51 protein-coding genes and 7 tRNA genes (2 of these 58 cut by a window edge) are annotated in these 57,671 nt (G+C 43.1%); 26 read left to right on the top strand and 32 right to left on the bottom strand.

Annotation, left to right across the window (positions count from 1 at the left end):
• Positions 1-215: the beginning of a biosynthetic arginine decarboxylase gene (speA, locus tag ACSLBF_RS01040; protein WP_440054788.1), read on the bottom strand. Its footprint begins 1,666 nt before the window's first position; only the first 215 of its 1,881 coding nucleotides appear in the window; it begins with the start codon at positions 213-215; the stop codon falls past the left edge of the window.
• A gap of 173 nt (positions 216-388) precedes the next feature.
• Between speA and speE the strand changes: the two genes are divergently transcribed.
• Entirely contained in the window at positions 389-1,255 is an 867-nt protein-coding gene (gene speE / locus ACSLBF_RS01035; protein ID WP_440054787.1) for a polyamine aminopropyltransferase, read from the top strand.
• A 116-nt stretch (positions 1,256-1,371) separates the two neighbouring features.
• Here the strand turns inward: speE and hemE are convergent, their stop codons facing one another.
• Positions 1,372-2,436 (bottom strand): uroporphyrinogen decarboxylase, encoded by a 1,065-nt coding sequence (gene hemE, locus ACSLBF_RS01030; protein ID WP_440054786.1) that lies wholly within the window; start codon positions 2,434-2,436, stop codon positions 1,372-1,374.
• Positions 2,437-2,899: 463 nt separating this feature from the next.
• On the opposite strand from hemE, the gene rsd reads away from it, so the two are divergent.
• On the top strand, positions 2,900-3,364 hold the full coding sequence (gene rsd / locus ACSLBF_RS01025) for a sigma D regulator (protein ID WP_440054785.1): 465 nt from the start codon (positions 2,900-2,902) through the stop codon (positions 3,362-3,364).
• A 123-nt stretch (positions 3,365-3,487) separates the two neighbouring features.
• On the opposite strand, the gene fkpA is transcribed toward rsd, so the two are convergent.
• Positions 3,488-4,240 (bottom strand): FKBP-type peptidyl-prolyl cis-trans isomerase, encoded by a 753-nt coding sequence (gene fkpA / locus ACSLBF_RS01020; protein WP_440054784.1) that lies wholly within the window; start codon positions 4,238-4,240, stop codon positions 3,488-3,490.
• Between the two features lie 278 nt (positions 4,241-4,518).
• On the opposite strand from fkpA, the gene ACSLBF_RS01015 reads away from it, so the two are divergent.
• Together ACSLBF_RS01015 and ACSLBF_RS01010 are read left to right on the top strand one after the other, a co-directional pair.
• The gene (locus ACSLBF_RS01015) at positions 4,519-5,535 is read left to right on the top strand and encodes a WD40 repeat domain-containing protein (RefSeq protein WP_440054783.1); all 1,017 of its coding nucleotides are present in this window, start codon (positions 4,519-4,521) and stop codon (positions 5,533-5,535) included.
• A complete protein-coding gene (locus ACSLBF_RS01010; protein WP_440054782.1) occupies positions 5,532-5,744 on the top strand; it encodes a SlyX family protein in 213 nt (70 codons plus the stop codon). The genes ACSLBF_RS01015 and ACSLBF_RS01010 overlap by 4 nt, the downstream gene beginning before the upstream one ends.
• Positions 5,745-6,028: 284 nt before the next feature.
• Here the strand turns inward: ACSLBF_RS01010 and ACSLBF_RS01005 are convergent, their stop codons facing one another.
• Positions 6,029-6,229: a YheV family putative zinc ribbon protein gene (locus ACSLBF_RS01005; RefSeq protein WP_440054781.1), complete on the bottom strand. Its 201-nt coding sequence runs from the start codon at positions 6,227-6,229 to the stop codon at positions 6,029-6,031.
• A 221-nt stretch (positions 6,230-6,450) separates the two neighbouring features.
• Here ACSLBF_RS01005 and ACSLBF_RS01000 point away from each other — a divergent pair, with 221 nt between their 5' ends.
• The 7 genes from ACSLBF_RS01000 (at position 6,451) to ACSLBF_RS00970 (ending at position 11,791) form a co-directional block, all read left to right on the top strand.
• Positions 6,451-8,379, top strand: coding sequence for an ATP-binding cassette domain-containing protein (locus ACSLBF_RS01000; RefSeq protein WP_440054780.1), 1,929 nt, complete (start codon positions 6,451-6,453; stop codon positions 8,377-8,379).
• On the top strand, positions 8,373-8,828 hold the full coding sequence (locus ACSLBF_RS00995; protein ID WP_440054779.1) for a TIGR02444 family protein: 456 nt from the start codon (positions 8,373-8,375) through the stop codon (positions 8,826-8,828). The genes ACSLBF_RS01000 and ACSLBF_RS00995 overlap by 7 nt, the downstream gene beginning before the upstream one ends.
• Positions 8,829-9,015: 187 nt before the next feature.
• Positions 9,016-9,246: a hypothetical protein gene (locus tag ACSLBF_RS00990; protein ID WP_440054778.1), complete on the top strand. Its 231-nt coding sequence runs from the start codon at positions 9,016-9,018 to the stop codon at positions 9,244-9,246.
• A gap of 67 nt (positions 9,247-9,313) precedes the next feature.
• Complete coding sequence (locus ACSLBF_RS00985; protein ID WP_440054777.1) at positions 9,314-9,991, top strand: hypothetical protein; 678 nt, start codon at positions 9,314-9,316, stop codon at positions 9,989-9,991.
• A gap of 189 nt (positions 9,992-10,180) precedes the next feature.
• Positions 10,181-10,318: a hypothetical protein gene (locus ACSLBF_RS00980; protein WP_440054776.1), complete on the top strand. Its 138-nt coding sequence runs from the start codon at positions 10,181-10,183 to the stop codon at positions 10,316-10,318.
• A 203-nt stretch (positions 10,319-10,521) separates the two neighbouring features.
• Positions 10,522-11,535 (top strand): hydrolase, encoded by a 1,014-nt coding sequence (locus ACSLBF_RS00975; RefSeq protein WP_440054775.1) that lies wholly within the window; start codon positions 10,522-10,524, stop codon positions 11,533-11,535.
• A gap of 7 nt (positions 11,536-11,542) precedes the next feature.
• Positions 11,543-11,791, top strand: coding sequence for a YheU family protein (locus tag ACSLBF_RS00970; protein WP_440054774.1), 249 nt, complete (start codon positions 11,543-11,545; stop codon positions 11,789-11,791).
• 90 nt (positions 11,792-11,881) lie between these two features.
• Here the strand turns inward: ACSLBF_RS00970 and ACSLBF_RS00965 are convergent, their stop codons facing one another.
• The 3 genes from ACSLBF_RS00965 to ACSLBF_RS00955 all read right to left on the bottom strand — a co-directional run bounded on the left by ACSLBF_RS00965 (position 11,882) and on the right by ACSLBF_RS00955 (position 14,359).
• Positions 11,882-12,604 (bottom strand): LytR/AlgR family response regulator transcription factor, encoded by a 723-nt coding sequence (locus ACSLBF_RS00965; RefSeq protein WP_440054773.1) that lies wholly within the window; start codon positions 12,602-12,604, stop codon positions 11,882-11,884.
• Entirely contained in the window at positions 12,594-13,697 is a 1,104-nt protein-coding gene (locus tag ACSLBF_RS00960) for a sensor histidine kinase (protein ID WP_440054772.1), read from the bottom strand. The genes ACSLBF_RS00965 and ACSLBF_RS00960 overlap by 11 nt, the downstream gene beginning before the upstream one ends.
• 62 nt (positions 13,698-13,759) lie before the next feature.
• The gene (locus ACSLBF_RS00955) at positions 13,760-14,359 is read right to left on the bottom strand and encodes a hypothetical protein (protein WP_440054771.1); all 600 of its coding nucleotides are present in this window, start codon (positions 14,357-14,359) and stop codon (positions 13,760-13,762) included.
• 237 nt (positions 14,360-14,596) lie between these two features.
• On the opposite strand from ACSLBF_RS00955, the gene ACSLBF_RS00950 reads away from it, so the two are divergent.
• Positions 14,597-15,775 (top strand): dipeptidase, encoded by a 1,179-nt coding sequence (locus ACSLBF_RS00950; RefSeq protein WP_440054770.1) that lies wholly within the window; start codon positions 14,597-14,599, stop codon positions 15,773-15,775.
• Positions 15,776-15,959: 184 nt separating this feature from the next.
• On the opposite strand, the gene ACSLBF_RS00945 is transcribed toward ACSLBF_RS00950, so the two are convergent.
• The 5 genes from ACSLBF_RS00945 to nudE all read right to left on the bottom strand — a co-directional run bounded on the left by ACSLBF_RS00945 (position 15,960) and on the right by nudE (position 18,170).
• Positions 15,960-16,036, bottom strand: a tRNA-Met gene (locus ACSLBF_RS00945).
• A 167-nt stretch (positions 16,037-16,203) separates the two neighbouring features.
• A tRNA-Met gene (locus ACSLBF_RS00940) sits at positions 16,204-16,280 on the bottom strand.
• Positions 16,281-16,447: 167 nt separating this feature from the next.
• Positions 16,448-16,524 (bottom strand) — tRNA-Met (locus ACSLBF_RS00935).
• A gap of 277 nt (positions 16,525-16,801) precedes the next feature.
• Entirely contained in the window at positions 16,802-17,605 is an 804-nt protein-coding gene (cysQ, locus tag ACSLBF_RS00930; protein WP_440054769.1) for a 3'(2'),5'-bisphosphate nucleotidase CysQ, read from the bottom strand.
• A 1-nt stretch (position 17,606) separates the two neighbouring features.
• Positions 17,607-18,170 (bottom strand): ADP compounds hydrolase NudE, encoded by a 564-nt coding sequence (gene nudE, locus ACSLBF_RS00925; protein ID WP_440054768.1) that lies wholly within the window; start codon positions 18,168-18,170, stop codon positions 17,607-17,609.
• A gap of 61 nt (positions 18,171-18,231) precedes the next feature.
• Between nudE and yrfG the strand changes: the two genes are divergently transcribed.
• Complete coding sequence (yrfG, locus tag ACSLBF_RS00920) at positions 18,232-18,888, top strand: GMP/IMP nucleotidase (protein WP_440054767.1); 657 nt, start codon at positions 18,232-18,234, stop codon at positions 18,886-18,888.
• On the opposite strand, the gene ACSLBF_RS00915 is transcribed toward yrfG, so the two are convergent.
• Positions 18,885-19,505 (bottom strand): dUTP diphosphatase, encoded by a 621-nt coding sequence (locus tag ACSLBF_RS00915; RefSeq protein WP_440054766.1) that lies wholly within the window; start codon positions 19,503-19,505, stop codon positions 18,885-18,887. The two genes, yrfG and ACSLBF_RS00915, sit on opposite strands and share 4 nt — an antisense overlap.
• A 109-nt stretch (positions 19,506-19,614) precedes the next feature.
• Between ACSLBF_RS00915 and ACSLBF_RS00910 the strand changes: the two genes are divergently transcribed.
• Complete coding sequence (locus tag ACSLBF_RS00910) at positions 19,615-20,241, top strand: peroxiredoxin-like family protein (protein ID WP_440054765.1); 627 nt, start codon at positions 19,615-19,617, stop codon at positions 20,239-20,241.
• 1 nt (position 20,242) lies between these two features.
• On the opposite strand, the gene ACSLBF_RS00905 is transcribed toward ACSLBF_RS00910, so the two are convergent.
• The 4 genes from ACSLBF_RS00905 to ACSLBF_RS00890 all read right to left on the bottom strand — a co-directional run bounded on the left by ACSLBF_RS00905 (position 20,243) and on the right by ACSLBF_RS00890 (position 24,594).
• The gene (locus tag ACSLBF_RS00905) at positions 20,243-22,576 is read right to left on the bottom strand and encodes a fatty acid cis/trans isomerase (protein ID WP_440054764.1); all 2,334 of its coding nucleotides are present in this window, start codon (positions 22,574-22,576) and stop codon (positions 20,243-20,245) included.
• A gap of 1 nt (position 22,577) precedes the next feature.
• On the bottom strand, positions 22,578-22,943 hold the full coding sequence (locus tag ACSLBF_RS00900) for a hypothetical protein (protein ID WP_440054763.1): 366 nt from the start codon (positions 22,941-22,943) through the stop codon (positions 22,578-22,580).
• A 117-nt stretch (positions 22,944-23,060) separates the two neighbouring features.
• Positions 23,061-23,726 (bottom strand): SDR family oxidoreductase, encoded by a 666-nt coding sequence (locus ACSLBF_RS00895; protein WP_440054762.1) that lies wholly within the window; start codon positions 23,724-23,726, stop codon positions 23,061-23,063.
• Between the two features lie 67 nt (positions 23,727-23,793).
• The gene (locus tag ACSLBF_RS00890) at positions 23,794-24,594 is read right to left on the bottom strand and encodes a VOC family protein (RefSeq protein WP_440054761.1); all 801 of its coding nucleotides are present in this window, start codon (positions 24,592-24,594) and stop codon (positions 23,794-23,796) included.
• Positions 24,595-24,700: 106 nt separating this feature from the next.
• Here ACSLBF_RS00890 and ACSLBF_RS00885 point away from each other — a divergent pair, with 106 nt between their 5' ends.
• Positions 24,701-25,471 (top strand): hypothetical protein, encoded by a 771-nt coding sequence (locus ACSLBF_RS00885; protein ID WP_440054760.1) that lies wholly within the window; start codon positions 24,701-24,703, stop codon positions 25,469-25,471.
• Between the two features lie 333 nt (positions 25,472-25,804).
• On the opposite strand, the gene tuf is transcribed toward ACSLBF_RS00885, so the two are convergent.
• The 8 genes from tuf to murB all read right to left on the bottom strand — a co-directional run bounded on the left by tuf (position 25,805) and on the right by murB (position 30,350).
• Positions 25,805-26,989 carry an elongation factor Tu gene (gene tuf, locus ACSLBF_RS00880; protein ID WP_440054759.1) on the bottom strand — a complete coding sequence of 395 codons (1,185 nt, stop codon included), beginning with the start codon at positions 26,987-26,989 and terminating at the stop codon, positions 25,805-25,807.
• Between the two features lie 134 nt (positions 26,990-27,123).
• A tRNA-Thr gene (locus tag ACSLBF_RS00875) sits at positions 27,124-27,199 on the bottom strand.
• A gap of 13 nt (positions 27,200-27,212) precedes the next feature.
• Positions 27,213-27,287, bottom strand: a tRNA-Gly gene (locus ACSLBF_RS00870).
• A 44-nt stretch (positions 27,288-27,331) separates the two neighbouring features.
• Positions 27,332-27,416: transfer RNA gene (locus ACSLBF_RS00865), tRNA-Tyr, on the bottom strand.
• A gap of 46 nt (positions 27,417-27,462) precedes the next feature.
• Positions 27,463-27,538: transfer RNA gene (locus ACSLBF_RS00860), tRNA-Thr, on the bottom strand.
• Between the two features lie 118 nt (positions 27,539-27,656).
• On the bottom strand, positions 27,657-28,355 hold the full coding sequence (locus tag ACSLBF_RS00855; RefSeq protein ID WP_440054758.1) for a type III pantothenate kinase: 699 nt from the start codon (positions 28,353-28,355) through the stop codon (positions 27,657-27,659).
• The gene (gene birA / locus ACSLBF_RS00850) at positions 28,352-29,341 is read right to left on the bottom strand and encodes a bifunctional biotin--[acetyl-CoA-carboxylase] ligase/biotin operon repressor BirA (protein ID WP_440056174.1); all 990 of its coding nucleotides are present in this window, start codon (positions 29,339-29,341) and stop codon (positions 28,352-28,354) included. Before birA ends, ACSLBF_RS00855 begins: the two co-directional genes overlap by 4 nt.
• The gene (murB, locus tag ACSLBF_RS00845) at positions 29,337-30,350 is read right to left on the bottom strand and encodes a UDP-N-acetylmuramate dehydrogenase (protein ID WP_440056173.1); all 1,014 of its coding nucleotides are present in this window, start codon (positions 30,348-30,350) and stop codon (positions 29,337-29,339) included. Before murB ends, birA begins: the two co-directional genes overlap by 5 nt.
• A gap of 151 nt (positions 30,351-30,501) precedes the next feature.
• Between murB and ACSLBF_RS00840 the strand changes: the two genes are divergently transcribed.
• On the top strand, positions 30,502-32,349 hold the full coding sequence (locus ACSLBF_RS00840; RefSeq protein ID WP_440054757.1) for a M1 family metallopeptidase: 1,848 nt from the start codon (positions 30,502-30,504) through the stop codon (positions 32,347-32,349).
• 29 nt (positions 32,350-32,378) lie between these two features.
• Here ACSLBF_RS00840 and ACSLBF_RS00835 read toward each other — a convergent pair whose 3' ends face one another.
• Positions 32,379-32,960: a DUF2057 family protein gene (locus tag ACSLBF_RS00835; RefSeq protein WP_440054756.1), complete on the bottom strand. Its 582-nt coding sequence runs from the start codon at positions 32,958-32,960 to the stop codon at positions 32,379-32,381.
• Positions 32,961-33,085: 125 nt separating this feature from the next.
• Between ACSLBF_RS00835 and ACSLBF_RS00830 the strand changes: the two genes are divergently transcribed.
• The 5 genes from ACSLBF_RS00830 (at position 33,086) to ACSLBF_RS00810 (ending at position 43,625) form a co-directional block, all read left to right on the top strand.
• Positions 33,086-33,457 (top strand): histidine triad nucleotide-binding protein, encoded by a 372-nt coding sequence (locus ACSLBF_RS00830; RefSeq protein WP_440054755.1) that lies wholly within the window; start codon positions 33,086-33,088, stop codon positions 33,455-33,457.
• A 228-nt stretch (positions 33,458-33,685) separates the two neighbouring features.
• A complete protein-coding gene (locus ACSLBF_RS00825) occupies positions 33,686-34,342 on the top strand; it encodes a response regulator transcription factor (RefSeq protein ID WP_440054754.1) in 657 nt (218 codons plus the stop codon).
• Between the two features lie 123 nt (positions 34,343-34,465).
• The gene (locus ACSLBF_RS00820; protein WP_440054753.1) at positions 34,466-36,625 is read left to right on the top strand and encodes an ATP-binding protein; all 2,160 of its coding nucleotides are present in this window, start codon (positions 34,466-34,468) and stop codon (positions 36,623-36,625) included.
• 225 nt (positions 36,626-36,850) lie between these two features.
• Entirely contained in the window at positions 36,851-40,192 is a 3,342-nt protein-coding gene (locus ACSLBF_RS00815; RefSeq protein ID WP_440054752.1) for an amidohydrolase family protein, read from the top strand.
• 133 nt (positions 40,193-40,325) lie between these two features.
• Complete coding sequence (locus tag ACSLBF_RS00810; RefSeq protein WP_440054751.1) at positions 40,326-43,625, top strand: methyl-accepting chemotaxis protein; 3,300 nt, start codon at positions 40,326-40,328, stop codon at positions 43,623-43,625.
• A gap of 93 nt (positions 43,626-43,718) precedes the next feature.
• Here the strand turns inward: ACSLBF_RS00810 and ACSLBF_RS00805 are convergent, their stop codons facing one another.
• Both ACSLBF_RS00805 and ACSLBF_RS00800 read right to left on the bottom strand, forming a co-directional pair.
• Entirely contained in the window at positions 43,719-44,489 is a 771-nt protein-coding gene (locus ACSLBF_RS00805; RefSeq protein WP_440054750.1) for an amidohydrolase, read from the bottom strand.
• On the bottom strand, positions 44,477-45,571 hold the full coding sequence (locus ACSLBF_RS00800) for a methionine aminotransferase (protein WP_440056172.1): 1,095 nt from the start codon (positions 45,569-45,571) through the stop codon (positions 44,477-44,479). The genes ACSLBF_RS00805 and ACSLBF_RS00800 overlap by 13 nt, the downstream gene beginning before the upstream one ends.
• Positions 45,572-45,717: 146 nt before the next feature.
• Here ACSLBF_RS00800 and ACSLBF_RS00795 point away from each other — a divergent pair, with 146 nt between their 5' ends.
• The 4 genes from ACSLBF_RS00795 to ACSLBF_RS00780 all read left to right on the top strand — a co-directional run bounded on the left by ACSLBF_RS00795 (position 45,718) and on the right by ACSLBF_RS00780 (position 49,890).
• A complete protein-coding gene (locus ACSLBF_RS00795; RefSeq protein WP_440054749.1) occupies positions 45,718-46,332 on the top strand; it encodes a methylthioribulose 1-phosphate dehydratase in 615 nt (204 codons plus the stop codon).
• Entirely contained in the window at positions 46,329-47,015 is a 687-nt protein-coding gene (gene mtnC, locus ACSLBF_RS00790; protein ID WP_440054748.1) for an acireductone synthase, read from the top strand. The genes ACSLBF_RS00795 and mtnC overlap by 4 nt, the downstream gene beginning before the upstream one ends.
• Positions 47,012-47,554: a 1,2-dihydroxy-3-keto-5-methylthiopentene dioxygenase gene (locus tag ACSLBF_RS00785; protein ID WP_440054747.1), complete on the top strand. Its 543-nt coding sequence runs from the start codon at positions 47,012-47,014 to the stop codon at positions 47,552-47,554. Before mtnC ends, ACSLBF_RS00785 begins: the two co-directional genes overlap by 4 nt.
• Before the next feature lie 167 nt (positions 47,555-47,721).
• Complete coding sequence (locus ACSLBF_RS00780; protein ID WP_440054746.1) at positions 47,722-49,890, top strand: winged helix-turn-helix domain-containing protein; 2,169 nt, start codon at positions 47,722-47,724, stop codon at positions 49,888-49,890.
• A gap of 76 nt (positions 49,891-49,966) precedes the next feature.
• Here the strand turns inward: ACSLBF_RS00780 and ACSLBF_RS00775 are convergent, their stop codons facing one another.
• The 4 genes from ACSLBF_RS00775 to mtnA form a co-directional block, all read right to left on the bottom strand.
• A complete protein-coding gene (locus ACSLBF_RS00775) occupies positions 49,967-52,801 on the bottom strand; it encodes a M16 family metallopeptidase (RefSeq protein ID WP_440054745.1) in 2,835 nt (944 codons plus the stop codon).
• 13 nt (positions 52,802-52,814) lie between these two features.
• On the bottom strand, positions 52,815-53,018 hold the full coding sequence (locus ACSLBF_RS00770; protein WP_440054744.1) for a hypothetical protein: 204 nt from the start codon (positions 53,016-53,018) through the stop codon (positions 52,815-52,817).
• 740 nt (positions 53,019-53,758) lie between these two features.
• Positions 53,759-55,717: an alpha/beta hydrolase family protein gene (locus ACSLBF_RS00765; protein WP_440054743.1), complete on the bottom strand. Its 1,959-nt coding sequence runs from the start codon at positions 55,715-55,717 to the stop codon at positions 53,759-53,761.
• 94 nt (positions 55,718-55,811) lie between these two features.
• Positions 55,812-56,840 (bottom strand): S-methyl-5-thioribose-1-phosphate isomerase, encoded by a 1,029-nt coding sequence (gene mtnA / locus ACSLBF_RS00760; protein WP_440054742.1) that lies wholly within the window; start codon positions 56,838-56,840, stop codon positions 55,812-55,814.
• A 119-nt stretch (positions 56,841-56,959) separates the two neighbouring features.
• On the opposite strand from mtnA, the gene mtnK reads away from it, so the two are divergent.
• On the top strand, positions 56,960-57,671 hold the 5' portion of the coding sequence (gene mtnK, locus ACSLBF_RS00755; RefSeq protein ID WP_440054741.1) for an S-methyl-5-thioribose kinase. 515 nt of this gene lie beyond the right edge of the window; only the first 712 of its 1,227 coding nucleotides appear in the window; the start codon lies at positions 56,960-56,962; the stop codon falls past the right edge of the window.

Genomic DNA, 57,671 nt, shown 5'->3' with positions numbered 1-57,671 from the left:
CGATGTTTTAAGATATCAGTAAAACGGACCAACACCGGTAAAGTCAGACCTTGCGCTTTAAATTGCTCGGTCAGTTCTGGCAGGGATATACCAGGTTTTGTGTTATCGCCATCTGGAAATGCCACCAATTGGCCCTGTTCGTTGATATCAAAATATCCCTCACTCCAGTGAGTCACATTGTAAATAGAACGTGCTGTATGCAAACCCCAAGTCATTGGTGCTCTCGATAAAATCTAATATAAACGTTCATTTTAATACGCAGTGAATAGCAATGCGACCATAATTTTACCGCCTCAAGACAAAGCGGCGATAGTTAGCTAAAATTGATTGAGCAAAGGCGCAAGCACTGGCAGAATTGCGCTAAATTTTATCGAGTGTGAAAAATAATATGGCAAACTTAGAAGCAAACCGCTGGTTCACTGAAATTAGCGACCGAGACGGCAGCGCATTTTCTTTACGGATCAACAGAAAGTTAGATGAAATCCAATCTCCATTTCAACGTGTTGAAATGTTTGAGACTACAGATTTTGGCAATCTAATGATCATCGACGGCTGCACTATGGTGAGCACACGTGAAAACTTTTTCTACCACGAGATGATGAGTCATCCAGCGTTGTTCTCACATCCAAACCCAAAAAATGTCGTGATCATCGGTGGCGGAGATTGTGGCACCTTGAGAGAAGTGTTGAAGCATCCTGGCGTTGAAACCGTCACTCAGATCGACATCGACGAAGTTGTTACCCAAATGTCGTTAAAATATTTCCCTGAACTGTGTGAATCTAACAACGACCCTAGAGCAACCGTGATGTTTGACGATGGTATTAAGTACATGCGCGAAGCTCAGGCTGAGTCTTTAGATATTATCATCGTTGATGGCACCGATCCGGTAGGTCCTGGTGAAGGTTTGTTTAACCATGCTTTCTACCAAAGCTGTTTAAAAGCGTTGCGCAGCGGTGGAATTTTAATCCAGCAAAGCGAATCACCACTCATGCACATGCCGCTGCTTTTAGAGATGCGTGATGCGATGACGGAAGTGGGTTTTGTGGATCTACAAACTTTGCCTTTCCCTCAACCTATTTATCCAAGCGGCTTGTGGTCTGCAACCATGGCACGTAAAGGCGAAAAGTTTGCAGGGTTCCGAGAGCAAGACGCTAACAATGCAACGTTTGAAACGGAATACTACAACACCGGTATCCACCAGGGTGCATTAGCGACGCCAAACTTTATGAAACGTGCCTTCTCGAAAAAAGGCTAATTTCTAGTTAAAGACAAAAAGCCCAACCAATTTGGTTGGGCTTTTTCATTTCCAGCAAAAATAGTTGTTATACCAATTCACATTAATATCTGATCATCTAATTAATAGAATTGATATTATTTGTGGTACTGACGGCTTAGTTCATGAACTGAGTTGATGAAAACCCCCGCGTTTTCAGGATCAACATCTGGTGTAATACCATGACCTAAATTAAATACATGACCAGAACCTTCACCAAAGCCGGCTAGAATAGTCGCAACTTCTTCTCGAATACGTTCTGGCGTACCGTGTAACATTGCAGGGTCCATGTTACCTTGTAGCGCAACTTTATCACCAACTCGGCGTTTCGCATCAGCAATATCAATAGTCCAGTCTAGACCAATAGCGTCGCAACCCGTTGCAGCAATCGCTTCAATCCATTGCCCACCATTTTTGGTGAACAAGGTCACCGGAACTTTGCGTCCATCGTATTCACGGATCAAGCCATCCACGATTTTTTGCATGTATTGTAGTGAAAACTCATTGTAATCTCTTGGGCTAAGTACTCCACCCCATGAGTCGAATATCATTAAGGATTGGGCCCCAGCCTGAACTTGGGCGTTGAGGTAATCAATAACGGAGTCAGCAACTTTGTCGAGCAGTAGGTGTAAAGTTTGCGGCTCTGAGAATGCCATTTTTTTGATCTTACCAAAGGTTTTACTACTGCCACCTTCGATCATGTATGTCGCTAATGTCCAAGGTGAACCTGAGAAACCAATCAACGGAACTTCGCCTTTTAGCGCTCGACGAATAGTGCTGACCGCATTCATCACATAGCCCAGCTCATCAGTAGGATCTAGCTTAGGTAACTTTTTTACGTCCGCTAAAGATTGAATTGGACGCTCAAACTTAGGTCCTTCTCCGGTTTCAAAATACAAACCAAGGCCCATTGCATCAGGAATTGTCAAAATATCGCTGAACAAAATGGCCGCATCTAACGGATAACGACGCAGTGGCTGCAACGTCACTTCACAAGCTAACTCAGCATTTTTACACAGACTCATAAAGTCTCCAGCCTGTGCTCTTGTTGCGCGATACTCAGGAAGATAGCGACCAGCTTGACGCATCATCCACACCGGCGTTACGTCAACTGGCTGTTTTAGCAGTGCTCGAAGATAACGATCATTTTTCAATTCGCTCATAGCGTCTCAGTTCCAATATCCAATACTAAAAATGTTGTGCAGGATTGTATCATTAAGTACACAGCGGCACTATCTTAACCATGATTCAATTGCGCAAGAGATGATCTAAATTAAATTGTACCTATATCAGTTGGTTATAAAAAAAGTACAATACAATCAATTTAACTATTTGCAACAAGGTTAAAAGCTTGATATAAAATTGCTGCGTTATTAGAACAATAATAATAAAACACCTTTAAGCATAAAAATAATAACTATACGCAACAAGCTAAACTGCCTATTTGCCACCTATGATTTAATCAAGGTGGCTTTTTATTTTAAAGCCTATGAAAAATATGAATTTTTCTTTCTATCGTTGTGGTGAACGCGAATATTTTTTGGTGCTAAACAAAAAAAGTGGTTGACCTTTTGCACAGATTCCCTTTCCATAAGAAGTAAGTAACCCGCTTGATGGAGAATTACTATGCTTACGCAGTTAGAACAAGCTCAGCAAAAATGGGGAGGCAGCCACACCGTTATCGATGCTTGGCTGGCCGAGCGTCAAGAACTTTTAGTGCTTTACTACAAAGTTGCAGGGTTGGCACCAGATCAAAAGAAAAACGGTTCGCTACCAGATAGCGTGGCGATTCAATCATTTTGTCAGATTTTGATGGATTATCTGTCCGCAGGACATTTTGAAATCTACGACAATCTCGTTGAAGCCTGTCAAGAGAAGGGCCCTGAAAGCTTACAGCTCGCGCAGTCCCTTTATCCAAAAATTACCGACACTACCGATGTTGCGTTGGATTTCAATGATAAGTATGCAGAAATTGACAGCGAAGATATGCTGGAAGATTTCGACAAAGACCTATCCAATCTTGGTGAAGTGCTGGAATATCGCTTCGAACTAGAAGACGAGTTAATCGAAAACCTATATTCCAATCATTAAAACAAACAAATAGAACGAATAACTTCGTTTTTTGCGGGTATTAAAAAAGGGCTAAATGCCCTTTTTTGCTATCTGGCGGTTGGAGAATGAGGTGATTTGGTAGTCACCTCACAACTTAACCAATTACTCAGCTGCAGCTGCTTCTTCGTTTACGATATCTAGCAATTCAACTTCAAAAACTAATGTTGAGTTTGCCGGAATGCTTCCGATGTTGCGCTCACCATAAGCCAGTTCAGAAGGAATCGTGAACTTGTATTTAGAACCGACATTCATAAGTTGAACACCTTCCGTCCAACCAGAAATTACTTGGTTTAAGTAAAAAGAAGCTGGCTCATTGCGAGAGTAAGAGCTATCGAACTCTGTACCATCAAGTAAAGTACCTTTGTAGTGGACTGATACTTTATCTGTCGCTGTTGGTTTTGCACCATCACCTTGCGTTAGTACTTCATATTGAAGTCCTGACTCAGTTACTGTCACACCTTCTTTTTTGGCGTTTTCTGCTAAGTGCTTTTCACCTTCTGCTTTATTTTTCTTAGCGTCTTCTTCTAATTTTACAGCCTGTTTTTCACGCACAGAAGTATCAAGAGCCGTTAGTACTTCACGGATTTTTGCTTCGTCAAGCTGAGCGTTGCCCGCTAAAGCGTCTTTAAAACCGCGCATTAGTAACTCTTGATCAAGTTCAACGCCTAACTCTTTTTTATCCGCTAAATCTTTTTGTAGGAAAGTACCCACTGACGCGCCAATACCATAGGCTTGTTGCTGAAGCTCTGTGTCTAGTTTCACTTCAGCTGGCTTTTGCTCTTCAGCTTTTTGGTTACATGCTGTAAGCGCAAGTACAGCAGCGGCAACTAGCGACAGTTTAATTGTCTGTTTCATTATTTTCTCTCTCCGACTTTGCCTACTTGATTACTCAACTTGCCTAAACTGAATAACCCAAGGTGTCTTGTTAAATTTATATTAATTGGAATACAGGTGGGTCTCACATTACCATTCCTGCATAGGAATGCCAACCGTGATGAGCCCACTGTTACTGCTCTTATTATTACGTAACGACATTACGACTTTAATACGCTAGTATCAAAACCATAAGTTTGTTTTTATTGCCATTAGTCTACCTGTTGCACGAACATGAGTTAAGGGGGTTTACCTATTTTATGGTCAATTTTTTTGGCTCACTAACAAGCAAAGTTTTGCAAAGCGCTATTGTAGCCGCTTGTTTGATATTTCTTTCTAGTTGCGGGCTTGAAAAAAGCACAGCGGTATTAACCATTGAGCATGCTAGTCGCGGAGCTTTTTCTGCCGTCATTTCAAACAATGCGCGATATAGTCTCATTTCTTCCATTGAACATGGAGCCATGCTTTGGGATAACCAATCTCATGGTTTGCTGTATCAGTGGCGTCACTCCGAATCATCCGATGAACTTATCCATTCTCTGGCAATTGCTGATGATAACTCAACAGCGGTCACAGCGGCAGACACCACTCTGGCAATTTGGGATATCCAAACCGGTAAAAACCTTGGTTATTACCAAATAAACGAAGGTACTATTCGCGACGTAGCGATTAGCAACAAAGGTAAGTATTTACTATACGCTACCAGTAATAATATCGTTGTACACCTGAACTTAGAAAACGGTAGACGAATCGAGTTTTTGGGCCATCAAGAAAACATCAATTCCATTGCGATGTCACCAAACGGACACTTCGCTTTGACTGGCGGCAATGATTATAGCGCTTACTTCTGGGATACCCGCTCTGGACAAGTGATTTATCGCTTTAATCATCCAAGCAGAGTGACCAAAGTGGCACTTGATAATCAAGGCAGATATGCCTTTACCGCCGATAGCATGAAAAAAGCTAGCATCTGGCAATTATCTTCTGGTGAGATAGTCACTCAACTTCAATATATGGCGAGACAGAAAATATTCAGCGCCGTTAGATTTAACGATGATGCCACATTGCTTGCCACAGGCTCTCCTAACCGAGAACTGGTGCTATGGAAAGTCGCTGATGGTACTCGCAAGCAGACTTGGCGTGTAGAACCCAGAGAAGGAAGTCGTCCAAAATCCGCAGTAGTATTTGACGTGGCATTCCAAGACGAGGAAAATGCGTTGATCACAGAAAGCTCAAGTGGGCTATTGGAAAAATTTAAACGGGTAGATAAATCATGAATGAGCTTGAAAACCGCATTAACGAGTTGGAAGCGAAAATCGCTTTTCAAGACGAAACCATCGACATACTCAACGATGAACTGAAAACCCACCAGCAACGCTTGGCGAAGATGCAACGTCAAATTGAGTTACTGGCAGAAAAAATGAAAGAAAGCCAAAGCTCTGGCTTGATGCCACAACATCAAGAACCACCACCACCGCACTACTAATACCAATTCGCAATAACATTTAATCTTTTTGAAAGATTAAACCTGACGATGGCTGCGTTAAAGATTTCTCATTTAGAACAACTAAATAACGAAATTTTTGCCTTGCCTACATGGATGTAGGTACCTTAGCGGTAGCAGGACGCGAGAGCGGAACTATCGACAAAGTTTTCTTGCTTCAAAATAGACCACTTAGTTAAGCGGATTGGTATAATAGCAACAAAGCCAGACAGAGAATAAAAATGGCCGCATCAGGCAGCCATTTTTATCATTGTTCTGAGTGGGTTTTATTCTGGCGTAAAAACACCAATGACTTGTTCAAACTGGCGAGTTGATGCTTGCACCGCATCTTTTGGTTGTGTCATGGTATGCCCACAGGCAACACATTCGACTTTCTCAACACCATTTTCCTTATACAGTTTCATCACATCCAATTTTTGGCATTCTGGACAAGTCGCTCCTGCGATAAAACGCTTCTTCACTTTCATTTTTTGACCCTATGGCTATTGGCTCACGAGAACCTTTAGCACAACTTACCACTACATTACGGTTAATTTTACTGCATTTCAAAACCACTTGATACGCTTGGAGACGACAAAACCTGCACTTTAAATAAGCGGCATGCAACAAGCACTGCTCTTTTTACGTAGTTCAAGTTATAAAACGATCCATGATATGATGCGCGCAACACAGATAAGCTAGAAACACTATGATCCAAATCACTGAAATTGAGCTGCTTCGCGGCGCAAAAACATTGTTAAAACAAGCTAGTGCCACACTCTACCCACAACATAAGGCGGGTCTGGTCGGCGCCAATGGTTGCGGCAAGTCAACACTATTTGCGTTGCTCAAAGGCGAATTGCAACTTGATGGTGGTGATCTATCAGTCCCGAAGGATTGGTCAATTGCCTCGGTGAAACAGGAAACACCAGCACTGGATATCAGTGCACTGGAATATGTGCTGCAAGGACACCCCGAATACTACGCGCTTCGATGCCAGTTAAAACAAGCTGAACTAGATGGTGATGGCGAGTCTCAAGCAAAAGCACACCAACAACTAGAAAACATCAAAGGCTATAGTATTGAATCAAAGGCCGGTGAACTATTGCATGGTTTAGGCTTTAGTAATGAGCAAATCGACTTTGCCGTCAGTGATTTTTCGGGTGGCTGGCGCATGCGCTTAAACTTAGCGCAGGCGTTGATCCGGGACGCCGATTTATTGCTACTGGATGAGCCAACCAACCACTTAGATTTGGACGCGGTTTACTGGCTGGAGCGCTTTTTACGTGCTTATCAGGGCACTTTAGTGCTGATCTCACACGATAGAGAGTTTTTAGATGCGGTGGTCGGCGAAATTTGGCATATCGATCAACAAAAAATTAATGTCTACAGCGGTAACTACTCTCAGTTTGAGCGTCAAAAAGCAGAACGCATGGCGCAACAGCAAGCGTTATTTGAAAAACAACAAGCTACCATTGCACACTTGGAAAAGTTTATAACGCGATTTAAAGCCAAAGCCAGTAAAGCCAAACAAGCACAAAGCCGTGTAAAAGCCATCGAGCGTATGGAAAAGCTGGCCCCAGCCCACGCGGACTCGCCATTTGACTTTGAGTTCGCTGATCCCAGCAGCTTGCCAAATCCGCTAATGACTCTGGAAAAAGCCAAGGCAGGTTATGGTGACGTGACGATTTTGCACGATATCAAACTAAATCTCGTGCCCGGCAGCCGAATTGCGTTATTAGGCCGCAACGGTGCCGGTAAATCAACGTTGATCAAATTGCTAGCTGGTGATTTAACGCCGCAAGCAGGAGAGGTGTTCCAACACCAAGGTTTGAATATCGGCTACTTTGCTCAGCACCAATTAGAATCTTTAGACTTGCAAGCCAGTGCGGTAACACATATCCAGCGACTGGACCCCAAAGCCACGGAGCAATCTATTCGTGATTTTCTCGGCGGCTTTGCGTTCAATGGGGACAAAGCGCTGGAACCCGTTGCGCCTTTCTCTGGCGGTGAAAAAGCGCGCTTAGTGCTTGCTATGTTAGTGTATCAAAAGCCAAACCTACTACTACTGGATGAGCCAACCAACCACCTTGATTTAGAGATGCGTCATGCACTGGTGATGGCGCTACAAGGCTTTGAAGGCGCAATGGTGACTGTATCGCACGACAGACACATGCTAAAAAACACCGCTGATGAATTCTACTTAGTCGATAACGGGACGGTTTCGCAGTTTGGTTACGACTTAGACGCATATTATCAATGGCTGATGAATGCCAATAAAGAACAAGCCAAAACTTCAGAGCAAAGCGACGAGCAAAAACAGAACTCAAGCGCCAACCGTAAAGAACAAAAACGCCTAGAAGCCGAGTTCAGAAAAGCCATTCAACCGTTGAAAAAGTCTATTGAAAAACTTGAAAAGCAACTGGATAAACTATCGACTGAAGCCTCAGAAATAGAGACTGCATTGGCTGATAACAGTTTGTATCAAGAGGAAAACAAGGCAAAACTTACTGAATTACTCGCTAAGCAGGCCAAAGTCACTCCCGCACTCAATGACGTTGAAGAAGAACTGCTAATGGCACTTGAAGAACTAGAAGAAAAACAAAACCACTTCGATAGTACTGGAGAAATATGCTAGACCGCGAAGCCTTTTGGCAGTTTGCTTGCCATCGCTACGCCCAAAACGGCTGGCAAAGCAAACTACTTGCTTTGCAAAATGAGGCGGGGGTTAATATTAATCTCTGCCTGCTGCTTTGCTACTGTGACGAGCTCAAGATCCAGCTTACAACATCTCATGTCGAGGCATTAACACGTGTAGCCTGCGCTTTTGATAATGAGATCCTGAAACCGCAAAGGGCGATTCGCGCTAAACTGAAGTCCCAGCATCAAGACTACTTGCACTACCAATCGCTTAAAAGCAGTTTACTCAAAACCGAGCTAGAACTAGAAAAACGCCAGCAAGATTTACTCCTTAACGTGCTGGATAACGCGGGCCTTAATCCACAATTATCCGCAAGCAACTTACCACTTTACCTTGGTACTGAGCAGATCAAGATATTAGATCACAGGTACAGAAACACTCGCTAGCTATACGAGTTACTACCTACAAAAGGTAACTATTATTACACTCGGGTTCTTTATAATACTAATCTAAACTCGTTAGAGATTAGGCCTGTGAGTGGCAGAACGAGCCATCTGTACCAAAAAAGTTTACAAAATCAAAAAAAAACAATAACATCTTAAACTCAATTAATACATATAAGGAAAATTAGTTATGAAGTACTCTCTAAAAATATTCGCGCTAATCACTTTAGCTTCTGCTACTTTTTTATCTGTAGCAACCTATGCAGAAAGCACAGTTGTTACCTCGGGAGGAACTTATCGTTGCACTAATGCGTGTGTCGTTGACAGAAATGGCGGTGTGACTGACTCTGCTGGTGGACACGTTTGGAAATTGGTTCAACCCGTCAATGTACCTAAAAAGCCTATAGACGAAACAAAATAAAGAATATACTTGTGTTGTTTCTTGGCTACCGCGCAATTGACAGGTGGCCTTTTTAAAGGATTTATCAATGAAAAAAATTTTAGCTTTGCTGGTACTATTTTTAGCCGCTGCATCTGCCTACATGATATTAAAACCAGCGACTTCTGAAGATACGCAGGAAGTCAAAAAACAAAATACCTTCGTCACTGAAAGGCCCATAGCGCCACCTTCCTCTTCTAATAAAAAAAATACTCAACAGCAAAGCACTGATAGTAGTAGCGAAGGCAAGCTCACTCCTAACAATAGTGAGTCAAAGATAGTTGAAGACACAGCTATGAGTCACAAAAGTATAGAATCACTTTCGCAGTTAATTTCCCACACTGCAGAAGCGAACCAATTATACTCCCAACCCTTTCATGACCTGACGCAAGAAAAGCTTGATGAGTTGATTTCAAACCTCAGAAATGAGCTAACCACGCAACGGGCCGCAATGATTGAAGGCGAACTACATGACGACTTAACAAAGGTTGAATTTGAGCAGAGAGATCTTCTACTTAAGGATCTTGCATGTTCCGATCAACTGTGTGCCTTAACGTTAGAGGGAACAAGTCAAAATGCAATAAGCCAAGCGCTAGACCAGCTTACTCAAAGAGCAACTTTCAAAGAATCGACTAGAGGAGGTTTAATGAGGGTGACGGAATATAATGGTATGTTTTACGGTGTTATGCTGACTTCAATATCTGAAAAACCACTAAGCATAAAATAACGTGTGTGCTTTCCACCTTAGCGACTGCTTTAGCTAACAAGCATCGAAAGCCTCACCTCCAAAACCTGATCGAGATCAAATGTTAGCCGCTGTTGGCTTTATGCTCGAGTTGAAACTTGATCTTGATCATATCAGCCCTATCCACGCTCAACTACTATGAACTCATCGACAAGTTATGAGGACACAGCCATGAACGTATTCTTTAGAGATTTCTTCTCCGACCCCGTGTTATTTTTGTCTTTTGGCATACTTGGCGTCGTGATTTTACTGTGCTGTTACTACGTGTACTTTTTCATGAAAAAAGTCATGGAATCGGAAGCGCCATAACCTAAAGTACCGAGTTACATTAACTGAATGACTAGCAATCAGCTGGTCGCTTAGTTCCCCGCTCTTAAGAATTAAGCACGACGCACAAAGCACCTTATCAGCCTTGCTGGTCGGGTGCTTTTTATTTAACCTCGTTACATCCAGACTAGTTAACCATTGCGCAAGATTACGGTAAACTGCACTTTCATTGTAGGAAGTGTGTGATGAATGTAGCGACTCCAAGCGAAACTATCCAAACCTTTAGTCTCGAATTTAAGCCAGCATGGTGGATGCGAAACCGCCATGCGCAAACTATTTTGCCGCGCTTTTTTCGGCCTTTTTTACACTGTGAAGTGACCTTTGAACAACTAGAAACCCCTGATGACGATTTTTTAGAACTCGCCTGGGCAACACACGGTGATCGCCAAGCACCTTTGGTTGTCGTTCTGCATGGGTTGGAAGGCAATATCAATAGCTTCTATGCAAAAGGACTACTCAAGGCGCTAACCAAGCAAGGCTTTGATGCGGTGCTTATGCATTTTCGCAACTGTTCTCGTGAGGTAAACCGGCAAGCTCGCGCGTATCATAGTGGCGAAACTGAAGATCTTAGATTTTTTATCAATACACTTAAATCACGTTTTCCAAATCGTCCGTTATTTGCCGTTGGTTTTTCATTGGGTGGTAATGTGCTTGCTAAATACTTAGGAGAGCAAACAGTGAGTCAGCTTGAGGCAAGTGTTGTGATTTCTGCCCCCTATCACCTTTCGTCTTCATGCCAGGTGATCAGAAAAAGCTGCTTCAAACTGTATCAAAAGTATTTGTTGGATAGGATGAAAACATCGTTTTCCCGCAAGTTAAGCACACTAGAAGATAAGCTGTCGATCGATGCTGAATCTTTGCAGCAAATTAACGACTTGTGGCAATTTGATAATCAAATCACCGCGCCACTACATGGCTTTAAAGGCGCAGAAGATTATTATCAACAGGCCAGCGCACAGCCTTACTTAAAGCACATCAGCACACCAACGTTACTGATCCACGCAGAAGATGATCCGATGTTATCAACAAAAGCGGTACCAACAGAGGAGCAAGTGAGTAACGCGGTCACATTGGCGGTTTCACCTTATGGTGGACATGTTGGTTTTATTAGCGGTGCCAATCCACTGCGACCTACATTTTGGTTAGAGCAAGCCGTTCCGACCTACTTCAAACTGTTTCACACAACAACTAAAGAGTGATGATTTCATGCTGATCCCGTATCAACAACTTGACGCACAAACCTTAGATAACTTGATTGAGCATTATGTCTTAAGAGAAGGCACCGATTACGGTGATAGTGAAGTCAGTACTGTGGCCAAAGTCGAGCAAGTAAAAGCACAGCTGAAATCTGGCGAAGCATTGTTAGTGTACTCGGAACTACATGAGTCAGTGAATATTGTGAGCAAAGCACAGTTTCAAGCGATGCAAGCTGAGGATGATTACTCAGCTTACTAGGAACTAGGTTAACTAACCTGAACTCGGGATTAGCGACATGCTACAACGCTACTCTACATTTGCGTATTTCAGCATTAGCTTGTAGGTTAGCTACAAAACAAAGCTCATTTGCTTTTTAAGTTTACTGGCTTGGCGGCGAGATATTTCTACTTCGGCACCATTGCTTAGCACTGCCATCAAACCATAATTGATGGTTTCTTCCATCTCAGTAATGGCATCTAGGCGAATTATATCGCTGCGGCTGGCGCGAAGATAAACGTCTTCTTTTAATCGTGCTTCAATTTTACTCAGGGAGCTATGTAAATAGGCTTTACCATGCTGGGTATAGATGGCTGCATGATTACCCACGCTTTCAAAGCGGATGATCTCCCGCAATTGAATAATGCGCATAGTCTCACCCATTTTTACCATCAACTTAAAATCATCGTCCAAGGTGGTGTTGGTTTGCTCTGCGAGTAACGGCGCTAACTTTGATACCGCACGCTCCAAACGCGTTGCCTGTACCGGCTTTAGTAAATAATCGACGGCATTAAGCGAAAATGCATCAACGGCAAATTCGTTGTATGCGGTGCAAAACACGATGGGAATATCACCACCAAGCTGCTCCGCTAATTCAAGCCCTGTGCCTCCGGGCATTTCAATATCTAAAAAGATAACCTGTGGAGCATAGGTTTGAATTTGCTGCTGGGCTTCAAAGATATTTTCCGCTTCTGCACAGATCTCAACTTCTTTGTGATTTTTAAGTAACCTTGCCAATTCTGCGCGTGCCAGTGGTTCATCATCTACAACCAGAGCTTGGATTTTATTTGCCATTTGGGATCACCATACGTACTACATATTCATTATCGCTGGGCTCAACCAGTAATTTCCCCTGCCCATCAAACATGATTGCTAAACGGGAGCGAATATTTTGCAGTCCTAATTGCGTGCCTGAGTTGACTCGAGCAGCATCAAAAGGATTCTTAACCGTGATTTCAACCGAATTGGGCGTATTCCCCAACGCCACAACTACCGAGATCTCACCACCTGATGGTAAGTGTGAAATACCATGCTTAACCGCATTTTCAACCAGCGTTAGCACCGACATACTGGGGACGGTGACATGTTCAAGCTCTGTAGGACAGCCCAAACGATAATTAAGGCGCTTACCAAAGCGAACGCTTTCAATTTCCAAATACTGACAGCAAATATGCCATTCGTCTTTGAATGCAACATGAGTCCGCAAGTCGGTCGACAGGTTATAACGAAATAATTCGGAAAGCTGTGTGACCACTTCAGCGGCCTTATCTTGGTCTTGATAAATCATGCCACGAATAGTGTTGAGCGAATTAAACAAAAAGTGAGGGTTAATTTGATTTAACAATCCCGCCAGCTGCTGTTCTTTTAAAGCTTGTTGCAAGCGTTTTTTCTCCCGACGACCTGTGATTACGTAATAGCAGAGGGACCAAAAAAGATATTGGCCGTAATAAGCCGCTACTTTAAATGCTGCGCCAGACGAATTATGAAAGTCCAACGTGTAGTGAATATCTGCCTGACCTTTATGAGCAGGAAGGGTAAACGCCGCACTATCAGCTCCAGGAGTAAGAAGAGTTACATATTCAAACCACAAACTGTTCGCGATAGCGGCTGGCAATGACAATACAGCTAACAGCCAAAACTTTGATTGGGTCCAGCCATATCGAGACATCACAAAGTGGCTACCATTGCGAATTAAAAAGTGACTAATTATCACAATACCAGTTGCAGAGACTAAACTGCGTGGCATGACATTCTTTATTTGTTCAATTCCTCCTGTTAAAAAAATAACAGTAGAATGTGCTATTAGCATCGATACTAATACAACCATGAGCTGGCATAACCAATAGGCTTTGGTTGGTTTTTTTATTGATGTTAAAGATGCCAACATAGCAATGCGCTCCCTGTTTTTGGAACGCATTGTAACCGTAACCACTGTTTAGCGAAACCTTATTAGAAGTTGAAGCCTAGGTTAACGTATACAGATTCATCATCACCTACTTTACGATAGCCAACTTCAGGGGCAAAACGAGTGTGAACGGCTCTTAATGCCAAAGAGAAGCCTGTGTCAGATTTAATGCCATCTTGGTATTCAATCGCACCACGCAGCGCTGTTCGCTCTCCAAGTAAAGTTTCAACTCCTAATGCTGCGGTGTCATAGCTCAACGTCGTATTACCCGAGGCCAAACTCAAATCTTGCTGTACATACCCACCTTCCAAAAACAGGCGCTGGTTCTCTGTCACGTTCCAGTTGAAACCGAGTACGATTTCTTTTTGTTCAGCATGTTCCTGCGAGTCTTCATCTCGTAACATCTGTAAGTTAAAACGCGTATAATATTCTAAATCCAGCTCATCAATAGTGTATAGCTTCTTTTGGAAAGTTAGGCCAGCTCCCTCACCAGAAAAACGCTTATCAATATCTAAACTGTGTATATTGACGGATACCCCTTCCCACATATTCAACCCAGTATTCTCATCCGCAGCTGCGGCTGTGGAGCCTAAAGCTAGTAGTGATGTCGCAAGTGCCAGTGTTAGTTTTTTCATCTTATTCATTTTCATTTCCTTTCTGTTGATTTTTTTGCGTTTTGCTTGGGAGTAATAGTAAGGATTTCAAAAAGCTAGAAGCGCACTAAATGATGAGCGGTGAATTTTGGTGATAAACGTTAAAAATAAATGGATTAATAAAAGGTACACATGTTAAGCGGCAAATATGGTGGTTGAACGTAAAAGATTGAGGATGAAGTAATAATTGATACAATCAGATGAAAACTACGACAAAAAGGTAACCCCATGAAGTTAGCAACTGCTCTATGTGCGCTATCGCTGGCTGTTTCCAGCGCTTATGCAAGCGAATACACCGCCTCAGACAAAGCGGTCAAAATCGCTAAAGAAAATATCCTAATTGATACCCATATCGATGTACCTTATCGCATTAACGATGAATGGGATGATGTGAGTAAAGCCACCAAAGGCGGTGACTTTGATTACCCAAGAGCGGTTGCTGGTGGTCTTGATGCGCCTTTTATGTCGATTTATATTCCTGCGAACCTAGAATTTGAAGGTAAGGGAAAGAGCTACCAGTTAGCGAATCAGCTGATTGATGGTATGGAAGCGTTGGCTTATCGTGCACCTGATAAGTTTGCCATGGCCTATAACAGCCAAGATATTTATGACAACTTTGATAAAGGGCTGATCTCCATCGCAATGGGCATGGAAAATGGCTCACCTATCGAAGGAGAAATGAAGAACCTTCAACACTTCTTCGACCGTGGTGTTCGTTACATCACATTGGCGCACTCGCAAAGCAATCATATTTCTGACTCTTCATACGACATCCGCCGTAAATGGAAAGGCTTAAGCCCATTCGGTAAAGAGTTGGTTGTTGAGATGAACAAGGTGGGCATGTTGATTGATGTGTCTCATATTTCGGACGCTGCGTTTTATCAAGTGATGGAGCTATCTAAAGTACCAGTCATTGCTTCTCACTCTTCACTGCGCAAATATACTCCCGGCTTTGAACGTAATATGGATGATGACATGCTAAAAGCATTGGCTAAAAATGGCGGTGTTATTCAAATTAACTTCGGCTCAAGCTTTGTCACTGCCAAAGCTGGCGCTTGGTATGACAAATTAAAAGCGGCTCAAAAAGACAGCGGCAACGACGGAAAAACCGACTTCCGCGCAGCATTCAGAGCAAAAAACCCATTCCCATTCGCAACACTAGAACAAGTACTGGATCATATTGACCATGTCGTTAAGTTAATTGGTATCGATCATGTTGGTATTGGTTCTGACTACGATGGCGTTGGTGATTCATTACCAGTAGGTTTAAAAGACGTTTCTAGTTATCCAAACCTAGTACAAGGTTTACTAGACAGAGGCTACAGCGAAGCGGACATCAAGAAAATCTTGGGTGGAAATACCTTAAGAGTTTGGAAGCAAGCTGAAGAGTATGCGAAAAAGCACTAATTAGCATCTAATACCATATAGGGTATGCGGAAAGTGGAGCGACTCCACTTTCTTAACTCCATTCACGACACCAGCCACACGAAAAACGCCTACCGCAAACAAAAAGAAAAATAGTCTTTGCAGTATCGATGAGAAACGAAGTTAGGAAATAAAAAGAATAGTGATAGGAGAAATTACAGGGAGTTGGTTGCGGGAGCCGGATTTGAACCGACGACCTTCGGGTTATGAGCCCGACGAGCTACCAGGCTGCTCCATCCCGCGCCTGTAATTTTATAGTCTGCTTTCGTCGGGAACCGACGACCTTCGACTTTTTAGGCTTAGCGAGTCCGACGAATGATTTATCATTCTGCTCCATCCCGCGCCTATAACTTAACGTTTTACTTCTGTTAAAGAAGTGCCGAATCTTTTACTTCTCTCAAGCAAAGAAGTGGTTGCGGGAGCCGGATTTGAACCGACGACCTTCGGGTTATGAGCCCGACGAGCTACCAGGCTGCTCCATCCCGCGCCTGTAATTTTATAGTCTGCTTTCGTCAGAAACCGACGACCTTCGACTTTTTAGGCTTAGCGAGTCCGACGAATGGTTTGTCATTCTGCTTTATACCGCGCCTATTATTTAACGTTTTACTTCAGTTAAAGAAGTGCCGAATCTTTTACTTCTCTCAAGCAAAGAAGTGGTTGCGGGAGCCGGATTTGAACCGACGACCTTCGGGTTATGAGCCCGACGAGCTACCAGGCTGCTCCATCCCGCGCCTGTAATTTTATAGTCTACTTTCGTCGGCAACCGACGACTTTCGACTTTTTAGGCTTAGCGAGTCCGACGAATGATTTATCATTCTGCTTTATACCGCGCCTATAATTTTGAGCTAAAAACTCAACTCAAACTTCTTTTCAGGGGCTTACCCTTTCAAGAGGCCGCTATCTTATAAGATTAAACATTTATTGCAAGGGATTTAATATAAAAACAGCTTCGTTTGCGCAAAAATAAAACAAAACACCGTTTTTATCAGGTTTTGTGATGTAAATCGGCTAATCAAGTGAGCGATGATGTGGACTAATTAGCTTTTGCCATTGCCAATCGGGATGCCCCATTACAATAAAGTCAGGATTTTCTGTCGTTTCACGCTGATTGTAGGTAAGCGGGTTAAATTCCGCATCTGTGATACATCCACCAGCTTCCTCGACAATCACCTGAGATGCGCCAGTATCCCATTCTCCAGTTGGCCCGACTCGCAAAAAGCAATCCGCCTTTCCCTCGGCAATAATACATGCCTTAAGTGAACAAGAGCCCAATGCGACGGTATCAAATTGGCTATTTAGATACTGGCTCACTGATTCCAGTTTTTGTCGACGACTTACCGCTAGCGTTAAAGTCTCCCTCGGAGAAACAAAGATCTGCTGACTCACACCATTGTCTTCTCGTTTGAATGCACCATTTCCTTTCGATGCATAATAAGTCACTCCCTTAGAGGGCCAATAGATAACGCCGAGTACCGGATTATTATTTTCGATCAAAGCAATGTTAACTGCAAAGTCACCACTTTCAAGGATAAATTCACCAGTCCCGTCCATTGGATCTAGTAACCAATATTTAGTCCAGTGCTGTCGCTCATTAAGTGGGGGGATTGGTGTTTCTTCTGACATCACCGGAATGTCTGGCGCGATTTCTTGTAAGCCAGCCATTAGTACTTCGTTTGATGCAAGATCCGCAGCCGTAACAGGTGTATGATCCGACTTTTCTTGAGCACCCACATCATCAGCCTGATAGATAGCCATGATGGCTTCACCAGCACGACGAGCAAGTTCAATACAAGGCTCTAAATAGCAATGCAATTTACGCCTCCAAATTCAAATGTATTTGTAACAGCAATAGCGCAGCGACACTTCTCGCTTCGGTAAAGTCTTCCTGCTCAAGGAGCTTTGGCCACTCTTCTAACGGCCACTTTACCACCACTAGAGGCTCTGGCTCGTCCCCTTCAAGCGTTTCAGGGTATAGCTCACTGGCGACCATAATATGCATTTTCGCATTAAAGTAACTGGGTGCCAATGACACAACCTTGAGTTCAGAAAATGCGTGCGCACCAAAACCGACTTCTTCTTTTAACTCCCGGTTACCGGCCTCGATTGGCGTTTCACCCGGATCTATTAACCCTTTGGGGAAACCCAATTGATAATTGTGTGTTCCTGCACAATATTCCCTTACTAAGAGTAGCTCATTTTCAGCCGTTATGGGCACTATCATCACAGCACCTCTGCCTCCCCCTTTAATACGCTCGTATTGCCTCTGCGCGCCATTGGAAAAATGCAGTGATAATGATTCAACGGTAAAAAGCTTGCTTCTAGCAACTGTCTCGCAGGTTACAATTTCAGGCGGCGTGGGATGCTTTTTATGTGACATATCTCTAGATTTGCTATGATGACCAATAACATAATCATAAAGTGTTTGAAGTTAAATGCCTATGCTAAATTGGTCGAAAATCGATACGGTGCTATTAGACATGGATGGCACGCTGCTTGACTTACATTTTGATAATCATTTTTGGTTAGAAGTCATTCCGGCAGCTCATGCTAAACATAAAAATATTTCTATAGCTGAAGCTAAAGCTGACATCGCAGCGCGCTACGACGCGGTATCAGGACAAATACAGTGGTACTGCCTAGACTACTGGCAACAGCAGCTTGAGTTACCCATCATGGAGCTTAAGCGTGAAATTCAAGACCTTATTTCTGTTCGTGAGGACGTCCCTGCATTTTTAGAAGCCTTAAGAGATAGCGGCAAAGAACTCATTTTGCTGACCAATGCTCATCCGGACAGTTTAAGTTTAAAAGTCGAACGCACGCAGTTTGATAAGTATTTGGATAAACTGGTATCAACACATCAGTATGGTGTCAGTAAAGAAAGCCAATGGCTCTGGCATCAAGTTCAACAAGATTTGGGATTTGATAAAAGCAGAACGCTGTTTGTCGATGATAGTTTACCCGTATTAGCCGCAGCTAAAGAGTTCGGAATAGCGCATTTACTTGCTGTCACTAATCCCGATAGTCGACAGCCGGAAAAGCACATTGATGACTACATGTGTGTTTCCGACTATCGAACCTTGTTACCCATCAATTAAGCTGGGTAGCGTGCTTTTAAGCCATCGTAAACATGTGTTTTGAAGTCTGGATGCTCAGTGTCTAGGCTTTTTACGACTTCTACCAAGTGCTCGTTGTCCTCTTGACCATTCCACACTTTGATATAACTACCATCTTTGTAGCCATGATCTTGACGGAAAAAGTTCAGAGTATTTTTACCCACATAGCCACGATACAAATCATCGATGCTCATACCAATTTGTTGCATACAACCCGCAAATGCTTGCGCATCGAACTGTTTGTTTGCTACCGCTGAGGCAGCCAATTTCTCTAGCGTTTGTTTAAAATCCGCTTCAAGCTGTGGTTGGCTCAACTCTGCATTTAATTGCTCAGCAAGTGTTTGGTAACTGGTTATTCCATCAATGCGTAGTGACAAACCAAAATGGAAAATATCCACCAACTCAAGGATCACTTGCTCAGTATCTGGTGTTTGTTTTTTCCACCACTTCCAGCCGTAGTGGTCAAGCATTTCTGCACACTCAACCCAAATGGCGCGGTACCATTCAAACCCTTGCTCAAACCATTGTTCGTGCACTTTGGTATTCATGGCATTTTGCATCTCTAGCATAACCATTAATTTGGTGATATTTGCAGACATCGTGCTCTCTCTTTAGTTTCGATCTGATCGGGCAATATCATACCGAAGTGAAAGTTTTTCGCCACTATCCCGTTCTTGTTTGGCAATGTCAGTATTTACAGGAACTGTTATGCGCACCCTACTATGTATTATTCCCTTTATTTTTAGTCTTTATGGCCATGCTATCACTGTGGAAAACATTGCTAGCTCTCCAGAATCCGTACGTCCATTGTTACCGGGGTTAACGGCCCCTAACATGAGTTTGCTCAATAAAAATGGTCAAACAGTCAATCTGGCCAGTCAATACCAAGCTAAAACAACCATCTTAGTAATTTATCGCGGTGGTTGGTGCCCTTATTGCTCTCGCCAATTAGCTGGATTACAAAAGATTGAAAAATCATTGGTGAAACTGGGGGCACAAATTATTGCAATTTCTCCCGACAAACCTGAGAAGCTGGCACAAAGTACGGTTGAATCTGAAAATTACCAATTATTGTCAGATCAACAACTGGCGCTCACTCAAGCATTAGGTTTGGCTTATTACCTTGACGATAAAACAGCTGACATCTATCGCAATAAGCTTGGTGTTAATATTGTGGACGAAACCGGAGCTGAAAAAGTCGCGCTTCCGGTTCCTGCGGTATTTGTGGTAGACAAACAAGGCGTAATCCAATTTCAGTATGCCAACCCAAATTATAAAACACGCCTAGATGAAAGCGTGTTGCTTGCAGCAGTTAGAGCCGCAAGCAACTTGTAATTTATCGGTTTTCTAAGCGATTGTAGTCAAACAAACCAAATTCAACTCCGCGTGTTTGTTTGGCTACCTTGTGAAGGAGATCACTATAGTACCAAAACTGAGGATGTGTACGACGGATAGCAAAATCAGCCCGCAGTTTTTGATACTCTGCTTCATTGGAGATCACCTGCAACCGTGAAACAAAAGCTGAGACATGTTCAGCGTTTGGCAAATACCAAATAGACTCTGGATAATCCCCGATAAAACCTGGTACCAAGGTCGCATAGTCCTCATCATAAGCCCGCTGACCTTGTTCATTCAATAGACTAGAAATGTTGTAATGCGCATTATGGTGGATCAAGGTGTATGCCTGATATTGACCATCGTCCGTTTGCGTCATAATAAATGACACCTGAGGGAGCAAATTTACCGCACTGGTTGGCAACGTGTTCAACGCCGCCAATGGTGCAGGCACTTGCGTATGATCATAATGGGTTGCAAGGACCTTGTTTAAGTGCTGTTTTAGCTTTTGATATAACTCGGCCTGAGGGTTATCCGTTTCATAACGAATACCCGAAGGAGCTCCGAGCAAGGATTTACGATTAATAAACTCACTCAAACTGAGGTGCGACTTGCGATACCAATGACTCTTAATCCGCTGGCGATGGCTCAGTGGCAGCATATTCAGGAAGTTCTGCTCCCCTTCCAAACGCAGAAAATCCATATATAAACGTGTGTTCAATTGGTGGCCAATATTGCCGTAAACATCAAAGCCGGCAACCAACAAATAGTGAATACGTTCAAATAAGGCATAATCAATTACCCACATAGTCTTTGGCTCTTGCCCAATAAAGCCTTTCACGACAGTAGCGCTGTCAAAATGCCGGAAGATGGTTAGCGCGGCATTTTCGTTATCTCCATCCCCTTGCCAAATAAGGTTGAGATCGAGTTCACTGCCTTGGTTAAACAAGCGGTCTGCCAGTTCGGTTTTTGATTCGATATAATCACTTTGCTTTTTGGCATACTTAGCCCAACTCGCTAATGGTAATGCATTACTTTGCTCAGCAGCAGGCAACACCAAGTCTTCATCATGTTTGAGCAGCAGCTCATTCACCGCAGGATTGCTGTTCTTTTCCGGATCAACAAAAGCAACCCAGAAGTGGTCATTGATCACATTCAGTGCAATTTGACCTCGGCACACAGGCCCTTTGATAAAGCCTTTGACGACCAGTTCCGCTTCATCCAGCATAAACTGATAACGGGATTTAACCGGCAATGATCTAAACACTTTAAAAGGGTTTGCAGCAAGCTCAGCGTCATAACCAGGTAGTTCAGCCACCTCATAGTCAGGTGTGAAAAACAGCTTTTTAACACGCGCTAGCTTTTTCTCTGTGAGTGCCAGAGGCATATGCGTTTTAGCTAAAATAGTGCTACGAACTGGCATTAAACGATAATACACTCGCGCCACTTTGGGGTCGTCAAATGGCCGCACAGTGCCAATCAATTCTATCGCTTCTCCAGGTGGAGTACTGGATCGCACCAGCTGGAAAAAGCGCTGATTATCGACTTCTGAAAAGTAAATATGGGCCAAATACCAGTGCTCATAAATATACCGAGAAACCAACTGGTGTTTAATCGAATCTTGATTTAAAAATTGCTCCCAAGTTTGGATTTCATTTTCGAGTACATGATTGGCGTCATCAAGGTGCGCCATCTTAGCGCCATTCAGTAGCCATTTTTGTAGTGTTTTAAACTCTTTATTGCTTACTGCTGGTAATCCATATGGCATGCCTGCATGAGGCTGCTTTTTTGCGAAGTCGGCGAACTCGTCAATGCTTGGGCAAGATTGCTTGCGGTCTAGCGAAAAATCAAATTCATCGCTTAATACGCCTTGTTGTGGGAATGGCATAGACTGCTTCAGCAGCAAGCTATTGTATAGCACACTGGAAACGAGGTTGGCTTCTGGGGTTTGCGCTCGTTCATTTAACACAGGAGTAAAGCCTTTGCTGCGCCACTCCAAGGTACTCGATGCATCAAATAGTAATCGTGTTGGGGGTTGTGCAAGCAGTCGTGTTCCATCATAGACCAGCGCGTTAGTTAGGCCACGGTCAATCCCTTCCGGTGAAGAGAGTTTTAGTTGGCATGGCGCATCGTAACAGCCATGACAAACTACACAGCGCTGTTCCAAAATGGGCTTCACTTGCTCAAGGTAATCAGCTCCACCGAGCTGTGAGGTAACCATTCTCGGCTTTGGCTGTTCAGGACCAAACAGCTCATCATAATGTGTTGCACCAAAAGCCACACAGCCCGAAATGACCAACGCACTTAGAGCGATGCTTACAACTCGGCGAAACATACTATTGCTCGTCTTCGTCAAGGCCGAGATCAAATGTCGGCATCATTTCTACAGGTGGAGAAACAAAGAGCTGATCTTGCACATTAAGAATCGCACTTAACACCGGTCCGTTATTTAGTAGCAACTGTAGTTGATGCTCACCATTAAATAACTCAACCACATCTGCGGAAAAATCATTCAGCTCGTAGTCAACAACGGGAATACTTATGCTTTCTTCAGGTGTTGGGTTCTGGCATAAATTTGCCAGCAAGTTGTCTGTTAACATGACTGATAAACGTAAATCAGGTTGCTCTAGGTCTCGGTTTTCGATGTTGTCGTTGAGTAGAAAAAGAGGTAGTTCTAAAGGGGTATCTTGTTGTAGCTCCATAGTGCCACTCCTAACGCAATTTTCGGCCAGTGTAGCACAGCTCAGCTAATTTATGTGAGCTGACAACATTAACGCTGACTACACTGGATTAACTAGCCTCAGATTTAGATAATTATGTTACCAAGGAAGTATTTCGCCGCTAGAGTGCCAAAAGCTACCTGAGTTCTCTATGTTGAGTGCATCGATACGTTTGATCAATCGCTCAGCAGCAACATCTGGCCCAATGTCTCCTGCATAATTGACCATTTCTGTTTGTACAAACCCCGGATGTAACAAAGCCACAGCTACATTTTTTGGTTTTAACTCATGAGCGAGACTCACTCCGGCCGCATTTAATGCAGCTTTCGACATACGATAACCAATGTAGCCACCTGAAGAGTTGTCTGCAATTGAGCCCATACGACTTGTGATCATGGCAATCTTGCTACCTGCTTTTAGATTATTGAGTAAGGCATGAGTAACTCGAATTGGACCAAGTGCATTGACCTGTAATTGCTGCTCAATCGTTGCAAAGTCCATCTCTGCAAGTGTTTCGTTACAAAATACCCCAGCATTATTTATGATAATATCTAGCTTTTCATCTCCCAGCGCACTCACTAAAGCCCGAACCCCACTTTCGCTGGCAACATCAACACCTTCAATCACTTTTACAGACAACGCGTTCAGCGCCTCTGATGAACTTCGTACTACTGCGATTACGTCGCAACCAAGTGCTTTATATTGCTTACAAAACTCTAAACCAATGCCACGATTTGCTCCAGTTACTAATACTTTCAACGCCATGCTCTTCTCCAATTTCGCTTTTCGATTCTGTATGTTATTGGGACACATAACTCAAAATGCAATGTGGCTAAGCACTGATCTCGTCCATAGAAGACTCAATCACCGAGAATACCGCTCCAGAGGGATCGGTGATCACCGCAAACTTACCTACTTCAGGCACGTCGGTTGGGGGGACACAAACTGTTCCGCCTAGCTGTGTTGCAAAATCAGCACAGCTGTCGCAATCTAATACTGCAAAGTAAGTCATCCAGTGCGGCGGAATATCATCGCCCCATTCTTCGGTCATCTCTAGCATGCCGCCCACGGCACAACCATCAACTTTAAACAAGGTGTAGTCCATACTACCCATAGGCTTAAGCTCAATTTCCCAGTCAAATAACTGACTGTAAAAAGTACGGCTAGCCTCTGCATCACGACTTGCCAACTCAAACCAATAAGGTACGTTCGCTTCCATTGTGCGTTTAATACCAATATGATCCTTGGCTTGCCAAAGCGCGAATACAGCCCCTCCAGGTTCTTGCAACATCACCATCCGTCCCGCGTCGGGGATATCGTGCGGCCCCACCAAAACCTCAGCCCCGAGTGTCTTCGCTTTATCAATTTTACTGTTTACATCCTCTACAGCGATGTATGCCAGCCAAAAACTATTAGCACCTGTTTGCTGTTGCTCGGCTGTCATCTGGTACATCGCAGCCACGTCATCACCATGTTTTTGCATGATGGTGTAAAAACAGTCATCACCAATAGGCTGATCCAATACCTGCCAATCAAACAACTGACGATAAAAGGGTTTTACAGCCTGCCAATCGCTGGAACACAACTCCACCCAGCAAAATCGACCCAACTCTACCTTAGTTAATACACTCATAATCCTTCTCCTAAAAACTCTTCTGCTTGTTCAATGCCGTGTAACAATCACTTTCCTATAACTGGTCCAAACTGTATAATTTCGGCCCTTTTATCGGAGATCTCAAATGAAAATCAAAGCGCTGTTGCTCGCACTAGCATTAGTGTTTCTATCGGCATGTAACATGACCTATGTTCCACCTGTAGAAAATTATAAGCTACCACAAGGAGCAAAAATTGCACTGAAAGTTACAACCCGTGACGAGCTTCAACACACTCATTATGGCACAACCATTTTTAATAACTTCAACAAGTCATACGACTTCAAGTGGGCAATGAACGATGAGCTGCGCGATCAGTTGAAGTCTTCTCTTGAAGCCGCAACGAAGTTATCCGTTGTTGACTATGAAACTATACAGCCAGTTGATAATATAGGGTTTGTATCGGTAAAAGATAAACAGTGGCGCTACACACCAGAGAAAGCCTCGGCAAAAGATGCATTACTTGCAGAAAATATAGCCGTCGTCATTCATATCGAAGAGCAACCAACCAGAGCGGAAATGATATGTTCAAACTATGGTTGCACTGATTTTTTTTCACAAGGACATGGGTTATACACTAGAAGCTTTATGGGCTTGGACAACTACTATGCCTCTGCAAGTTACGTTATTTCAGCAGAAATTATCTCTCAACCAATAGATCTCGCCATGCTTGAGAAAGTGCAACTCTTGACAAGCTTGCAAGGCAGGTTAATTCAGCTCGAAGATTATCAGGACCCTGAAGATCACCAGCAATTATCAGAGACCCATTTTCTACCAGTTAAAGCGGCACTGCTCGACTACATGAACAAACTTGGTGTAGTACTGGGTGACTATATTAATGGTAACTTCTCGAAGTAAGGTTTTTTTCCTTAATCAGAAGCCAAGGCATGTGTTACGTCGGATGGCGCTTCGCTTATACCGACCTACGAGTGAAGCTACAAGCACCGGCATTACTGTAAAGAGCGCCACCTTCACCATACGCTAGACACAAAAAACCCGAGACTAAGCTCGGGTTTGAGTGCGAAGGGCTAACGACAATGAGCGAAGCGAAGGCGTTTCCTTTAGGCAAGGTGAAATCAGCCAATCTAACAACCGCTATGGGACTCACTGCTAAGGGGTCCGCCCAAAATCACGGGCATTAAAAAAGGCCACCGAAGTGACCTTTTTTACAGTGTTACTGCAATCTGTAGATTATTCTACGATAGTTGCTACAACACCAGCACCTACTGTACGGCCACCTTCACGGATAGCGAAACGTAGACCTTCGTCCATCGCGATTGGGCAGATTAGCTCTACTGTCATCTTGATGTTGTCACCAGGCATTACCATTTCTACGCCGTCTGGTAGCTGGATGTCACCAGTTACGTCTGTTGTACGGAAGTAGAACTGTGGACGGTAACCTTTGAAGAATGGCGTGTGACGACCACCTTCATCTTTCGAAAGTACGTATACTTCTGAAGTGAACTTCGTGTGAGGTGTGATTGAACCAGGCTTCGCTAGTACTTGACCACGCTCAACTTCGTCACGCTTAGTACCACGTAGAAGTGCACCGATGTTCTCACCCGCACGACCTTCGTCTAGAAGCTTACGGAACATCTCAACACCTGTACAAGTTGTCTTCGTAGTTTCTTTGATACCTACGATTTCAACTTCGTCGTTCACGTTGATGATACCAGCTTCAACACGGCCAGTTACAACTGTACCACGACCCTGGATTGAGAATACGTCTTCGATAGGCATGATGAATGGCTTATCGATGTCACGCTCTGGCTCTGGGATGTAAGTATCTAGTGCTTCTGCAAGCTCGATGATTTTCGCTTCCCACTGCTCTTCGCCTTCTAGTGCTTTAAGCGCAGAACCTTGGATTAGTGGTAGGTCATCACCTGGGAAATCGTACTCAGAAAGTAGTTCACGTACTTCCATCTCTACTAGCTCTAGAAGCTCTTCGTCGTCAACCATGTCACATTTGTTCATGAATACGATGATGTAAGGTACACCAACCTGACGAGAAAGTAGGATGTGCTCACGTGTTTGAGGCATAGGACCGTCAGTAGCAGCAACTACTAGGATCGCGCCGTCCATCTGTGCAGCACCTGTGATCATGTTTTTAACATAGTCAGCGTGTCCTGGACAGTCTACGTGTGCGTAGTGACGAGTTGGTGTGTCATACTCAACGTGTGAAGTTGAGATTGTGATACCACGCTCACGCTCTTCTGGAGCGTTGTCGATTGATGCGAAATCTTTAGCTTGACCACCGTATGCTTTTGCTAAAACATTAGTGATTGCTGCAGTTAGGGTAGTTTTACCGTGGTCAACGTGGCCGATTGTACCTACGTTTACGTGCGGTTTTACGCGTTCAAACTTTTCTTTTGCCATGACAGAACCTATAAGTTTTGTGTATCTAGATTACATATAAAAATAATCCACCAATGGCGGACTAGAATTATTCGGTCTAATTATAAAGATTTTTCTGACAATTCAAAGGAAGTATTTGTGAAGATTCTAAAGAATGGTGCTGATAGGCAGATTTGAACTGCCGACCTCACCCTTACCAAGGGTGCGCTCTACCAACTGAGCTATATCAGCACGCCAGATAAACTGGAGCGGGCAGCGGGAATCGAACCCGCATCATCAGCTTGGAAGGCTGAGGTAATAGCCATTATACGATGCCCGCTTTAGGAACCTGTTCTTAACTACCTCTAACCGTCAAGAATAAAGTGGTGGAGGGAGCTGGATTCGAACCAGCGAAGGCAGTGCCGTCAGATTTACAGTCTGATCCCTTTGGCCGCTCGGGAACCCCTCCACGTAAAAATTCTTTCCTAAAGCACCCAGCTAGTGGGGTAAAAAGATGGTGCCGACTATCCGAGTCGAACGGATGACCTACTGATTACAAGTCAGTTGCTCTACCAACTGAGCTAAGTCGGCACTGCTTTAGTACGGGGCGAGATATTAGAGCAACGACTGTCCCGATGCAACAGGTATCTGCAAAAAAAATTAAATTTATTGTTCAAATGCTCAGTTTTACAGCAATACCATGACTTTTTTAGATTTGTGGTGAAAATTTGCGCCACACAGCCAGTCCTTTTAGCACCAACTCGGGGTTAAATTCTGCATCTACAAACTGCTGTTGAATGATTTTTCCATAGCCGCCTGTCGTCAAAATAACTGGCTGACTTGATTGCAGCAAACTTCTGGCACAATAAACTAAGCCAACCGTTGCCGCCAAGGCGCCATTTTTCACGGCGCTGGGGGTGTTATTTGCAAACTCAAATGCAAACGGTGTGTGTTCATCACAAAACACCCGCTCAGCACGAGCGGTGATACTGTTCACCATCAAGTCAATACCCGGTGCAATCCAGCCACCTAAGTGCTGACCTTGTTTATTGACTACATCCACGGTAGTTGCCGTACCAGAGTCAATAATAATCAGGTCTCGATTAGGAAATAATTGAGATGCAGCCAGCACAGCTAACCAACGGTCAACGCCGAAGTTCTGATACTGTGAGTAAGCACATGTCACACCTGCACATTGCGGCGTTACACTTGCTTGATACACATCTACCTTACACTGCGCAGCTGACGCCAATAAAGGCTCTAACAAGCTACTTTTACCTACTTGGCCATAAACCAACTCGTCAATAGCTGACCAGATCACTTCCTGTTCACGCACAGACTTAATATTACCTTGGTCCTCAATCGCCAATTTGACGGCTGTATTTCCTACATCGACTAGTAATCTCATTGCGACCTCCTCACCGAGATCTCACCACCATAGTAGCTTTTTAACTCACCATCTTGGCGCAATAACAATCCGCCTAATTCATCGATACCTTCGCAAATTCCTCGCCACTGGCGTTGACCAGTCGTTAGCTCGATTAATTCACCTTGAAAAGCATTTAAGGTATTCCACACCGTTACCATTTCACTCAGCCCTGAACGTTGATACTGCGTTAATCGTTGCGCTAGGTAATGCGTTAACTCTACCACCAGTTGATTTTTATCCACATCGGCTGAGTGTGAATTCAGGTCGGTCCATGCTTGTTCAATTGATTCTGCGGCATTTTCCGGCATTTGGATATTCATACCAATACCAATTACTAAATGGCAAGGTCCTTCAATCTGCCCTTCTAACTCCACTAAAATACCGGCAAGCTTTTGTCCTTGCAGATAAACATCATTTGGCCACTTGAGTTCGACATCCAAATTATATAAGGCTTTTAAAGTATCAAAAACGGCCAAACCCGCTGCTATCGACACTCCCATTGCCGCTTGCATACCACCATCAAAGCACCAGTAATAGCTATAATATAAGTTCGCACCAAAAGGAGACTGCCATACTCTGCCCCGCCGTCCGCGACCTGCATTCTGCATTTCCGCAACCAAGACATGCCCAGAACTGAGGGCTTCTTTATTTTGCAGTCTGCGCATTAACTCACTGTTGGTTGAATCAATAATAGCGTGATATTCAATCGGACATACTGTAGTAAATGTTTGCTGCCAAAGTACTTGCAGTTTGTGCTGGGAAATCAACGGTAAACTTTGATTAAGCTTATATCCTCGCCCGTTGACACAAAAGATATCTATTCCTAACTGCTGCAGGGCTTTAATATGCTTTGCCACAGCCGCACGACTGATACCTAATTGCTCACCCAACTCTTGTCCAGAAACAAACTCTCCGCGATTAAGCGCATTAAGGATAACTTGTTTCTTATCATCCTGCTCTTTAATCATTACCGCCTACCTGTAACTGACATTCACCAGCACAATCAATCAAGCGAACTTCGTGCTCTAGCACAACGCCATACATCATGTTCACTTTATGTTGGATTGCCACAATCAGCTGTTTTAGCTCTTCACCACAACCTTGCCCTGCATTAACCAACACCAGGGCTTGTTTTTCATACACGCGAATTGCTCCAACGTGAGTCCCTTTTAGTCCGGCATTATCAATTAACCAACCTGCTGCCAATTTTACGCGCTGTTCATCCACTGGAAAAATTGGCATATCCGGAAAGCGTTGTAGTAATTGTTCAGCATCAAGCTTGCCGACCATCGGATTTTTGAAGAAACTGCCGGCATTGGGTAATTGCGAAGGATCGGGCAATTTGGACTGCCGTATTTTAATTACTTCATCAAATACAACTTGTGCTGACACATCCTTGGGTAATTGTTGTAGTGGCCCATAACTGAGTGTCGCTCGCCATGCGGTAGACAACCGCAATGTGACTTCAGTTATTATAAAGCGCCCCTTTAGCGCATGCTTGAAGACAGAATCTCGATAGTGGAACTGACAATCTGCGTTGGATAAATTGATAAATTTCAATGTATCTAAGTTAAACCCACGTACTTGGTGCACGAAACGGCAAATTTCTACGCCATAGGCACCAATATTTTGCACTGGAGCGGCTCCTACTGTACCGGGGATCAATGCTAAATTTTCAAGCCCAGGAATACCCTGTTTAAGCAAGCTGCTCACCAAGCTGTGCCAATTTTCGCCAGCTTGCGCTATCACTTCAATAAAATCATCTTGTTTTGATATCACCACGCCTTTGGTTGCCATCTTTATTACCAAACCATCGTAATCACCAATAAAGACGGTATTACTCCCTTCACCTAAAACATAATACGGCTGGCTATAATCGAGGCGCTCTAATTGAGCAACATCATCAATCACACACAAGGATTTACTTTGTGCTGGCAACGCAAAGGTATGTAGAGACTGCAAACTAGGCACTATGGCACCTTAAAACAAAAACTAATGGGTCTAGTTTATCGTAATGTCATGACCGACGCATTAATCATCCTTCATCGTGTAACACTGTCTAAATCACTCAAAATTGGGTATGTTAGCTCAACTTCTATAATCAAATAATAAGAGCAGCGCTACTATGAAACTTTCTGCATTAACTCTCAGCTTAGCAATGGCTGGGCTCTCTTTTACCTCGATGGCGAACAGCAGTGTTGATCAACACACTTATGCAAATTTAAATGATGTCGTTTCGACCCATCTACATCTTGATCTAGATGTAGACTTTGCAGACAAACAGCTCGAAGGCTTTGTTGAGCATACTTTGTCTTGGCAAAACCGTAACGCTAGAACACTAGTATTAGATACTCGCGATCTAGAAATCGACAAAGTAATGTATCAAGGCCGTGATGGTCAGTGGCACCAAGCTAAGTTTTCATTAGCAAACAGAGATGATGTAAAAGGTGCAAAACTCACGATCACCTTTAAAGAACAAGCGAAAAAAGCACGTATTTATTACAACAGTTTGCCTGTAGCTTCTGGTTTGCAGTGGCTAACGCCGATACAAACCGCCAGTAAAACACATCCATTTATGTACAGCCAATCGCAAGCGATCCACGCCCGTAGCTGGATCCCAGTGCAAGATACTCCTGCGATGCGCGTAACCTACACGGCACGTATTCATACTCCTGAAGATGTGCGCGCGGTAATGAGTGCAGATAATACAGGTGCGTTTATTAAAGACGGCGACTATTGGTTTGATATGCCACAAGCCATTCCGCCTTACTTGATTGCCATTGGTGCTGGTAACTTAGAATATAAAGAGATGTCACACCAAACTGCAATATTCGCCGAGCCACAGATTTTAGACGCATCCGTTGCTGAATTTAACGACACTCAAGCCATGATCGACAAAACCAATGTCATGTATGGCGAATATGCGTGGGGCCGTTATGACCTATTAATGTTACCGCCAAGCTTCCCATTTGGTGGCATGGAAAACCCACGTCTATCATTTATTACACCAACTGTTGTTGCGGGCGACAAAAGTTTGGTTAATCTGATTGCGCATGAGTTGGCTCATTCTTGGTCTGGTAACTTAGTGACGAATGCCACCTGGGAAGATCTGTGGTTAAATGAAGGATTCACTTCATATGTTGAAAACCGCATTATGGAAGAAGTATTCGGTCGTGAACGTGCGGTAATGGAACAAGCGCTGGATACCGCGAGTCTGCGTGCACAGCTCAAAACAATTGCCGCGCCGGATACACGTCTGAACCTAAAACTTAATGGTCGTGATCCTGACGATGCATTTAGCTCAGTACCTTACACTAAGGGCCAGCTTTTCCTAATTTATCTTGAAGAAAAGTTTGGCCGAGCGCGGTTTGATGTGTTCGTAAAGCAGTATTTTAAAACCTATTCGTTTAAGTCACTAACCACTGCAGAATTTGTTGAGTATTTAAATGAAAACCTGCTTCAAAAACACCCAGGCGTGGTCAGTCTTGAAAAAGCCAAAGAGTGGATCTTCGAACCTGGCTTACCAACTGATGCACCAACGCCAACCTCTGATGCATTCGACAAAGTCGACAGCCTCACTCAAGCGTGGTTAAAAGGTGAAAAAGCATTGGCTGAATTACCAACGACTAACTGGACCGTTCACGAGTGGCTACACTTCATCAATAATCTACCTAGAGATCTGTCTATTGAACGCATGACTGCTTTAGATAAGGCATTCAATTTAACACAATCAACCAATGCCGAACGTGCATTCGCTTGGTATATGTTAGCGGTAGGTAATGGCTACCAAGCAATTTACCCAGCTTTAGAAAAACACTTAGTAAGCATCGGCCGCCGCAAGCTTATTGTTAACCTGTATAAATCATTGGTTAAAAATGGCAAGCGTGATTGGGCATACAACGTGTACCAAAAAGCACGTCCGGGTTACCACCCACTAGCGCAAGGTACAATTGATGCTATTTTTGCTGATTAAGTCCATATCACAATGATCTGATAAAGGGCTTAATTGCCCTTTATTTTTTGCAAAAACAGCTTTTTTTGTTCTGGTGTTGCTTGTTGCCACCAATAGTTCAACATGCCCACGACATCAGGGTGAGTCGCCGCTGGAGCGGGTTTGCTAATTACCGATTGTGGCGTTTTTAAGTCAGTTGACTGGGGCTGCATAGATCTTGAGTCTGGCTGCACTTTAAAAACTTGGAGAGTTTGTTGCGCTTGTTGAGCCTCATTAATGAGCATCACTTTGGGTGCCTTAGCAAAGGCTTTGGCGGCTTTTACGGTTTTAGCGCGTTGGAACGATATCCGATAAGTAGTATCACTAGCAACGCTGATTAATGCCCAAAAAGGTGCAGACTCTATTACCTGATGATCATCATATCCAACCTCATAAAGGTCTGAGTACTTCATTTTTACTCGATGCGTTCCAACTGCCAAATCAATTTCTCTCACTTTTGAGAAAAACGACTGTTCTATTTCCTGCTCTTCCACTTGCAGTGGGATCAACTCTTCGGGAAACACCAGCCTGGCTGCATTGGCCTGCGTCACGCCAAATAATAATGTCAAACCTAAAAATGCCACTAACCGCATGTCTTTTCCCTACTTTATTTGCTCGTCTCTAGTTTAAGCATATTTATGACTTGCTATCAAAGTATTGTGTCTGAATGGCATTTCGTTATGCTATCGATAATCAACATCCACTCTAAGGAATAGCTATGAGTTCAGAAACGATTTTTACCAAGATTATAAACCGCGAGATCCCTGCTGAAATATTATATGAGGATGAGAAGGCGCTGGCATTTAAGGATATTAATCCTCAGGCTCCATTTCATGCCCTTGTTATACCAAAAACAGCGATCGCCACAATCAACGATATCACCGAAACACATGCTGAGTTGGTCGGCCACCTTTACGTCGTCGCTGCAAAACTGGCTAAACAATTTGGTTTTGCCGAAGACGGTTACCGCGCTGTGATGAATTGTAATGAAAACGGCGGTCAGACGGTTTACCACATTCACTTACACTTATTGGCTGGCAAACCGATGGGTTGGCCTCCCTACCAAGATAAGAAGAAAGAATTAATTTAAATTATTCGTTGTTAACTAATGTAAACGAGTAAGTTATTACAATGAAAAATTAAAAGCTTACTCATTTCATACGATTACCAGTTAGCCTCTACTTACGCCCCTGCCGAAGTTATTATTTCATTTTATGATATAGCGCGTTTATCTAGTCATTATTAAAATTTCTAATACAAAAGGTCTGTATCACGTGCTAGCATTGGAATATCGTTCGAATATAGAGTGTCTCCAAAAATGAGCAGTACCGCTTTTTTGCTATTGGATAAAGAACCTATGAATACCATAGGTATCAATGTGTTACAGCCCTTACTTAAAACCCAAGGGTTGGAAGTTGTGACTGGGACTGATATTTCAGAAGTACCTGAAGATACCCGCTTACTTTTTATTGAAACTGCAGCGAATGACGCATGGATAAAACTAAAAGAACAACTTGTTAACCTTAGAGTTAACTGCGACATCGTGTTATTCAACTTAGATGAAAACCCAGAGCTTGCTAATCGAGCTTTATTAAGTGGGATCAGAGGCGTGTTCTATACGACCGACAATGCAGATGTGTTGATGAAAGGTATTAGGTTGTTGCTAGAAAATCAATTATGGTATCGCCGTGAAGTCATGTGTAATGTGCTCAACCGAGTATTACAATTTAATAAAGATACATTGCATAAGCTGACCGAAGGGGATATTGAGCCCGTTAAGCTGACCAAACGCGAAAAGGCCATTATCGCGCTCATGAGTAAAGGGGCGAAAAATAAAGAAATCGCGGAGCAGCTAAATATCAGTCCGCATACAGTGAAGACGCACTTATACAGCGCGTTTCGTAAAACCAAATGCCGAAATCGGATTGAATTACTGTCGTGGGCTCAACAGAATATTCCCGACGAAATTCGCTAAAACAAAGACTCATAGCGACCTCGCTTTGCCAGTGTCGCTTTTTACAACTTTACGAGCAGGCGAATCCACTCTACTCTAGGTACGCATTAATATTATAAGCACCTCAGGTTTGGTAAAACATCCATGCTAGATCCAAAAACCCTCTATTTAGCAAGCGTTGTCATGACAGCGATGATGATTTTGCTGACCTTTCTTACATGGCGAGCGAATAAAAACACGTCAGGTACGTTACTTTACGTTTTTTACCCAGTGGTATTGCTTATTGCGATTTCATCCTTTGCGATTCATAGCCATGTGAACTATCTCAAATCCGTGCCGATAGGCAACATGTTACTGTTTGTTGCTTCGATTATTCACTGCTTGGCCATTCGGCAATTTTTAAATGTTGAAAAGGAAAGTTTTAAGCTATTTCTTTGGGTAACGACGGGGTTATTTTTTTTATTGCTTTACTTTAGCATCGTTGAACCAAACTTACGCAGCCGCATTTACATTACCGACTTACAGCATTTAGCCGAAGCTTGTTTATTACTTTATTATTTTGGCTACTTTGCACGTAAAAAATACCCCAACGGCAGTTTTGTCTATATTACTATCTTGGTAATTATTTTTACCGTTCTTGCCAGCCGCTCATTATTAATGGGAGATGTTACTCACTTTACTTTATTCCAAGAGAGCTGGTTTGCCATCACAATATTTTTTAGCGGGGTGTTAGCGCCAGTGTTTTACGCTACTGGAATGGCATTATTGTGTAACGAGCACAGAGAGCAAAATCTCAATAAATTAGCGCTAAAAGCTCAACAAGATTTAGAGCTCAGAGGTATGTTCCTGTCCACGATTAGCCATGAAATTCGCACCCCATTAAATGGAATTTTAGGCAGTGCACAGTTGATTTTAGGGCGCTCAAAAGACACCAAAAATAAAGCTTACTGTGAAGCTATCGTCAATTCTGCGGAGTCCCTCAACCTCCTTATCGACAAAGTGCTAGAATACGCCAGCCTTGAACAAAGTGATGAAGCTCTCTACGAAGAAGATGTAGAGCTCAAAAGCTGGCTACATAATTTGTGCCTACTACTCAGCCCGCTTGCTGAACAGAAAAAGCTCAACTTTGAACTTGTCTACGAGTTACCAGATCAGGTTTGCTACTATTTTGATCAACAGAAGCTCAGACAAATTCTCGTTAACTTAGTCGGTAATGCGATTAAATTTACCGACAAAGGACAAGTTAAACTTAAAGTTGAAATCGTCACCGACAATCAAATCGAACATACTGTTCGCTTTAGCGTAATTGATTCAGGACCAGGTATCGAACCGGATGATATCGAACGGCTAACAGAGCCGTATGTGCAAAGCAGTGCCGGAAGAGTCAAAGGTGGAACCGGACTTGGGCTTGCAATCACGAGCCGTTTACTTAATCGGTTGGGCTCACAGTTACATATTTTAAGTGAGCTCGATCAAGGCAGTACATTTAGCTTTGACATCAAACTAAGTATTGGTGAATTAAGCCTTGTCGAACAGCGGCCTCATCATCAAAACTACATCACAGGGCTTAACGTTCTACTCGTTGAAGATTTGGATTTGAACCAAAAAATCGCCATCGAATTTATGGCTGCTGACGAACATAAAGTAAAACTTGCCAAAGATGGTAAAAGCGCTATCGATATGCTGATTAATCATCACTTTGACGTGGTATTGCTAGATATGAATTTACCCGACCTAACCGGTCAAGAGGTGCTAAAAGCTCTACAGACTATAGAACACAAAAATAGTCGCACGCCATTTCTGGCATTTACCGCAAGCCTTAGCCCAGATGAAGTGAAGGAGTATTTGGCACTAGGGATCAGAGACATCGTTGGTAAACCCATTAAACAAGAAAAGCTCCGCCAAGCACTCAGTGAATCACAAATGGTCAAGCAGGCGCCATCGACCACCGAACTGCCAGACACACTCTATGACACGACGGCAATTAATGCATTGAAGGTGAGTTTCAATGAAGACGAGCTATCTTCTATTTACAATGAGTTTGTACTTTCGGCACGCAATAAACTGATCAACATACAACAACAGTTAGACCATGATAACGACCAATGTATTCGTCAATTACATCGCCAAGCGAGTACTGCGCTGCAATTGGGATTCAATCGTTATGGCTTGCACTTGAAAAAAACTGAGCGACGGCTGTTAGGCGATAAGCCATGCCATGATGAGCTGACGGAAGCCATGTCTTTGTGGCAACAAAGTTTAAGTGCTTATTTAGATTACGTCCGTAACGAATCATTGAGCTAAATGGTTTTGCCTTCCCAACCACGGGCGTCTTCTGGGAAGGCTTTAACTCAAGCCATGGCATCGTTGTAAACTAAAAGCACCTGCCTGCTACCCTACCTTATTTTCATTTAATCGCGCAGTTATCGACTTTATGATTTTTTTTGTTCATGCTAACGACATGGAATGCTGTTCGAGCAGTAGCTCTACTTCGATTCTCGAATTATTTTAATAATTAAAGGAACACCTATGTCGTTTTTAAAAACTCCATTGGCGATTGCCGTGGGTGCGAGCCTTTTTGGTTTGCTACAACCTGCAGTAGCAGGTGAACAAGTTGCTACTGAAGCAAAACAACAAGAAAGAACAACAAAAGACTGGGATGTATTAAATCCTCCTGGTGAGAAGCAAACCATCACCATTGATACCAACGAAACAACCTGGAGTAACTTAGACGTTAGTCCTGATGGCAAACACATTGTGTTCGATATGCTTGGTGATATTTACATCATGCCCATTAAAGGCGGCAAAGCGACGGCATTGACCAATGACATAGGTTGGAACATCCAGCCAAAGTTTTCTCCAGATGGCAAAAAAATCGCGTTTATCTCTGACCGAGCCGGCGGTGACAACCTTTGGGTGATGGATGTGAACGGTGAAAACCTGCGCCAAATCTCCAAGGAAGACACCAATATCATCCATAATCCAGCATGGGCGCCAGACGGCCAATACATCGCGGTAAAACAAGGTCAAGTAACTGGCAGAACCATTCCTGGTGGCTCTATTCGCATGTACCACATCAGTGGTGGTAAAGGCGTTTTAGTACGTGAGCGCTTACATGGTGATCAATCGCAGAAAAATGTCGCTGAGCCTGCATTTTCTCATGATGGCAAAAAGATTTATTACTCTGTCGATGCCACACCAGGTGTGCGCTGGCAGTACAACAAAAACTCTCTTACCTCTGTGTTTGAAATTCGCAGCTGGGATCTTGCCACCGGTGAAGAAGAAACCATAGTAAGTGGTGCAGGTGGTGCAATTAGGCCTACACCGAGTCCTGATGGCCAATCAATCGCATTTGTAAAACGTGAGGATAACGGGAAAGAATTAGTCAGCGCCTTATATGTTAAAGACCTTACCTCTGGGATTGAAACACGGGTTTACTCAGGTCTAGACCGAGATTTACAAGAAGCCAACGGCGCCCACGGTAATACACCATCATTTGCCTACACACCCGATGGAAAGTCACTGGTATTCTGGGCGGCTGGTGTATTTAAACAAGTCGATATTAAAACTCAAAAAGCGTCGGTGATCCCTACCCGAGTGGTCGCTGAAAAGCAAATCACACCAGCACTTCGCTTTGCGGTAGATGTAGCACCTGACACGTTTAAAGTAAAACTTGCACGTTGGTCACAGATCTCGCCAAATGGCGACACCGCATTGTTCCAAGCGCTGGGTTATTTATACCTAAAAGATATTGAAACGGGTAAGATCAAGCGCCTAACCAAACAAAATGACCATTTTGAGTTTTACCCAAGTTATTCACGTGATGGCAAATCCATTGTATACACAACTTGGGATGACCAAGAACTTGGCTCAGTACGCGTTGTGTCAGCAAAAGGTGGAAACGGCCGAGTGGTGACCACAGAACCTGGCCACTACACGAACCCTAGCTTTTCTCCTGATGGCAGCAAAATACTGTACAAAAAGGTTACCGGTGGTTACCTACTTAATGGTGATTGGTCTATGCATCCGGGGATTTACCTTACAGATGCTAAAGGCGGCACACCTAAACGCATCATCAAAAGCGGCGATAATCCGCACTTTGGTGCAGACCCTGAGCGCATTTACTTTTCGGTTGCTAGCAGCGATACCAGCAGAGAGCTGAAGAGTGTTGACCTCAATGGACAACAAGAGCGCAGCCACTTCAAAGGCGAATACATCTTTGATTTCAAAGTGTCACCAAACGGAAAATACGTGGCGTTTATTGAACACTTTAATACGTTTGTTGCACCTTTCACCAGCACCGGAAAAACCCTATCAATTAACAAAGGTGAAAAAGCATTTCCGGTTAAGCAAGTCTCGAAATACTCGGGCGACTTCCTAAACTGGCGTGCAGATAGCAGCGCGTTGACATGGGCATTCGGGCCAACACTTTATCAACGCAAACTCACCGAGACCTTCGATTTCTTGGCTGGTGCATCAGATAACACCGATAAACTAACCGCAGAAGGCATCGACTTAAGCTTTGAGAAAAAAGCCGATAAGCCAAGTGGCATACTGGCGTTGACTGGCGGCAAAATTGTTACCATGCGCGATGCTGAAAACCAGCAAGAAATCATTGAAAATGGTATCGTCCTAATTAAGGAAAATCGCATCGTTGCGGTCGGAAAGCAAGGTGATGTCGATGTGCCTAGCAATGCGAAAGTTATTGATATCGCAGGCAAGACAGTGATCCCAGGATTAATCGATGCGCACGCACACGGCAGCTATGGCAGCCACAACCTACAACCACAGCAAAACTGGAATCAGTATTCAAACCTCAGTTTTGGTGTCACCACAATCCACGATCCTTCCAATAACTCTGGTGAAGTTTTCTCCATGGCTGAGTTACAAAAAGCCGGTCATACTGTCGCACCACGTATTTATTCCGTAGGCCGTATTTTGTACGCAGGTAACGCGCCGGGCTATAAAGCACCAATTAGCAATTTGGATGACGCCGAATTCCATGTTAAACGCTTAAAAGACGCAGGGGCAATTTCGGTTAAGAGTTACAACCACCCACGTCGAGAGACGCGCCAACAGGTATTAGAAGCCGCTAAAAATATGGAAATCATGGTAGTCCCAGAAGGCGGCTCTAAGTTCCAGCACAATATGAATATGATTGTTGACGGTCACACAGGGGTCGAACACGCTTTACCTATTCCTAATATCTATGCTGATGTCGAGCAACTTTGGGGACAATCACAAGTAGGCTTTACACCAACTTTCGTTGTCGCCTACGGCGGTATCAAAGGTGAAGACTATTGGTATGAGCACACTAACGTATGGGAAAACGAGCGCCTAATGAGCTTCGTTCCTGAATATGTAGTAAAACCTATGTCAATTCGCCCAACCAAAGCACCTGAGCGTCATTACAACCACATCAATGTTGCCAAAACGGCTAAACAGCTGCGTGATAAAGGCGTTACCGTACATATCGGTGCTCATGGCCAGCGTGAAGGGTTAGCGGCACATTGGGAAATTTGGTCAATGGCACAAGGTGGATTCACTCCATGGGAAGCGCTACGTAGTGGTACCATTGATGGCGCCAAGTACCTAGGTATGGATCATGATTTAGGAACTATTGAAGCAGGTAAACTTGCCGATTTAGCAATAATTGATGGCGATGTTCTGTCTAACATCAGAGAATCTGAAAAGGTTGCTTATACCGTGATCAATGGTCGTATCTATGATGCAGCTACCATGAATGAGATTGGTAACCACAGTAATCCACGCCAACCATTCTTCTTTGAAAATGGTAAGCAAACACAAATGCATCCAGATACAGCGGCCTACATGGAAGAAAAAGCCCATAAGTATCACTGGAAACATTAATTCTTAGTACGCTTTAGTGTATTTAAAGCCTTACGCCCAGTCGTAGGGCTTTTTTATTTTCTGTCTAGATTTTAACCAATAGTGTTCTATTCTGATTTAAGGTACTTACCATGTCGTAACAAGGATCACCGTTATGTCTATGCTCAGCCAATTCTTTTGTTCCTTAAAACTCACACATAAACTCGTCACTGCATTTTTATTGGTTTCTCTGATCCCAATTGCCATTTGCATCGGTATCGCAATAGATAAAACTTCCACCACGATGACTGAACAAGTATACGCACAACTTGGCTCCGTAGGAGAAGTTAAAAAAAGCGCGGTGTTGCGCTATTTCGATACTGTTCAAAGTAAGCTTGAAGCTTTTACGAACAACCCGTTAATCCCCATGGTCGCCAGTGAATTTATCGACAGTTTCAATAAAGCTAAGTTGCGGACCGACTCGAGTGATATTGAACACTTTTATCAAAGCGAAGTCACCGCCAAACTGCATTCTGAAAACCGCGATGGCCAACTTATGGCAAAAGTTCCTAGTTTACTTAGCCCACGCAGCAAAGAAATGCAGCTTAGATATATTGTAGACAACCCTCACCCTCTCGGTGAGAAGCTGCAACTCGAACAAACTGGCCACCTGGACGAATATGACTTGGCGCATCAGTCTTACCATCCTTACCTCGCCAACATCACCAAGATTAACAACTTATACGATTTGTTTATTATTGATCCCGTAAGCGGACACATTGTTTATTCCGTGCATAAAGAAGTCGATTTTGCAACCTCATTAGCCACAGGTCCGTTTGCTACTAGCAACCTAGCCGAACTGTACCAACAACTGAAGACTTCCAATGACCCTAACACCATTAGCTTTGTTGACTACGCTAACTATTTACCGTCCTATAATGCACCTGCTAGCTTTCTTGCCAAGCCCATTATTCGTAACGGCGAAACCGTTGCGATCATCGCCGTACAACTTGCTATTGAAGATTTAAATCAAATTATGTCTGAACGCGAAGGACTTGGACAAAGTGGAGAAACCTACTTGGTTGGGCCTGATTATTTGATGCGTTCTGATTCTTACCTTGATCCAACAAATCGTTCGGTTATTAACTCTTTTAGAAATCCAAATAAAGGCAAAGTTAAAACCGAAGCAGCAACAGAAGCATTAAGCGGTTATCAAGGACAAAAGGTACTACTTGATTATAACAATCAACCTGTATTATCCGCGTACTTGCCCATAGATGTACTGGGAGTGAGGTGGGCACTTATCGCCGAAATAGATGAAGCGGAAGCCTTTGCTTCCATCAACACCTTAACACAGCAACTACTGGTTGTGCTCATCATCACCGCCATACTGGTGATCACAGCGGCTGTATTATTCGCCAGAAGATTAACAAAGCCGGTACACCAACTGGTCAACACCATGAAACGAGTGGAGCAAGACGGGGATTTTTCGTTGCGTGCCCCTGTATTCTCAGAAGATGAAATTGGTGCTAGTGCACAGGCATTCAACTCGATGCTCGAAACCTTGCAGTTATCGATATCGCAAACCAATCAGGTCATGGATCAAATGGCTTCGGGCCAATTTGACGCCAGGATCACGGTTACCTGTCATGGTGAGCTCAATACACTAAAGCAGGCAACCAATAACTGCGCCGACCAACTTAGCATCGCAATGTCTGAACTAAACCACATCGCTAAAGAAATGTCGCTAGGTCATTTTGATGTGTCCCTTGATGCCACTATGAGTGGTGAGCTTGATACGCTGAAAAGCAATATTAACCAGTCCTTGGGATCAATAAATATGACTATGATCGATATAGTCAGAGTGATGTCTAACATCGAAGAAGGTCACTTTAACGAGCAAGTTAATGTGCCAGCTCAAGGCATGTTACTTCAGCTTAAAGACAGTGTTAATCTCTCGACTAGTAGACTCAATGTTGCCATTGCATCTATTAGTCAGGTGATTAGCTCTCTCAATAAGGGACATTTTTCTGCACAGCTCACCGAGCCATTACCCGGACAACTCAATCTGCTTAAACAGGATATTAATTCCAGCATGACCAACCTTGATAACATCATGAAAGACATTAGCCATGTGATGTCGAGCATGAGTCACGGTGACTTTAAACAGCAAGTGACCTGTCAAGCCAGTGGCCAACTTGATGAACTAAAAACCAGTATCAATCTGTCTATTTCCGAAGTAGACAAAGCTATATCTGAAATATCTAGCGTCATGATGGCAATTAGTCATGGTCGTTTTGACCGTAATATAGAGTCGGATATGACCGGTCAGCTAGATACCTTAAAAGCCGATATTAATCGCTCAGTGAGTAGCCTAGATCAAATTGTCCAAGAGCTCGATTCGGTTGTTGGCGCGATGGCAGAGGGTGACTTTACCCAGCAAATATCTCTCCCTGTCCACGGTCAGCTGCAACAACTAAAAGACAGTGTAAACGAATCTACTCAACTCGTTCTTACCGCCATCACCGAAGTGAGTCGAGTGGTATCGCAACTCGCACAAGGTAACTTAACCGAAACCGTACAAGGGGAGCATCAGGGTGTGTTTAAACACCTCCAGCAAGATGTCAACGTTACCATTGCCAAGCTCACCAAAGTCCTTCGCAGTATTCAACTTACTTCTGATTGCGTCACCCAAAGCGCCAATGAAATTGCTGCCAGTAATACTGAAATCAGTCAACGAACGGAAGAGCAAGCAGCGAACCTTGAACAGGCAAGCGCTAGCACTGGCCATATGTTAGAGGAGTTAACTCAAGTATCTGATCAATCCAGCCACGCGGTATTATTGGCTAATGATGCGGAAAGTTTAGCTTCAGAAGGAGGAGCACTCTCGCAACAAACCGTTATGGCAATCGGCGAGGTTAATGCTGCCAGTAAAGATATCAATGCAATTGTTTCCGTCATCGATGGTCTGGCTTTTCAAACCAATTTATTAGCTTTGAATGCTGCGGTTGAAGCGGCGAGAGCAGGAGAGAATGGCCGTGGCTTCGCCGTCGTCGCGAATGAAGTTAGAGAGCTTGCGGGGCGCAGTGCCGCATCGGCTAAACAGATAAAAGAAATCATCAACAACAGTAACAGTAAAGTAGATCAAGGTACTGATTTAGCTAACGAATCAGGAGAAAAACTACAGCAAATCGTGTCAGCTGTGACCGCTGTGAATGAAAACATCATTCGGATCAACACTTCCACTACCGAGCAACAACGAGCAATTAAGGAAGTCGATATCGTAGTTCAACGGCTGACAGATCTAATTCAGGAAAACTCGGCAATTACTGAAGAAACCATGGCTGCAGCCAAAAGGCTAGCAACACAAGCAAGCGAAATGCGCACTCAACTCGGTTACTTTCAGTTACCTAACGAACAAAACCCCGAGTCTAAGCACGGGGAGCTATTGATTCATCAATTCAACGCGTCATAAAAAGGGGGTCCCCCCTTTTTCTAGCAGATTAACCTCGCAGATGCACGAAAAGCGCGTTGCTGCTGCCTCTCGCTTGTCACCAGCTTTGATGAACTAAGCTAAAGAAAAACTATCCGCATCAAGATGAACGGGAAACTGCTGCCGGTAACTTTGCAAGTCAGCGAGTTGCAAAGTGACTTGCGTGACACTAGACAGTTCGTCAGCTGCACACACTAATGGCTCACCTTTAAAATCTATGGCCACCGTACCGCCATTATGCGCTGTACCATAACCATCTTTACCAACGCGATTCACACCCAATACAAAACACTGGTTTTCAATCGCCCTGGCTGCCAATAAGGTATCCCAGTGATATCGTCTCGCTTGCGGCCAATTCGCGACATTTATCATCACATCATAGTCATTGCGATTACGTTGAAACACAGGGAAGCGCAAGTCATAGCAGATCTGCGGTAAAATTCGAAAACCCTTCAAGTCAAAAACTTTACGCTGTTTGCCGGCAACAATATAATCCCCTTCGTTTCCTAAGCAAAAAAGATGACGTTTATCATAAGTCTGTACTTGCCCATCGGGTTGACACCAAAACAGACGATTGGCCTTTTTATCCTGTTGTTCAACCAAGATACTGCCAGCAACCACTGCTCCATATTCCACAGCAAGTTCCAGCATAAATGCTAAGGCCTTGTCATTTTGTGATGAAACCGCAGGCTCTTTGACAGCAAACCCAGTCGCGAAGGTTTCCGGCAATAAAATTAAGTCGCTTGTTGGCAGGTTTGCTAACAAGGCGCGAATACGAGCAAAGTTGCTTTCGGGATCTAGCCAACTAATATCAGTTTGTACTAGGGCAACAGTTAAAGTTGACATAAACGTTCAGCCGCCTCCATCAGTGTTTGAGTCTCTTTGGCAAAACATAATCGGATCACCTTGTCATTATTTGGTGCGTGATAAAAAACACTTAATGGTACCGCTGCTACACCCACTTCTTTCACCAGATAGTGACAAAATTCAATGTCAGATAACGACGATATTTCGCTATAATCTAACAGCAAAAAGTAGGTTCCTTCGCTGTCGAGTAATTTGAAACGACTTGTTTGAAGTGCGTCGATCAATGCATCACGTTTCGCCTGATAAAACTCACTCAGTTCATTCACATGCTCAATGTGTTTTTCAAGCATATCCGCTAACGCATACTGAGCGGGAGTGAAACAAGAGAATGTCACATATTGGTGTATCTTTCGAAATTCTTGACTGAATTGCTCTGGTGCAACGCAGTAACCCAACTTCCAACCTGTACTATGGAAGGTTTTTCCAAAACTCGACACGACAAAACTGCGAGCAAAAATCTCGGGATCATTCAGCGCACTCAGATGGGACTTCTGATCAAAAGTGATGTGTTCGTATACTTCATCACTGATCAGCAATAAATTATGTGCTACCAATAGTTTTTTAAGCGCAGCAAAATCGTCAAGATCCAGCACTTTAGCCGACGGGTTATGTGGTGTGTTAATAATGATGGCTTTAGTTTTACTGGTGATATTGGCATTCACTTGTTGCCAATCGATTCGATAATTAGGCGCAACTAAGGGTATGTGAACCGCTTTACCACCTGCAAGCTCAATTGCAGGCTCATAAGAGTCGTAAGCTGGATCGAAGACAATAACTTCATCCCCCTGAGAAATAATGGTCTGAATCGCCACAAACAAAGCTTCTGTTGCCCCTGCAGTCACGGTGACTTGTGAAGTACCATTGACTTTGACCTGGTAACGGCTCTCAATTAAGCGTTCTATTTGATCCAATAACTTAGGCACTCCGGGTGAAGGCGCATACTGATTCAACCCCTTTGCAACGTACTCACTAAGCTGTTGCTTAAGATAATCGGGGGCATCGAACTCTGGAAAACCTTGCGATAAATTAATCGCGCCGTATTCGTTGGCTAACGCCGTCATTTGGCTAAAAATGCTGACTCCAACCTGAGGTAATTTACTTTTCACTGCAACGCTCTCTTTGTCTATGGTGCAAATGCAAAACGGATGCTATCATTGCCACAAATAGATGTATAGCCGTCCAAAAGATTTTATATTAGGTCTAGCGCATGCAAACACAAGACGCCAAACTCGCCCTCATTGAAACCGGAGCCTGGATAGCACAACAAGGCTGGGTTCCGGCAACAGGAGGCAACTTCTCTATCAAAACAGAAACTGGTTTTGTTGTCACTGCCAGTGGCTTTGATAAAGGCAATTTAAATCCAGAGCAATTTCTGGAATTGAGCCCAACAGGACAGATTCAAGCTGGCACTGGAAGGCCTTCCGCCGAAACTGAGCTTCATTTAAAGCTTTATAAACTATGTCCACATGCTCGCTGTGTTTTACATACTCATTCAATCTCAGCAACTGTGCTATCTCGCGTGGTAGAGGGAAACTGTTTGCACATTGAAGGTTATGAAATGCAAAAATCCCTGTCTGGTATCGAGTCCCATAAGCAAGCATTGCAGCTACCGATTTTCGACAATGATCAGAATATCGCTCAGTTAGCAGAACAAGTAGCGAACCACCATATCGACTTGCCTATTCATCATGGCGTGCTAATACGAGGTCATGGTCTGTATGCATTTGGCCGCACGGTTCAAGAAGCTCGGCGTCACATTGAAGGGCTTGAGTTTTTATTCGCCTGTGAATTAGAAAGAATCAAACTAATGAGGTCGTTATGATCAAAGCCATTCTTACCGATATTGAAGGGACGATTACGCGTATTTCTTTTGTTAAAGAGGTGTTGTTTCCCTATGCAAAGCAGCATTTGCCACAATTTATTCGTGAACATCACCAAGATGAACTTGTAAATGTGCAAATCGCAGCGGTTCGTCATGAATTGAATAATCAACAAGCAAGCTTAGAGCAAGTCATCGCGGCATTGTTACACTGGATAGAAACCGATCAAAAAGTCACACCTCTCAAACAATTACAAGGTTTAGTTTGGCAGTTTGGCTACGAAAATGGTGATTTCAAAGGACACCTTTATCCGGATGCATTTCAGTTTTTACAACAGCAAAACCAACAAGGCCGAGCGCTTTATGTGTATTCTTCCGGATCGGTTAAAGCACAACAGTTATTGTTTGCTCATTCTGACTATGGCGATATCCGTGACCTGTTTAGTGATTACTTTGATACCCGAGTCGGTGCTAAGCAGGAAGTTCAGTCTTACTTGACTATCATAGAAAGCATCCCCTTCAGTGCAGATGAAGTGCTTTTTTTGAGCGACATCGTTGCAGAATTAGATGCCGCCAAACAAGCCGGTATGAAAACCTTGCAGCTGTGGCGAGACAACCAACAAGACTCACCAATACACCCCAAAATAGACAGGTTTAGCCAATACAACGAGGAGCTAGTGCAATGAGTCAATTAGCGGTTTTTAAAGAACAAAGCCCTACTCAAGCGGTACTAAACACCAACGAGCAAGCCGTTATTAGCTCAGAACTAAGTAAAGTCGGCGTACGATTTGAACAATGGCAAACCACGACAGAAATCACCACTGATATGACCCAAGATGATATTCTTTCTGCCTATCAAGCAGATATAAAGCGGTTACAAACCGAGGGTGGATATCAGACTGTAGACGTTATCTCATTGGCAAAAGGTAACCCGAGTGCATCTCAGTTAAGAGCAAAGTTTTTATTTGAACACACTCATAGCGAAGACGAAGTACGTTTTTTTGTCAAAGGACAAGGTCTATTTTGCTTACACATAAACGCGTTTGTTTATCAGGTCCTTTGCCAACAAGGTGATCTGATCTCAGTTCCGATGAATACACCGCATTGGTTTGATATGGGTAGTGATCCCGAATTTACCGCTATTCGACTTTTCAATAATGAGCAAGGGTGGGTTGCAAAAAGTACAGAATCAAATATTGCGGAGCGGTTTCCTCTGCTTGACTAAAACCGGAAAACTACCAGCTGTGAAATCGATTTACGTGTAGCAAAAATAAGTACGTTGCTTTTTGTTACACGTTTTTACATTAGAGCAATAAAGTTGTCTTCCCCACATCAACTTTTTGGTATGATCGCAGCCAATTTCTGGAAGTAAATTGTGTAGTAAGGGTTTCCATGAGCGCAGTCACGGGTGCAGGTGAGCAACAAACTATTGAAATTGGCGTGTGGCAACTTGATATAAAAACGCGCACGCTTTGTGATGGTAACGAGTCAAAGACACTAGATCCAACCCTATTTCAGATTTTATATTTCCTTATTGAAAATAAAGGTAATATTGTCACACGTCAGGAATTGAGTCTGTATGTATGGCAACAAGAAGAGATGGACAATAGTGTCATCAACCGAGCCATTTTTGATTTAAGAAAAGCACTCAGTAGTCCAAAGCAGTCAAGCGAACTCATCAAAACACATTACCGCAAAGGTTATAGCCTAGCAATTGATACAACCGCAAAGCAAAAGCAGCCTGTAGAACAGCAAAGCTCATTAAACGCCAATAAGAAGAATAAGCACAAATGGGCATTGACGCTGATTAGCTTGTGTATTTTGCTACTATTGGGCTCTGTTTACAGCTGGTACGACTTTCAACTTGCCCCAACTCAGCCAGATATCGTAACACCTAGTCCCGCGCAGCTTGAAGTTGAATTAACCCCGCAACCCTTTTCTTGGGTAAGAGGACTGCATACATTCATGCAGTTAACCCCAGATAGTAAACAAGTAGCCTACTCCATATATCCTCAATTAATCTCGGAGGGTGAAATTGGGCAAGTCAGAATGGTTTCTCTTGATAGCCAACAAGATATTGAGCTGAATATACCTGGTGAAGGACGGGTGCTGGGCTGGGATGCTAGTGGTAAAATCCTCTACTCGCGTAACTATGTCTTGATGCCAAATAGAGACATTAAAACATGTGAATACATGAGGACTCGGCTAGAGCCAGCAACCAACCCTATTTCAGAAACACTCTTTGCCTGTGACGAAACGAAAGTTATTAGTAACATATTCAGCTTTAATGAAGATCAACTGATTTATAGCAAACCATATATCGAGGGGTTAGAAGAGTTACTCGCTATACACAAGTATGACGTAAAAACCAAATCCGAAATCCGCCTTACCACGCCGGGTAGTGCCGGAGAAGGTGACTCCTTAATCAACATTTTGCCCGAAACACAACAGGTGCTATTCGAGCGAGTAAACCTGACTAATTACCAGCTAATGCTAACCAGTAAGTCGGGACATAACCTAATTACATTGGCTGAAACAGATTATAGGATTTGGGTAGCTGTACATCACCAGCCGAGTAATTCTATTTTATGGTACAACCGTAAACAACAAACAATAGAGCGCGTCTCCTTGACTACGCTCGAACGACTACCCTCTATAAAAGCCCCTATTCAAGAATCGTCTTATGTTTTCCCGCTGTCAAAAGATCAGCTATTGACAGCGACTTACCCCTTTTATAACGATAGTTACTCCTTTGATATTAAAAATAAAAGAATTGACGCATTCGCAAGGCCCGCGATAAATGAAACGGACCTTTTTTATATCGGTGACAACCAATATTTATTTAACGACGACACCTTTGTTGACAATAGTGAAGCGCTAGTTCAGCGTATTATTAAGGGCGTTTATTCTGGAAGTGTTGCCGCCCTAAAAGGATATGAGGTGTTGGATGTAGATATAAAAAACAGTCATATACTTGTGCAAAATAAAGTTGATCACAGTTTACGGCTTATTGATTTGACAACTTTTGACACAATTTCCCATTTTCCACAAAGTTACATGATCAGTAGTGCACGAATTAACAATGAGTTAGCCATTATTGTTTCAGAAAATAAAATGACTGGAGCAAGTGAGTTACAACTACTCCATATGCCAGAGCAAAAGCTCCAAGAAATCACTGGTATAAGTCACGTTAGCCAAGCTGACTGGCTCAATAACGAGGAAATTGTCATTTTAACGCTCGAAGGCAAACTGTACACATACAATGCGCTAACAAAACAAATTACAGAAGTAAGCAGTTTTCCTTTAATGCAAGCATCGATAACGCGTTCACTCCGATTAACGCTAGCCGCTGGGGATGACCATTTTTATACCCTCTCTTCGAATACTATTTACCAGTGGAGCAAAAACGCTCCGAATGAATTAACTAAAGTACTCGAAATGGAGGACGTCGACAAAGCACCAGGCTATTTTTTTGGGTTAACTTACCAAGAAGGTAAGCTATTGTTTTCCGTTCTACACAGAAAAGAGAATCATTTAGTACTGTATACTCACCAAGAGTAGCTAAATCAGAAGAAAAAAGGCGAGCCTACGCTCGCCTTTGGTATCTTTTAAATGGTTGGAAAATTGGTTGCTTTAACTATAAAAGTTGAACTTTAAAGCCATTCTTCTCAAGTTGCGGTACTAGGGTATTTTTATCACCAACAACTAAATACAGCATGTTGTCATTATCAACATATTGCTTGATCAAATTATCTAACTCATGCTTTGAAACCGACTCTACAATCTTACTTCTTGTTTTAACAATACTTTGGTCCGCATCATGTTTCATCATGGTTGCAAAGAAGCCTACTTTTGCCGCTGGCGTCTCATATTTTAGTGCATCACCCTGATTGACAGCCGCGCGTGTGAACGCGATTTCTTGTTGAGTTAAGCCTGATTTTTGCAGCTTTGCTATTTCGTTTTGAATTTCAAGTATCGCATCCGCAGTATTTTCAGTCTTTATGCCTGCTTTCAACACATAGCGCCCGATATCACCGTAACTTCTAAATCTTCCCCATACGGAATAAGTGTAACCCTTGTCTTCTCGCAGATTTTGCATTATTCGACCATTAAAAGAGTCTGAAAATGCAAAGCTAGCCAGGTTAGCTTTAAAGAAAGGCCCCGTAAGATCAGGCTTCATTGCAGGCGCAGCGACTCGTAATTGGACCTGTGCAGCATTTGGTTTATCAACTACATAAATTACATTGGTTTGATATTGCGCAATACTAGCCTTCGCTTTAGGCAAGCTCGGCTTGCCTTGCCAATTCGAAAAAGTATTCGCTAATTTAGGCTTAAGCATTTTCATGTCTAAGCTAGATACGACAGCTAACTTTGCTCCCAATGGCTTGATTTGGTTTGCATAATACGATTTCACCTGTTCTAGTGTGATACTTTGTAAGCTTTCTAGTGAAGAAAATGCAGCCTTGCTGTAATTACCTGAAGCGAACTGCAGTTTATTTAGTGTGCTATCCGCAATATAGTTCGGCTCATTTTCTTGGTGCTGAATGAGTTGTAAATATTGACCTTTCACTCTCATAAAGTCTTGTTCTGAGAATTTCGGCTGAAGTAACTTCTCAGCTAACACTGCCAGCGTGGCATCAAGGTTTTTAGACATCGCAGAAACTGTGAATTCGATATATTCACTATCCAAGTTTGTCGAGATAGTCGCTCCAAGTCTGGCTAACTGCTTCGCCAGTTCCTCTGTTGAGCTTTGCGTTGTTGCTTCATTCAACATACTTGCTGTGACTCTCGCTACACCACTTTGTCCTGCGGGATCGTACAGTCTTCCGGCTGGAATATATAATGACAGTGTCGTGGTCGGCGTTTCTGTTGATTGCGCGCCCATTATAGCCAAACCATTGTTGAGTTCTGTTTGCCAAACGTCAGGAACATGGATGGCTTTCGCTTTCCCTGCTTGGGGCTGAATGCTACGATCAAAAGTGTCCTTCACTTCTGGTAACTTAACTTCTGCAACTTGCATCTCATCGTTTTTCGACGGTACAAAGAAAGTCGGTTTAAAATTATCCTCTTGTGCCACTGCATCTGGCTGGCCTTTAGGCACGATACTCACTACCGCTGCTGGCTTATCTTTAATATATTGACTGTAAACACGTTTGACATCGTTAACGGTTAAACCACGGAGCGCATTGAGTTGCTTTTGTAATCTTTTGGTATCGTTGAAAAATGTTTCGAAGGCAGCCAAAGTTGCCACTTTACCTTGAACACTTTGTAAGCTTCTCACCACTTCAGCTTCAGTTTTCGCTTGGTAAAACTGAATATCAGACTCGTCTAGTTCTTTTTCAATAAAATGGGCAACTTCTGCATCAAAAATTGCTTCCATGTCCTTAAGCGTTTTACCTGAAACAGGATGTGGTAACGCCAAATACAGCATTTCACACGCCAATTCTCTGCAATTGTGAGCAGTTTGTACCTGAAGCGCACGCTGTGAATTCACTAGGGATTTGTACAACACAGATGATTGACCTTCACCAATAAAGTAGGCCAGTGCATCTAATGCAACTTGATCGCGGTGACCATCATACACCGTCGGGTAAGCTTTCGCTAACAACGGAAACTGTACGTTGTCTTGTAAAGAAACATACCGACTTGATGCTAGATTAGCAGGCTGTTTTTGAGCAGGTTCAATGTGATCACCTTTTGGTATGCTGCCAAAATACTTTTTCACGAGAGGTAATACTTGCTCAGCCTTAACATCTCCACCAATCGTTAAAGTCGCGTTGTTTGGCCCATACCATTTTTTAAAGAAGGCTTTTAAATCTTGCGCACTGGCACGATTTAAATCAGACATATAGCCTATAACAGACCAGGAATACGGATGACCGTAGTCATACAGTGTTTGCCCAATAGTTTCCATTAAACGACCGTAAGGTACATTGTCAACATCCTTACCTCGCTCGTTTTTAACTGCTTCACGTTGGATTTCGAACTTCTCTTGGGTGATCCCCTGCGCAAAAAAGCCCATTCTATCGGCTTCTAACCATAGCATTTTTTCTAACTGGTTAGAGGGTACCGTTTGATAATAGTTGGTTCTATCGTTATTAGTTGTACCATTAAGTTCACCACCAGACTCAGTAACTACTTTAAAGTGTTCTTCATCGGCAACGTTCTTAGAGCCTTGAAACATCATATGTTCAAATAAATGGGCATAGCCCGACTTACCTAACTCTTCTCTGGCCGAGCCAACATGATATGTCACATCTACATGCACCAACGGATCAGAATTGTCCTCGTGAATGATCAGAGTCAGGCCATTTTCTAATTCATACTTTTTATAAGCAATAGCCAGCTCAGTGGGTTGAACATCCACTTGCTCGACTAACTTTATACCGGTCGATTGTGCTGACATGTTTTGACTACAACCAGAAACTGCCGCCGACACAATAAGGGCAACAAGTGTTTTGCTTAACTTCATCGCTAGACTCCAATTATTTACAGTATGTTAAATCGCCGCCTAAAGGCTGTTCATTCGTTGCCTGAAAATGCTGCTGGCAAGATTTTCCTTGTGCAGATACTTTATGGCTCGACTCCGTTTGAGCTTTCCCTGCGATGATGTTGCTGCTTATTTCCATGCTGTAATCTGCAATTACCGTCGCTAACATTAAAAACATGGCTGTAAGGTTTAGGTTCATCGTTTATTCCTCTTTGTTCACAATATCCCAAGTTTGTGAAGTACACGTTAGCCACTTAAATCACAGTGGAGGCATCAGCATCTCCAATAGCAGAAGTACTTCACGCTAATCTACGACACAGAATATAAGAGCAACCTAGTTGTGTCGCTTACCTAGCTATGATGAATATATTTAATTTAAAAATATAAACATACCAAATAAAAACAAAGACTTGAGATTTAATGAGTTTTTCTTCAGAATATTCCCTTGGGTCTAAAAAACTCAGCAAAACAAATTAACCACATGATATATATGCTTTTTAATTTAATTTTCCGGTTTTTTCTCAGAAGAAGACCGTAAGTCTGGAATATCACACTCATACAATGCGCCATAAGAATTCTGTAATTGTTGTAATCATTCGCAAACTGAGCTAACCAAAACAATAATAAAAAGTCAAAAATAAACATTAAAAACATAAGCTTAATTATATTTAAGTTCTAATTTCTAACACTGGGAAACATTATCAGCGATCTACTTTGATCAGGGAGCAGGTATTTACGGCCTGAAAAGCCAACAAGAAGTCAAGAACGATATAGCTGAGAGATATGCATGTTCAGCATAGGAGGCGAATATGCGTAGTAATAACAAACCGCATAATATTACAGGTTTTTATAGGCACCCCTTCGCCTACAAAATACGATTTTTATACGCAAAAAAGGCAGCTATTCGCTGCCTCTTTCTGAACCCATATACGTAACTTGCTATAAGTTGAGATGTTTATCTAGAAACTTCAATATATTCTGATAGTATTTTTGACGATGCTCAGGTTTGTAGAAACCATGCCCCTCATCTTCTAACAGGTGATACACATATTCCTTCTTGGCTTTATCCAACGCTGCAATTAACGATTCAGCCTGTTCAATCGGCGCTCTTTCATCTTCACCACCGTGAACAATCATTACCGGAATCTTCAACTTATCGACATTATAGCTCGGTGAGAAAGCCTTCAGTTGTGCTTGGTCTTGGCCTAGTACCGTTTTCAAGAAAGCTTGGCCTGCTCTACGTTCAGCCACATCACCCTCTTCAAACATCAGCGGTAAGTCATAAACCCCAACAACGCCAATGGCACATTTAAACAAGTTAGGTTCAAGAATCGCACTTTGTAACGCTGAATAGCCACCAAAACTGGATCCCATAATACACATTCTGTTTTTATCCGCGATACCTTGGTCAATGAGATATTGAACACCGTCAATGATGTCATACTGGATTTCCTTACCCCACTTGCGGTAGCCTGCTTCCTCAAAAGCACTGCCATAACCACCTGAGCCGCGGAAATTAACTTGCAACACCGCAATGCCTCGGCTTGCGAGCAACTGCACTTCAGGATCAAACTGCCAATAGTCCCTAGGACCGTGAGGACCACCATGTGGCATCACCACTAGCGGTAAGTCTTTATCGGCTTTACCATAAGGCTTGGTTAGGTAGCCATGAATAGTCAACCCATCACGTGTCTTGTATTTAATTGGCTCCATAGAAGACATTTGGTTTGGATCAATCCAGTTACGACTTGAGGTAATATATTGAAGACTCTTATTTTTATTATCATAGAGATAGTAGCGACCAGGGTTAATATCGCTGTGTGCATACACTAGCAGTTTTTCACCGTCCTTTGTAGCACTGACAATTTGAACTTGGTTACCCGGCAATGATTCAAGGAAAGATTTCAGTTGGTTGCTCAACGCTGCACTTTCTTGTGTGAAGATGTATGTCGGGTAGCCTGGGTCTAATTCTATTGCGAATAAATTTTTATCTACCGGATCAGTCCAAAGCTGCTTTGGATCCACTTCTTTATCTTGATAAATTGTATCCAATTCACCTGACTTCAGATTCAAAATGTGAACGCCTCTAGGTTCGCCTTGTGTCGAACCAGAGACATACACAGACTGACCTGATTTATCAAAGCCATGTAACTGCATATCATAAAACCGTTGCGGTAACTTCAGTTCTTGCCACTCTCCATGCTCTTTACCTCTTAAATAAATCGAAGCAGAAATGTAATCATCACTAGATATTGCAGCACGAACGTTACCCTCATGATCGGTCAAGAAACTGCCGCGAGAACGAGGTGAGCCTATGACTCTCTTTCTCGCCCCACTGTTAACATCAACTTCATAAACCACCGTCGTCGGTTCTGAACTACCTGACCAGGGGATTGTAGAGATAAGCATCTTGTCTTCATCGTGCACTAACGGATCGAGCACGTAAGAAGTACCGTTTAAAGGCGTTGCCTTTTTAAGACGAGAACCAGTTTGCATCTCTCCCTTATAACCAACCAAATATTTGCCTCGAGTACCATCAAAGTTAACTCCCAATAACTCGCCATAGTACTCAGGATGAGATTTCCAGCCCCGAATATATTGCTTTTCTAACACAATTCGCTCATCGTTTACCCAGTGATAGTCACCAACTTGACCATTACTATCAAAGCGCACTGCGTGGAGTAATTTGAACCCATCTATTTTCATTATAAGAAGAGCATTTTTCCCATCTGCTTTGGAGATAAAGCTAAGGTATTCACCAGTGGGAGAAAGCTTCATATCGGTAAATTCTTCACCTTTACTAAAGTGTTCAATAGGGATTAAATTTTGTTTCTTCGCCGCGAAGCTAAAAAATGCTGAAAAAAGCAACAGAAAGGTGGTAATTCGTTTTACTATCATCCTGACCCGAGTCCTAGTTTCTCTAAATTTGAAACGACGAATATACCGCAAAAGTGAGTGTTAATTCAATGTGAAATAGGTACAGGTGGCATATCTATTTCACTTCTGATAAAACACCTTGTTCCACGTCTGAATGATCAAACAATCCGATGTCTAACACCCACCCAGTCACCAGGTTTGCAGGTGTTACATCAAATGCTGGGTTATATATTTGTGCGTTTGTAGGTGCCCATTGACACGCACCAAAGCTGCCACTAACACCCGAAACTTCACGAGGATCTCGTTGCTCAATCGGTATCGCTGCACCATTCTCACAGTGCTTATCTACCGTAGTGACAGGTGCTACGACATAAAAAGGGATATCATGATGACGTGCCAGCACAGCTAGGTTGTAGGTACCCACTTTGTTTGCAAAATCGCCATTGGCGGCGATTCTATCTGCACCGACGAAAATCTTATCCACTTTACCAGATGCCATTAAACTTGCGGCCATATTGTCACAGATTAACGTATAAGGGATATGCCATACATCCAACTCGTATGCCGTTAGCCGACCTCCTTGTAACAACGGTCTGGTTTCATCAACCCATACATGGATGTTACCCCTATGCTGCTGCGCGGCATGATGTATTACACCTAATGCGGTTCCCACACCAGCTGTCGCCAAAGCTCCGGTGTTACAATGAGTAAGGATATTATCACCAGCATTAACTAATGCCGCACCGATCGTCGCCATTTTGTCGCATAACTGTTCATCTTCTTCAAACAACTGCTCTGCTGTCGCTATTACCTTTTGCTGCCATACCTCGGACTGAAGCGCTTGTCGCATCGCTGCCATGCAATGCATCAAGTTCACAGCGGTTGGCCTTGTCGCTTCTAATTTATCGACCGCTTGAAGCAATTCGGCTTTTGTCGCACCTTGCTCTGCCAAGTAACCGACCAGAATCGCTGCAGCAAGTCCAATCAAAGGCGCCCCTCTCACTTTCAAAGACAAAATCAATTCGCACATATCTTCAACAGTTCGACATTCATGCCAAACTTCTTGATGAGGCAATAAGTATTGATCTAACACCAAAACATTACCGGCTTGATACTTCAAACTGCGAGCGATGAGTTCTTTCATAGTGGACTGGTTCCTCTTAGATGATTGGCATATTTTACAGCATAAGAAAAAGAAGTATAGACATCTAAACATTTAAAAATATAGAATGCTATACATCAATTTTTGTTGGGTGCAAGCATATGTCTGAATACGTCATATTTGATAATGAAAAAGTGATTGAATACATAAAAAAAGTCGGTTCATTTTTTGATAATGATGCGGTGATATCCAGCAATGAATTCGGTGATGGTAATCTAAACTTGGTATTTCGCGTACAAGACACGGGCGGCAATAGCATTATTGTTAAACAAGCGTTACCCTATGCTCGTTGTGTTGGCGAAAGCTGGCCATTGACTCTGGATCGAGCCAGAATTGAAGCTAATGTATTGAAACGCCATGCCGCCGTATGTCCGGCAAATACCGCTAAGGTTTTACATCATGACAGCACATTAGCCGTCACTGTATTAGAGGACTTAGGGCAGTTGCAAATTCTCCGCTCAGCCCTTAATAAAGCACAAACGTTCACTAATCTAGGTAGAGACATTGCGCACTACTTAGCGAGAACGAGTTTTTATCACTCCAGCTTTTATCTCTCTCCGACAAACAAAAAAGCGCTCGTCACAGAGTTCACAAATCCCGAACTATGCGCCATTACTGAAGACTTATTCTTTGATGATCCGTACCGACAGAGTGAACGAAACCAATATCCGCAAGCACTAGAAAGCCATGTCGCCAAATTGCGTAATAATGTGCCTTTATTGCTAGAAATTGCCAAGCTCAAAGCAAAGTTTTTAACCGCTTCTGAGGCTTTGTTACACGGTGATATTCATACAGGTAGCATCTTTGTCGGTA

It is taken from the genome of Pseudoalteromonas sp. T1lg65 (genome assembly GCF_051930985.1).
Taxonomy (GTDB): domain Bacteria; phylum Pseudomonadota; class Gammaproteobacteria; order Enterobacterales; family Alteromonadaceae; genus Pseudoalteromonas.
The sequence above is the reverse complement of the archived record's forward strand: the minus strand, read 5'-3'. Positions and strand labels throughout refer to the sequence as shown.

Coding starts and splice junctions, on each gene's coding strand:
- speE (WP_440054787.1), top strand. CDS start 389: ATGGCAAACTTAGAAGCAAACCGCTGGTTCACTGAAATTAGCGACCGA.
- hemE (WP_440054786.1), bottom strand. CDS start 2,436: ATGAGCGAATTGAAAAATGATCGTTATCTTCGAGCACTGCTAAAACAG.
- rsd (WP_440054785.1), top strand. CDS start 2,900: ATGCTTACGCAGTTAGAACAAGCTCAGCAAAAATGGGGAGGCAGCCAC.
- fkpA (WP_440054784.1), bottom strand. CDS start 4,240: ATGAAACAGACAATTAAACTGTCGCTAGTTGCCGCTGCTGTACTTGCG.
- ACSLBF_RS01015 (WP_440054783.1), top strand. CDS start 4,519: ATGGTCAATTTTTTTGGCTCACTAACAAGCAAAGTTTTGCAAAGCGCT.
- ACSLBF_RS01010 (WP_440054782.1), top strand. CDS start 5,532: ATGAATGAGCTTGAAAACCGCATTAACGAGTTGGAAGCGAAAATCGCT.
- ACSLBF_RS01005 (WP_440054781.1), bottom strand. CDS start 6,229: ATGAAAGTGAAGAAGCGTTTTATCGCAGGAGCGACTTGTCCAGAATGC.
- ACSLBF_RS01000 (WP_440054780.1), top strand. CDS start 6,451: ATGATCCAAATCACTGAAATTGAGCTGCTTCGCGGCGCAAAAACATTG.
- ACSLBF_RS00995 (WP_440054779.1), top strand. CDS start 8,373: ATGCTAGACCGCGAAGCCTTTTGGCAGTTTGCTTGCCATCGCTACGCC.
- ACSLBF_RS00990 (WP_440054778.1), top strand. CDS start 9,016: ATGAAGTACTCTCTAAAAATATTCGCGCTAATCACTTTAGCTTCTGCT.
- ACSLBF_RS00985 (WP_440054777.1), top strand. CDS start 9,314: ATGAAAAAAATTTTAGCTTTGCTGGTACTATTTTTAGCCGCTGCATCT.
- ACSLBF_RS00980 (WP_440054776.1), top strand. CDS start 10,181: ATGAACGTATTCTTTAGAGATTTCTTCTCCGACCCCGTGTTATTTTTG.
- ACSLBF_RS00975 (WP_440054775.1), top strand. CDS start 10,522: ATGAATGTAGCGACTCCAAGCGAAACTATCCAAACCTTTAGTCTCGAA.
- ACSLBF_RS00970 (WP_440054774.1), top strand. CDS start 11,543: ATGCTGATCCCGTATCAACAACTTGACGCACAAACCTTAGATAACTTG.
- ACSLBF_RS00965 (WP_440054773.1), bottom strand. CDS start 12,604: ATGGCAAATAAAATCCAAGCTCTGGTTGTAGATGATGAACCACTGGCA.
- ACSLBF_RS00960 (WP_440054772.1), bottom strand. CDS start 13,697: ATGTTGGCATCTTTAACATCAATAAAAAAACCAACCAAAGCCTATTGG.
- ACSLBF_RS00955 (WP_440054771.1), bottom strand. CDS start 14,359: ATGAATAAGATGAAAAAACTAACACTGGCACTTGCGACATCACTACTA.
- ACSLBF_RS00950 (WP_440054770.1), top strand. CDS start 14,597: ATGAAGTTAGCAACTGCTCTATGTGCGCTATCGCTGGCTGTTTCCAGC.
- nudE (WP_440054768.1), bottom strand. CDS start 18,170: ATGTCACATAAAAAGCATCCCACGCCGCCTGAAATTGTAACCTGCGAG.
- yrfG (WP_440054767.1), top strand. CDS start 18,232: ATGCTAAATTGGTCGAAAATCGATACGGTGCTATTAGACATGGATGGC.
- ACSLBF_RS00915 (WP_440054766.1), bottom strand. CDS start 19,505: ATGTCTGCAAATATCACCAAATTAATGGTTATGCTAGAGATGCAAAAT.
- ACSLBF_RS00910 (WP_440054765.1), top strand. CDS start 19,615: ATGCGCACCCTACTATGTATTATTCCCTTTATTTTTAGTCTTTATGGC.
- ACSLBF_RS00905 (WP_440054764.1), bottom strand. CDS start 22,576: ATGTTTCGCCGAGTTGTAAGCATCGCTCTAAGTGCGTTGGTCATTTCG.
- ACSLBF_RS00900 (WP_440054763.1), bottom strand. CDS start 22,943: ATGGAGCTACAACAAGATACCCCTTTAGAACTACCTCTTTTTCTACTC.
- ACSLBF_RS00895 (WP_440054762.1), bottom strand. CDS start 23,726: ATGGCGTTGAAAGTATTAGTAACTGGAGCAAATCGTGGCATTGGTTTA.
- ACSLBF_RS00890 (WP_440054761.1), bottom strand. CDS start 24,594: ATGAGTGTATTAACTAAGGTAGAGTTGGGTCGATTTTGCTGGGTGGAG.
- ACSLBF_RS00885 (WP_440054760.1), top strand. CDS start 24,701: ATGAAAATCAAAGCGCTGTTGCTCGCACTAGCATTAGTGTTTCTATCG.
- tuf (WP_440054759.1), bottom strand. CDS start 26,989: ATGGCAAAAGAAAAGTTTGAACGCGTAAAACCGCACGTAAACGTAGGT.
- ACSLBF_RS00855 (WP_440054758.1), bottom strand. CDS start 28,355: ATGAGATTACTAGTCGATGTAGGAAATACAGCCGTCAAATTGGCGATT.
- ACSLBF_RS00840 (WP_440054757.1), top strand. CDS start 30,502: ATGAAACTTTCTGCATTAACTCTCAGCTTAGCAATGGCTGGGCTCTCT.
- ACSLBF_RS00835 (WP_440054756.1), bottom strand. CDS start 32,960: ATGCGGTTAGTGGCATTTTTAGGTTTGACATTATTATTTGGCGTGACG.
- ACSLBF_RS00830 (WP_440054755.1), top strand. CDS start 33,086: ATGAGTTCAGAAACGATTTTTACCAAGATTATAAACCGCGAGATCCCT.
- ACSLBF_RS00825 (WP_440054754.1), top strand. CDS start 33,686: ATGAGCAGTACCGCTTTTTTGCTATTGGATAAAGAACCTATGAATACC.
- ACSLBF_RS00820 (WP_440054753.1), top strand. CDS start 34,466: ATGCTAGATCCAAAAACCCTCTATTTAGCAAGCGTTGTCATGACAGCG.
- ACSLBF_RS00815 (WP_440054752.1), top strand. CDS start 36,851: ATGTCGTTTTTAAAAACTCCATTGGCGATTGCCGTGGGTGCGAGCCTT.
- ACSLBF_RS00810 (WP_440054751.1), top strand. CDS start 40,326: ATGTCTATGCTCAGCCAATTCTTTTGTTCCTTAAAACTCACACATAAA.
- ACSLBF_RS00805 (WP_440054750.1), bottom strand. CDS start 44,489: ATGTCAACTTTAACTGTTGCCCTAGTACAAACTGATATTAGTTGGCTA.
- ACSLBF_RS00800 (WP_440056172.1), bottom strand. CDS start 45,571: ATGACGGCGTTAGCCAACGAATACGGCGCGATTAATTTATCGCAAGGT.
- ACSLBF_RS00795 (WP_440054749.1), top strand. CDS start 45,718: ATGCAAACACAAGACGCCAAACTCGCCCTCATTGAAACCGGAGCCTGG.
- mtnC (WP_440054748.1), top strand. CDS start 46,329: ATGATCAAAGCCATTCTTACCGATATTGAAGGGACGATTACGCGTATT.
- ACSLBF_RS00785 (WP_440054747.1), top strand. CDS start 47,012: ATGAGTCAATTAGCGGTTTTTAAAGAACAAAGCCCTACTCAAGCGGTA.
- ACSLBF_RS00780 (WP_440054746.1), top strand. CDS start 47,722: ATGAGCGCAGTCACGGGTGCAGGTGAGCAACAAACTATTGAAATTGGC.
- ACSLBF_RS00775 (WP_440054745.1), bottom strand. CDS start 52,801: ATGAAGTTAAGCAAAACACTTGTTGCCCTTATTGTGTCGGCGGCAGTT.
- ACSLBF_RS00770 (WP_440054744.1), bottom strand. CDS start 53,018: ATGAACCTAAACCTTACAGCCATGTTTTTAATGTTAGCGACGGTAATT.
- ACSLBF_RS00765 (WP_440054743.1), bottom strand. CDS start 55,717: ATGATAGTAAAACGAATTACCACCTTTCTGTTGCTTTTTTCAGCATTT.
- mtnA (WP_440054742.1), bottom strand. CDS start 56,840: ATGAAAGAACTCATCGCTCGCAGTTTGAAGTATCAAGCCGGTAATGTT.